Annotated in this window: 55 protein-coding genes, 1 tRNA gene and 1 pseudogene (1 of these 57 running past the window's edge); 21 read left to right on the forward strand and 36 right to left on the reverse strand. The window is 43.5% G+C overall.

Going from position 1 to position 57,671, the window contains the following annotated elements:
• From C6G87_RS04060 to serB, 18 genes and pseudogenes are all read right to left on the reverse strand, one after another.
• The coding region (locus tag C6G87_RS04060) for a CobW family GTP-binding protein (RefSeq protein WP_199767630.1) at positions 1-544 on the reverse strand (544 nt) is incomplete at its 3' end.
• Complete coding sequence (locus C6G87_RS04065; RefSeq protein WP_104752263.1) at positions 537-860, reverse strand: hypothetical protein; 324 nt, start codon at positions 858-860, stop codon at positions 537-539. The genes C6G87_RS04065 and C6G87_RS04060, both read right to left, overlap by 8 nt.
• Positions 860-1,741: a polysaccharide deacetylase family protein gene (locus C6G87_RS04070; RefSeq protein WP_104752264.1), complete on the reverse strand. Its 882-nt coding sequence runs from the start codon at positions 1,739-1,741 to the stop codon at positions 860-862. The genes C6G87_RS04065 and C6G87_RS04070 overlap by 1 nt, the downstream gene beginning before the upstream one ends.
• A 16-nt stretch (positions 1,742-1,757) precedes the next feature.
• Positions 1,758-2,594, reverse strand: a complete 837-nt coding sequence (locus C6G87_RS04075; RefSeq protein WP_104752265.1) for a carbon-nitrogen hydrolase family protein — start codon at positions 2,592-2,594, stop codon at positions 1,758-1,760.
• A 111-nt stretch (positions 2,595-2,705) separates the two neighbouring features.
• Complete coding sequence (locus C6G87_RS04080; protein WP_104752266.1) at positions 2,706-3,449, reverse strand: MIP/aquaporin family protein; 744 nt, start codon at positions 3,447-3,449, stop codon at positions 2,706-2,708.
• A 9-nt stretch (positions 3,450-3,458) separates the two neighbouring features.
• On the reverse strand, positions 3,459-4,946 hold the full coding sequence (glpK, locus tag C6G87_RS04085) for a glycerol kinase GlpK (protein ID WP_104752267.1): 1,488 nt from the start codon (positions 4,944-4,946) through the stop codon (positions 3,459-3,461).
• 10 nt (positions 4,947-4,956) lie between these two features.
• Positions 4,957-6,498, reverse strand: a complete 1,542-nt coding sequence (locus tag C6G87_RS04090) for a glycerol-3-phosphate dehydrogenase/oxidase (protein WP_104752268.1) — start codon at positions 6,496-6,498, stop codon at positions 4,957-4,959.
• 27 nt (positions 6,499-6,525) lie between these two features.
• A complete protein-coding gene (locus tag C6G87_RS04095) occupies positions 6,526-8,751 on the reverse strand; it encodes a hypothetical protein (protein WP_104752269.1) in 2,226 nt (741 codons plus the stop codon).
• Entirely contained in the window at positions 8,751-9,917 is a 1,167-nt protein-coding gene (locus C6G87_RS04100; protein WP_104752270.1) for a tRNA methyltransferase, read from the reverse strand. The genes C6G87_RS04095 and C6G87_RS04100 overlap by 1 nt, the downstream gene beginning before the upstream one ends.
• Positions 9,914-11,107, reverse strand: coding sequence for a tRNA methyltransferase (locus tag C6G87_RS04105; protein ID WP_104752271.1), 1,194 nt, complete (start codon positions 11,105-11,107; stop codon positions 9,914-9,916). The genes C6G87_RS04100 and C6G87_RS04105 overlap by 4 nt, the downstream gene beginning before the upstream one ends.
• Positions 11,108-11,109: 2 nt before the next feature.
• On the reverse strand, positions 11,110-12,336 hold the full coding sequence (locus C6G87_RS08795; RefSeq protein WP_233708998.1) for a hypothetical protein: 1,227 nt from the start codon (positions 12,334-12,336) through the stop codon (positions 11,110-11,112).
• Between the two features lie 140 nt (positions 12,337-12,476).
• Complete coding sequence (locus tag C6G87_RS04115; RefSeq protein ID WP_233708999.1) at positions 12,477-13,385, reverse strand: hypothetical protein; 909 nt, start codon at positions 13,383-13,385, stop codon at positions 12,477-12,479.
• A gap of 8 nt (positions 13,386-13,393) precedes the next feature.
• Positions 13,394-14,362: a hypothetical protein gene (locus C6G87_RS08800; RefSeq protein ID WP_233709000.1), complete on the reverse strand. Its 969-nt coding sequence runs from the start codon at positions 14,360-14,362 to the stop codon at positions 13,394-13,396.
• A gap of 72 nt (positions 14,363-14,434) precedes the next feature.
• Positions 14,435-15,622 (reverse strand): tRNA methyltransferase, encoded by a 1,188-nt coding sequence (locus C6G87_RS08805; RefSeq protein WP_233709001.1) that lies wholly within the window; start codon positions 15,620-15,622, stop codon positions 14,435-14,437.
• A 99-nt stretch (positions 15,623-15,721) separates the two neighbouring features.
• Complete coding sequence (locus C6G87_RS08810) at positions 15,722-16,210, reverse strand: methyl-accepting chemotaxis protein (RefSeq protein ID WP_267892691.1); 489 nt, start codon at positions 16,208-16,210, stop codon at positions 15,722-15,724.
• A 21-nt stretch (positions 16,211-16,231) separates the two neighbouring features.
• A pseudogene (locus tag C6G87_RS08815) lies at positions 16,232-17,041 on the reverse strand (PAS domain-containing protein); the annotation flags it as partial.
• A 256-nt stretch (positions 17,042-17,297) separates the two neighbouring features.
• Positions 17,298-18,938 carry a phosphoethanolamine transferase gene (locus tag C6G87_RS04135; protein ID WP_104752273.1) on the reverse strand — a complete coding sequence of 547 codons (1,641 nt, stop codon included), beginning with the start codon at positions 18,936-18,938 and terminating at the stop codon, positions 17,298-17,300.
• A 131-nt stretch (positions 18,939-19,069) separates the two neighbouring features.
• Positions 19,070-19,690 carry a phosphoserine phosphatase SerB gene (gene serB / locus C6G87_RS04140; protein WP_104752274.1) on the reverse strand — a complete coding sequence of 207 codons (621 nt, stop codon included), beginning with the start codon at positions 19,688-19,690 and terminating at the stop codon, positions 19,070-19,072.
• 48 nt (positions 19,691-19,738) lie between these two features.
• Between serB and C6G87_RS04145 the strand changes: the two genes are divergently transcribed.
• Both C6G87_RS04145 and C6G87_RS04150 read left to right on the forward strand, forming a co-directional pair.
• Positions 19,739-20,197 (forward strand): phosphatidylglycerophosphatase A family protein, encoded by a 459-nt coding sequence (locus tag C6G87_RS04145; protein ID WP_104752275.1) that lies wholly within the window; start codon positions 19,739-19,741, stop codon positions 20,195-20,197.
• A gap of 61 nt (positions 20,198-20,258) precedes the next feature.
• Positions 20,259-21,578: an MATE family efflux transporter gene (locus C6G87_RS04150; protein WP_104752276.1), complete on the forward strand. Its 1,320-nt coding sequence runs from the start codon at positions 20,259-20,261 to the stop codon at positions 21,576-21,578.
• On the opposite strand, the gene gmd is transcribed toward C6G87_RS04150, so the two are convergent.
• Together gmd and C6G87_RS04160 are read right to left on the reverse strand one after the other, a co-directional pair.
• Positions 21,575-22,672: a GDP-mannose 4,6-dehydratase gene (gene gmd / locus C6G87_RS04155; RefSeq protein WP_199767631.1), complete on the reverse strand. Its 1,098-nt coding sequence runs from the start codon at positions 22,670-22,672 to the stop codon at positions 21,575-21,577. The two genes, C6G87_RS04150 and gmd, sit on opposite strands and share 4 nt — an antisense overlap.
• Positions 22,673-22,678: 6 nt before the next feature.
• On the reverse strand, positions 22,679-24,055 hold the full coding sequence (locus C6G87_RS04160) for a sugar phosphate nucleotidyltransferase (protein ID WP_104752278.1): 1,377 nt from the start codon (positions 24,053-24,055) through the stop codon (positions 22,679-22,681).
• A gap of 76 nt (positions 24,056-24,131) precedes the next feature.
• Between C6G87_RS04160 and C6G87_RS04165 the strand changes: the two genes are divergently transcribed.
• Entirely contained in the window at positions 24,132-25,004 is an 873-nt protein-coding gene (locus tag C6G87_RS04165) for a HugZ family heme oxygenase (RefSeq protein ID WP_104752279.1), read from the forward strand.
• 131 nt (positions 25,005-25,135) lie between these two features.
• Positions 25,136-25,591: a ferric iron uptake transcriptional regulator gene (fur, locus tag C6G87_RS04170; protein ID WP_104752280.1), complete on the forward strand. Its 456-nt coding sequence runs from the start codon at positions 25,136-25,138 to the stop codon at positions 25,589-25,591.
• Here fur and pseI read toward each other — a convergent pair.
• Genes pseI through flgH form a run of 5 tightly spaced genes read right to left on the reverse strand, consistent with a single transcriptional unit; the run spans position 25,588 to position 29,460 of the window.
• Positions 25,588-26,595, reverse strand: a complete 1,008-nt coding sequence (gene pseI / locus C6G87_RS04175) for a pseudaminic acid synthase (protein ID WP_104752281.1) — start codon at positions 26,593-26,595, stop codon at positions 25,588-25,590. The genes fur and pseI overlap by 4 nt on opposite strands.
• Before the next feature lie 11 nt (positions 26,596-26,606).
• Positions 26,607-27,188, reverse strand: a complete 582-nt coding sequence (gene pseH, locus C6G87_RS04180; RefSeq protein WP_104752282.1) for a UDP-4-amino-4,6-dideoxy-N-acetyl-beta-L-altrosamine N-acetyltransferase — start codon at positions 27,186-27,188, stop codon at positions 26,607-26,609.
• On the reverse strand, positions 27,185-28,075 hold the full coding sequence (locus C6G87_RS04185) for a hypothetical protein (RefSeq protein WP_104752283.1): 891 nt from the start codon (positions 28,073-28,075) through the stop codon (positions 27,185-27,187). The genes pseH and C6G87_RS04185 overlap by 4 nt, the downstream gene beginning before the upstream one ends.
• Positions 28,056-28,748, reverse strand: coding sequence for a pseudaminic acid cytidylyltransferase (gene pseF, locus C6G87_RS04190; RefSeq protein WP_104752284.1), 693 nt, complete (start codon positions 28,746-28,748; stop codon positions 28,056-28,058). The genes C6G87_RS04185 and pseF overlap by 20 nt, the downstream gene beginning before the upstream one ends.
• 7 nt (positions 28,749-28,755) lie before the next feature.
• Positions 28,756-29,460 carry a flagellar basal body L-ring protein FlgH gene (flgH, locus tag C6G87_RS04195; protein ID WP_104752285.1) on the reverse strand — a complete coding sequence of 235 codons (705 nt, stop codon included), beginning with the start codon at positions 29,458-29,460 and terminating at the stop codon, positions 28,756-28,758.
• Positions 29,461-29,536: 76 nt separating this feature from the next.
• Between flgH and C6G87_RS04200 the strand changes: the two genes are divergently transcribed.
• Positions 29,537-30,235, forward strand: coding sequence for an outer membrane protein (locus C6G87_RS04200; RefSeq protein ID WP_104752286.1), 699 nt, complete (start codon positions 29,537-29,539; stop codon positions 30,233-30,235).
• Here the strand turns inward: C6G87_RS04200 and C6G87_RS04205 are convergent.
• Positions 30,232-30,786 carry a phospholipase D-like domain-containing protein gene (locus C6G87_RS04205; RefSeq protein ID WP_104752287.1) on the reverse strand — a complete coding sequence of 185 codons (555 nt, stop codon included), beginning with the start codon at positions 30,784-30,786 and terminating at the stop codon, positions 30,232-30,234. The genes C6G87_RS04200 and C6G87_RS04205 overlap by 4 nt on opposite strands.
• Positions 30,787-30,883: 97 nt before the next feature.
• On the opposite strand from C6G87_RS04205, the gene C6G87_RS04210 reads away from it, so the two are divergent.
• From C6G87_RS04210 to argS, 4 genes are all read left to right on the forward strand, one after another.
• Complete coding sequence (locus C6G87_RS04210) at positions 30,884-32,791, forward strand: hypothetical protein (protein WP_104752288.1); 1,908 nt, start codon at positions 30,884-30,886, stop codon at positions 32,789-32,791.
• Positions 32,791-33,414 (forward strand): guanylate kinase, encoded by a 624-nt coding sequence (gene gmk / locus C6G87_RS04215; RefSeq protein ID WP_104752289.1) that lies wholly within the window; start codon positions 32,791-32,793, stop codon positions 33,412-33,414. Before C6G87_RS04210 ends, gmk begins: the two co-directional genes overlap by 1 nt.
• 362 nt (positions 33,415-33,776) lie before the next feature.
• Positions 33,777-34,004, forward strand: coding sequence for a twin-arginine translocase TatA/TatE family subunit (locus tag C6G87_RS04225; RefSeq protein WP_104752291.1), 228 nt, complete (start codon positions 33,777-33,779; stop codon positions 34,002-34,004).
• A 3-nt stretch (positions 34,005-34,007) separates the two neighbouring features.
• Positions 34,008-35,609, forward strand: coding sequence for an arginine--tRNA ligase (argS, locus tag C6G87_RS04230; RefSeq protein ID WP_104752292.1), 1,602 nt, complete (start codon positions 34,008-34,010; stop codon positions 35,607-35,609).
• Between the two features lie 114 nt (positions 35,610-35,723).
• On the opposite strand, the gene priA is transcribed toward argS, so the two are convergent.
• Entirely contained in the window at positions 35,724-37,583 is a 1,860-nt protein-coding gene (gene priA / locus C6G87_RS04235; RefSeq protein ID WP_104752293.1) for a replication restart helicase PriA, read from the reverse strand.
• A 112-nt stretch (positions 37,584-37,695) separates the two neighbouring features.
• Here priA and C6G87_RS04240 point away from each other — a divergent pair, with 112 nt between their 5' ends.
• The 3 genes from C6G87_RS04240 to C6G87_RS04250 are packed head-to-tail and all read left to right on the forward strand — an operon-like array spanning position 37,696 to position 39,274.
• A complete protein-coding gene (locus C6G87_RS04240) occupies positions 37,696-38,226 on the forward strand; it encodes a hypothetical protein (protein WP_104752294.1) in 531 nt (176 codons plus the stop codon).
• Between the two features lie 37 nt (positions 38,227-38,263).
• Positions 38,264-38,932: a glycerol-3-phosphate 1-O-acyltransferase PlsY gene (gene plsY / locus C6G87_RS04245; protein WP_104752295.1), complete on the forward strand. Its 669-nt coding sequence runs from the start codon at positions 38,264-38,266 to the stop codon at positions 38,930-38,932.
• 9 nt (positions 38,933-38,941) lie between these two features.
• On the forward strand, positions 38,942-39,274 hold the full coding sequence (locus C6G87_RS04250) for a dihydroneopterin aldolase (RefSeq protein WP_104752296.1): 333 nt from the start codon (positions 38,942-38,944) through the stop codon (positions 39,272-39,274).
• 33 nt (positions 39,275-39,307) lie between these two features.
• Here the strand turns inward: C6G87_RS04250 and ruvC are convergent, their stop codons facing one another.
• A complete protein-coding gene (gene ruvC, locus C6G87_RS04255; RefSeq protein WP_104752297.1) occupies positions 39,308-39,793 on the reverse strand; it encodes a crossover junction endodeoxyribonuclease RuvC in 486 nt (161 codons plus the stop codon).
• Positions 39,793-41,466: a methyl-accepting chemotaxis protein gene (locus C6G87_RS04260; protein WP_104752298.1), complete on the reverse strand. Its 1,674-nt coding sequence runs from the start codon at positions 41,464-41,466 to the stop codon at positions 39,793-39,795. Before C6G87_RS04260 ends, ruvC begins: the two co-directional genes overlap by 1 nt.
• A gap of 68 nt (positions 41,467-41,534) precedes the next feature.
• On the opposite strand from C6G87_RS04260, the gene C6G87_RS04265 reads away from it, so the two are divergent.
• Entirely contained in the window at positions 41,535-41,981 is a 447-nt protein-coding gene (locus C6G87_RS04265; protein ID WP_233709003.1) for a N6-threonylcarbamoyl adenosine t(6)A37 modification in tRNA, read from the forward strand.
• Here the strand turns inward: C6G87_RS04265 and C6G87_RS04270 are convergent.
• Together C6G87_RS04270 and C6G87_RS04275 are read right to left on the reverse strand one after the other, a co-directional pair.
• The gene (locus C6G87_RS04270) at positions 41,978-42,454 is read right to left on the reverse strand and encodes a DUF1104 domain-containing protein (protein ID WP_104752299.1); all 477 of its coding nucleotides are present in this window, start codon (positions 42,452-42,454) and stop codon (positions 41,978-41,980) included. The two genes, C6G87_RS04265 and C6G87_RS04270, sit on opposite strands and share 4 nt — an antisense overlap.
• A gap of 58 nt (positions 42,455-42,512) precedes the next feature.
• Positions 42,513-43,259 (reverse strand): DsbA family protein, encoded by a 747-nt coding sequence (locus C6G87_RS04275; RefSeq protein ID WP_104752300.1) that lies wholly within the window; start codon positions 43,257-43,259, stop codon positions 42,513-42,515.
• A gap of 143 nt (positions 43,260-43,402) precedes the next feature.
• On the opposite strand from C6G87_RS04275, the gene C6G87_RS04280 reads away from it, so the two are divergent.
• From C6G87_RS04280 to murG, 3 genes are all read left to right on the forward strand, one after another.
• Positions 43,403-43,493 (forward strand) — tRNA-Ser (locus tag C6G87_RS04280).
• A 77-nt stretch (positions 43,494-43,570) separates the two neighbouring features.
• A complete protein-coding gene (gene fliW, locus C6G87_RS04285; protein ID WP_104752301.1) occupies positions 43,571-43,981 on the forward strand; it encodes a flagellar assembly protein FliW in 411 nt (136 codons plus the stop codon).
• Positions 43,982-43,983: 2 nt separating this feature from the next.
• Positions 43,984-45,072, forward strand: coding sequence for an undecaprenyldiphospho-muramoylpentapeptide beta-N-acetylglucosaminyltransferase (murG, locus tag C6G87_RS04290; protein WP_104752302.1), 1,089 nt, complete (start codon positions 43,984-43,986; stop codon positions 45,070-45,072).
• A 50-nt stretch (positions 45,073-45,122) separates the two neighbouring features.
• Here the strand turns inward: murG and C6G87_RS04295 are convergent, their stop codons facing one another.
• The 5 genes from C6G87_RS04295 to C6G87_RS04315 all read right to left on the reverse strand — a co-directional run bounded on the left by C6G87_RS04295 (position 45,123) and on the right by C6G87_RS04315 (position 51,144).
• Positions 45,123-45,842 carry a restriction endonuclease subunit S gene (locus C6G87_RS04295; protein WP_104752303.1) on the reverse strand — a complete coding sequence of 240 codons (720 nt, stop codon included), beginning with the start codon at positions 45,840-45,842 and terminating at the stop codon, positions 45,123-45,125.
• A 25-nt stretch (positions 45,843-45,867) separates the two neighbouring features.
• Complete coding sequence (locus C6G87_RS04300; RefSeq protein WP_104752304.1) at positions 45,868-47,298, reverse strand: restriction endonuclease subunit S; 1,431 nt, start codon at positions 47,296-47,298, stop codon at positions 45,868-45,870.
• A gap of 115 nt (positions 47,299-47,413) precedes the next feature.
• Positions 47,414-47,911, reverse strand: a complete 498-nt coding sequence (locus C6G87_RS04305) for a hypothetical protein (RefSeq protein ID WP_104752305.1) — start codon at positions 47,909-47,911, stop codon at positions 47,414-47,416.
• Positions 47,911-48,618 (reverse strand): DUF3800 domain-containing protein, encoded by a 708-nt coding sequence (locus C6G87_RS04310; protein ID WP_104752306.1) that lies wholly within the window; start codon positions 48,616-48,618, stop codon positions 47,911-47,913. Before C6G87_RS04310 ends, C6G87_RS04305 begins: the two co-directional genes overlap by 1 nt.
• Positions 48,619-51,144 (reverse strand): N-6 DNA methylase, encoded by a 2,526-nt coding sequence (locus tag C6G87_RS04315; RefSeq protein WP_158653094.1) that lies wholly within the window; start codon positions 51,142-51,144, stop codon positions 48,619-48,621.
• A 367-nt stretch (positions 51,145-51,511) separates the two neighbouring features.
• On the opposite strand from C6G87_RS04315, the gene C6G87_RS04320 reads away from it, so the two are divergent.
• The 5 genes in view from C6G87_RS04320 to C6G87_RS04340 are tightly spaced (at most 8 nt apart) and all read left to right on the forward strand, a layout consistent with a single transcriptional unit that may run on beyond the window.
• Complete coding sequence (locus C6G87_RS04320; RefSeq protein WP_104752318.1) at positions 51,512-52,219, forward strand: vWA domain-containing protein; 708 nt, start codon at positions 51,512-51,514, stop codon at positions 52,217-52,219.
• On the forward strand, positions 52,209-52,562 hold the full coding sequence (locus C6G87_RS04325; RefSeq protein ID WP_104752308.1) for a hypothetical protein: 354 nt from the start codon (positions 52,209-52,211) through the stop codon (positions 52,560-52,562). The genes C6G87_RS04320 and C6G87_RS04325 overlap by 11 nt, the downstream gene beginning before the upstream one ends.
• Positions 52,559-53,236 (forward strand): PP2C family serine/threonine-protein phosphatase, encoded by a 678-nt coding sequence (locus C6G87_RS04330; RefSeq protein WP_104752309.1) that lies wholly within the window; start codon positions 52,559-52,561, stop codon positions 53,234-53,236. The genes C6G87_RS04325 and C6G87_RS04330 overlap by 4 nt, the downstream gene beginning before the upstream one ends.
• Before the next feature lie 8 nt (positions 53,237-53,244).
• Complete coding sequence (locus tag C6G87_RS04335; RefSeq protein WP_104752310.1) at positions 53,245-54,609, forward strand: protein kinase domain-containing protein; 1,365 nt, start codon at positions 53,245-53,247, stop codon at positions 54,607-54,609.
• Positions 54,603-57,671: the 5' portion of an AAA domain-containing protein gene (locus C6G87_RS04340; protein ID WP_104752311.1), read on the forward strand. It continues 99 nt past the right edge of the window; 3,069 of the gene's 3,168 nt are visible here — the first part of the coding sequence; the start codon lies at positions 54,603-54,605; the stop codon falls past the right edge of the window. Before C6G87_RS04335 ends, C6G87_RS04340 begins: the two co-directional genes overlap by 7 nt.

A 57,671-nucleotide genomic window follows, 5' to 3' on the forward strand; every position in this document is an offset into this window, starting at 1 on the left:
TATAAATAGTGGCGGTGGGGTTGGTACTTGCAACCAGGGCAGCAAGCGGGGCAAAAGAATCTTGCAGGTCTGTTTTGGTGATCACCACCACATTAGAGGCGACAATTTGGTTTTGCGCCTCTATATTTTCTCTAAGGTGCACCAAGCCATGCACCCCATCTAAGCAGCTAATGAGATTGTGGGGGGTGAAATGTTGGCTCAAAAAGACATCGTGCAAGAGACTAAAGAGAATGGGCGCGGGGTTGGCGATCCCGCTTGTTTCAATCAGAACATGATCTAGGCGATCTGCTAAGATCAACTCCTTGAGCGTCTCTATTAAATCTTGGCGCTGCACACAACACGCACACCCCCCCTCTAGCAGGCGCATCTTCTCTGGGACATAGTGCAGATGGGCGAGTGTTTGCGTGTCCAAACCCACCTGCCCGCACTCATTCACCACCACCGCGATCGCGCAATTAGCATGGCATTCTAAAATTTGGGCTAAGAGTGTGGTTTTGCCACTGCCCAAAAAGCCCGTCAAAATGCTTACAGGGATCTTAGCCACGCTTTAAGAAATCTAGCAATTTAGGGTCTAAAATGTCTAGGGGTTTGGGGCTCAAACTTTGGGCTTTGTAGCACAGATCGCCCAAATCCTTAACCAACTCCTTGCGCCCCTTTTGATCCTCTAAGAGAAATTGACTCCCCCACACGCGCAACTGCAAACCATAGAACTTCAAGATTTTATTAGCCGCCTTGAGTTTTTGTATCCTAGCGCGCACGCGCTCCCCCTGCAAAGCCCCCACCACTAAATCCGCCCCCATAGGCGCGCTCACATCGCTCCAATGCAAGGCGGTGTTCAAGTCCGCGCACAGCACACACATTATTTTTTTCTAGGACAACGGCGCATGAAGTCATCGGCGATGGTGTTGAAATTGACCCAATGTACGCCCTTGTGGCGGTTGATGTATTGGATAATGCGCTCGTGCATGCGCAACACTTGGGGGCGACCGCTCACATCCGGGTGGATGGTCATGCAAAAGACCGCATAATCCATTTCGTGATAAACCCAGTCAAATTGTTCTAACCAAAGCTCTTCAATATGGCGGGGGGGGATGAAGCCAAAGCTATTAGGGGCTTTTTTGATAAACATCATGGGGGGTAGATCGTCTAAGTACCAACTCCCCGGGATTTCTACCAAATCGGTTTCTGTGCCTCGTACTAGGGGTTTCATCCAATCTTTTGCCTCTAGGCTGTAGTCAATCTTGGTCCACGAATCGCCCACGCGCACATAGTAGGGTGTGAAATCGCGGTGCATTAAGGAGTGATCGTACTTCACGCCATGCTTTAAGAGCAATTCATTAGTAACGCTAGAAAACTCCCACCATGGTGCCACATAACCGGTAGGGTTCTGCCCGGTTAGATTTTTAATCAGCCCGATGGTTTTGAGCAGTACATCTTCTTCTTGTTTGGGAGTCATCGCAATGGGGTTTTCATGCGAATAGCCATGCAAGCCAATTTCATGCCCGGCTTCTACGATCATCTTCACCTGATCGGGGAAGGTCTCAATGGAGTGCCCGGGGATAAACCAAGTGGCAGGGATATGGTATTTTTTAAAGAGGTTTAACAGCCTAGGGACCCCCACTTCGCCCGCAAAAATCCCCCTTGAAATGTCATCAGGGGAGTCCTCACCCCCATAGCTCCCAATCCAACCCGCCACCGCGTCAATGTCCACTCCATACGCGACGAAAATTTCTTTTGCCATCGATTCTCCTTAATTCTTAAGATACGCGTGTTGTTAAAGACTGCACCAAGTTTAAATCCTGCAAGTAGGGGATTTCTTCTCTCTGCTGGGCGACTAAATCTAAGTCCAATTCAGCGACCAACACTTCATCTAAGCCCCTTGCTTCATGCAAAATACCCCCCATCGGGTTGATAATCTTAGAACGCCCCGCAAATTCTAAATGCGCCTTGCTATAGGGATGCGTCTCGCTCCCTGCGCGATTAGAAGCCAACACAAAGACCCCATTCTCCAATGCTCTAGCGCGACTACCCAAATCCCATGCATAGCCCCGCCTTTGGCTAAAAGCCGCGCTAAAGACAATTACCTCCGCCCCCCCTAGCGCGAGCGCGCGCCCCCCTTCAGGAAAGCCCACTTCATAGCAAATCTGTAAGCCCAGCTTGAAGCTAACTCCCTCTATATGCAAACTAAAGACCGGATAATCCACCCCGCGCTCAAAGCGATCCACTTCATCGCCCCATAAATAGATCTTGCGGTACTTGCCCACCAAGCCCTCTGCGCATAGGATATACGCGCTGTCATACAGATTTGCCCCCTCTTTTTCAATCCCACATCCTATGAGCACCGCGCCACTCTGCTTGGCAAAATTATGCAACGCTTGGAGGCTTTGAGAGGAGAGATCCTCTAGGGAGCTAGCCAGTTCTCTATCGCGTGGGTGCACGCAATAACCGCTATCAAACAATTCGGGAAACACAATGAGTTGCGCCCCTTTTTGGCGCGCCTCTTGGGCTAACCCAAGGGCTCTTTTCAGATTCTCTTCTAGGGCAAACGATGTAGCCTGCATCTGCACCACGCCCGCGACAATTTTTCGTGCCATCTTGACCTCCTTGTGCGCATTTCTAGCATTGTATTCTGTATTGGATAATGAAAATTACATAAAAATAGACACCTCCCCTTATCAAGAAAACGCATAATACAAAGTCTTTGGCTAATTAAAACCCACCCATACACTTAAACCCACTGCTAACGCTCCACCTACTAATGGTGCGATAAAGGGAATCCAGCTATAAGCAAAATCGGGAGATACCTTAAGAGGTAAAAAGGCAAGTACAAGTCTAGGACCCATATCCCTTGCCGGATTGATAGCATAACCGGTTGTAGAGCCTAGAGAAAGTCCAATCGCCCATACCAACAATGCAACCGGCAATGCTCCCAAACTGCCCAAGCCAATCTTAGCGCTAGGGTCTTGAATATGAATGGAGGGATTGCTAAAGTGTAGGATCACAAAAATAAGCACAAATGCACCCATCAACTCGCTGATAAAATTAGAGATAGGGTTTCTAATGGCCGGCTCAGTGCAAAAACATGCCCGCTTGAGCCCTGCGTCTGCAGTAATTTTAAAATGTTCGCAATAGATGGTATAAACTAGCAACGCTCCTAGCATTGCTCCTAAAAATTCGCCTGCTAAGTAGGCAGGAACTGCCTGTAAAGACACTTTGCCTAAGAGCACTAAACTTAGGGTTACAACGGGATTTAAATGCGCCCCGCTATGGGGTCCCGCCACCACCACACCTACAAATACAGCAAATCCCCAAGCTGTAGTGATTACCAGCCACTGTGCTGCCCCACTTCCTCCACATTTAGTGCCTTCCAAGCAACACGCCGCCACCACTCCATTACCTAACATAATCATAAGTCCTGTGCCGAGTAGTTCATAAATAAAAATTTCCATACACTCCCCTTAAGCCAGCCAGTTTTGAGAAGCTAAGATTGCCTTATTCCAAAAATGCAACATTTCTTGCACTTTGCGTTTGTCCAACTTGGGGCTGAAAGTTTTATTAATCTCCCAAAATGATTTAATTGTGTCTAAGTTTGGATAAAAACCCACTGCTAAGCCCGCCAAATATCCCGCTCCCATAGCGGTAGTCTCGATATTCTGCGGACGAATAATATCCGTGTTGCAAATGTCTGCCTGAATCTGCATGAGCAAATCGCTTGCACTCGCCCCCCCATCTACACGCATTTGTGCGCAGGATTGCTGTGCATCTTTTTCCATTTGGCTGATGATATCGCGCACTTGGAAGGCGATACCCTCTAAAATGGCACGGGCGATATGGGCATCTGTGGTAGCGCGACTGATACCAAAAATACTTCCACGCGCATACTGATCCCAGTAAGGTGCGCCTAGTCCTGTAAAAGCAGGCACGATATACACGCCCCCATTATCCTCAACCATCGCGGCTAGGTTATTGATGTCTGCAGCAGTGCGAATCATGCGCGCTCCATCTCTTAGCCACTGAATCGCCGCTCCGCCTACAAACACGCCTCCCTCTAGGGCATAACTCACTTTACCTTCTAATTGCCAAGCAATCGTACTAAGAAGGTTATTTTGGCTAGAGACGATCTTATCCCCAGTGTGCATAAGCAAAAAACAACCCGTCCCATAGGTATTTTTAACCATGCCCGCTTCTGTGCACATCTGCCCAAAAAGCGCGGCTTGCTGATCACCTGCAATCCCGGCAATGGGAATCTCGCACTCCACCCAACGCGTGGCAGTGTGCCCATAGACTTCACTAGAAGATCGCACTTGAGGTAAAATCGCCTTGGGAATATCAAAGAGTGTTAAGAGTTCTTGATCCCACTCTAAGGTGTGGATATTAAAAAGCATGGTACGACTTGCGTTGCTAGGGTCTGTGGCATGCACTTTGCCTTTTGTAAGATTAAAAAGTAACCATGAGTCGATCGTCCCAAAACACAGATCGCCTTGTTGCGCTTTCTGTCTAGCACCCTTGACATGTTCTAAAATCCATGCAATTTTAGTAGCGGAAAAATACGCGTCCACTACCAACCCGGTTTTTTCTTGAATCCATTGTTTTTTAGTTTGTTTGAGGGTTTCACATAGATCGGCAGTGCGGTGATCTTGCCAAACAATCGCGTTATAGATGGGCTCACCCGTGAAACGATCCCATAAAATCGTGGTTTCGCGTTGGTTTGTGATTCCAATAGCCACGATATTTTTAGCATCTAAATTAGCCTTCGCTAAGGCTTCTGTCAAGGTGGCGATTTGTGTTGCCCAAATTTCTTTAGGGCTGTGCTCCACCCAACCGGGTTGGGGGAAAAATTGGGTAAAGGGTTTTTGCGCCATAGAAACCACGCGTCCTTGCGTGTCAAAAATAAGCGTCCTTGATGAGGTTGTACCCTGATCGAGCGCCATGATGAAGCGATTCATCTTTATCTCCTTATTCTAGAATATGTTGCTGTGCAAGGGCTTCAAAGGTAGCGATCTCTGCTTCTTTTTTATCAGTATCCCATCCCCAATACGCTCCGATAAAATCTCCCACGTCACGCGCACACTCCAAACTAGCACGCGCGTCCAAAAAAAGCAAACGGATACGCCTAGAAAGCACATCTTCTAAACTATAAGCCATTTCCTGATCGAGCGCCCAAAGTACTTGAGCATAGGTGTAGGGATAGTTAGGATGTAACTTGGAAGCAAGTTTGGCATCTTTAGCTTCTAGCTCTTGAATCAAGTGCGCATCTGTGCCATAGACTTTTAGGCGTGCTTCTAGAGATTCTTGGGTATAGCCATGCAGTTTAAGCGTACGTGTTTGGCAGGTTGTGGGCTCTAAAAAGCCCTTTTGGATGCACATGTCTAGAGTTTCTTCTGCCATCGCGCGGTAGGTGGTCCATTTGCCCCCGTTAAGATGGACTAATCCACTGGGCGCAATAGTGATTTTATGGCTTCTAGATAGGTTCTTGGTCGCTGTCTGCTTGGAGGTGATCAAGGGTCTAAGCCCAGCAAAAACAGAGAGTATATCTTTTCTCGTAGGCTTAAGAATTAAATATTCTTGCAAGGTGCTTAAGAGAAAATTGATCTCTTCTTGTAAAGGTTTAGGATTATAGGCAATTGTTTGTACAGGTGTGTCTGTTGTACCTACAAGAAGTTTTTCATGCCAAGGGATAGCAAATAAGACACGTCCATCGGAAGTTTTAGGCACCATCAAAGCGTGTTTGCTAGGAAGAAACTTAGGATCGAGCACCAAGTGGATACCCTGACTGGGCGTAATATTATTTTCTGTGGTGCTGGGGTCTAGTTTGTTAATAGTATTAGTAAAAACACCTGTAGCATTGATGATACATTTGGCTTTCAGCTTAAATTGTTGCTGGGTCAGTTGATCCTGGAGCACCACACCACAAACTCGATCATTTTCATGGAGCAATTGGATCACTTCCATATAGTTAAGGAGAAGCGCGCCATGCTCATGTGCGCTGGCGCATAGGGTGATCCCTAACCTAGCATCATCAAATTGACCATCGTAATAACACACGGCATGTTGGCATTTTTCTGCTTGAACACCGGGTAACACACCTTGCGCCCTAAAAAAAATATTCGTGCTGTGCAGTTGTAGCTTGCCTGCCATGAACGCATAAAACTTTAAACCCAAGCCATAAAAAAGCGCACTCCCTAAATGCGCACACGGAATTACAAATCCTTGTGGGGCGCATAAATGGGGTGCATTTTGGATCAGCGCCCCGCGCTCATGCAAGGCTTCATAGACGAGGGCAAAATTGCCCTGTGCAAGGTAACGCACCCCCCCATGCAAAAGCTTGGTCGAACGGCTAGAAGTACCTTGTGTAAAGTCGCGCGCTTCCACAAGCAAGGTTTTATAACCCCTTGTGGTGGCATCTAGTGCTAACCCCAAGCCACTAGCCCCCCCGCCTATGATCAGAACATCAAAGGAGTCTGTTTGAAGTTTTTCGATTTGTATTGCCCGTTGCATCACTATTCCTTACTGATGTCAAGAGTGTTATGTGTGCAGGTTAATCAAATTTAAACGAATGTTTATTGGGGTCTTTTGGTATTTATGTAGTGTGTAATAATTCCTATTTAGTCTCTTTTTTAAATCCTTTTGCAAAACTAGACATAGCGCATTTTTTGAGAAAAGATTTTGCATGCGATTTTGTGGGTCACGATATAGGCAGGGCGTGCTGTCTATATTCACGAGGGCGAGATCGCCTAGCGCAGTTTGTAAAGCATGGGGGCTGTAGGTACGATCTTTAAAGATATTCAAACACGCTTGCTGAAGTTTTTGGCGCAGATACTTAGGCTTGAGGCAGAGTTGGGGATGCTTTTGCAGAGTGAGAATGTCCAACCCTTCAGAGAGAGGGTCATCAAAGGTGTAGTAGTAGCTCTCAAACAAGAGTTCAAAGAGTCGAGTTCCATATTGGGTAAAAAAGGGAGCAAAGGTGCGCATCAAGGCATCCTTATCTAGGATCGGATTGACATCACTATCGCCTAAATGCCATTTCCATATCGCATAAGTCTCTGCATAGTCCCCCTCAATGTATTCGCCCAAGAGGGCGTAAGAGAGTTCTGGATGGACTAATTTATACGCCAGCTCCGCAATTTTGAAATCTTTAAAGAAAGCTTGCACGGGCAACATGGGTTTGGGGCTTTTTTGTTCGTGTTCTAAAAAGTAACAAATCGAATCTGCAAAGCTGGAGGGGTAAAAAGGGTGGGCTTGCAGGGCACTCATATAGGTGTTGAGATTCATGCCCTGCTGGTGCGCGTCAATCAAGGGAGCATAGATGAAATCTAAGACCTTGAGATAATCCTGCACCACCTGCTTAAGAGGGGTGTGTCTTGGATGCTCACCTTCATCATCTAAAAGCGAGCCAAAGAGCAAGGTAAAGAGATGCATGAGTTCAAATTTTTTTAATTCTGCGATAAAGTGCTCTTCTGCCTCGTCTCTAGGTTTTAATCTTTGCAAAAGAGGGATTTGGTTGATAAATCTGTATCCCAGTTTCTCTAAAGTGGGCAGGTCGTCTAGCACAACATCGCTTGTGATGAGATCACGCCCCGGATCACTCGCATTATTACCCTTGTCCATAAGTCTTTTTATTTGCTCGGCAGTTCGAATCAAATGATCAAGAGGGGTAGGCTTGTAGCTGAAAACTAGGTTTAGCCAAATATGTGTGTCAAAATCTTTTTGCAAGCGTTGTTGCAGGGCTTGGCAGAGGGCATTTTTTGAAGAGAATAGCTGGAGTTTGTCTTGCGGGGTTAAATACACACAGGGGTTATCATGCATAGAAAACAAGCGCAAGCGTTTGAGCTGGGTTTTTAAAATCTGGCTATCTTTTGGTAGCGAATTAAGCACAAGAATACATGCTTGTTGGAGTTTGGGGGTTAAATACTTGGGGTGTAGGCAAATGGTGGGGCGATCTTGCAAAAGTTGAGGGGTAATGTCTTGTAAATCCAGATAAGCGTCTATATTAGTGCTCATCTCTAGCGCGCGCGCCAAATGCAGGACTTTGAGAGACTTAAATTCTTCTAATGCCTGCGCACGGGTGCTCACATCAGTGAATATCCGCTGTCTATCCCAGTAACCCAGAGTGATTTCAGACCACACATGATTATAGACAGACACGAGAAAATGATTATAGAGACGATACACCCCCTGCAAATCGCTTAGAAAGGGGGCTAAAATCCCCTCCTTGTTGAAATCCACATAATAGTTTAGGCTACCGCCACCTGCGTAGTTACTCACCTCGCGCTTGATACATCTTCTATCAAAATCATTTTGGCAGCGTTCTAGTTGGTAGGGCATGTCCTCTCCAAAATTTGCAGCAAGACTGTTCAAATACTCCCTAAGGTTTAGCCCCGCTTTGTGGGCGTTAAAAAGTGGGGCGTAGAGTAAATTAAGGTCAGCTAAAAACATTTGTGCGATGGTTTCGCGCTTCTCTTCCATGTGATTTTGGATCAAAACCACCAAATAGAAGGCTTCTAGGGTTTTGAGTGTCTGTAAAAAGCGCGTTTCTTGGGCATTTTTGGGCTTGAAGGCTTGGATCAAAGGCACTTGATCTAGGACTTTTTGGGCTAGATTCATCTCAATATCCCTAGCTTTCAAGGGGTCTTTCTCCTGTGGGTTTTTAATGTATTCTTGGAGGGTTTGGAGGGCTGTAAGCAGGGGGGCAGGTTTTTGGGCATACGCGCACACCATAAACAAACAGATCGCCATAAACAAGCGCGCCATCAAAATTCCTTATTCAAATGTTTTTGTAATGTCAAGCATAGCGCATTTTTAGATTTAAACGCTTGGAGTTTGTCCTTAGGGTCTAGATACACACAGGGGCTATCATCAATGGAGATCAGGCGCACAATGTGTAATTGCTCTTGAATGTCTTTAGCGTTGTAGGTTTGGGCTTGAAAGAGTTGTTGGCAGATTTGCTTAGATTGTGGGCTTAAGTATTTGGGGCTTAAACACATGGTGGGGTTGTCTTTTAGCATGTTTTTTAAAATCTTGGGGTCGTCATTTTGTAAGCTGTCGTAGTAATAAGGGGCGTTGCGATTTAGGGGGAACACCTGCGCTAGATAGAGATCAAAGAGATGTTCGGGGTCTATGCGTTGGGCGTTTTTATCCATGAAGTCCCAAAATGTGCGTCTGTCAGGTATCCGGTTTGCAGATATCCCCCCCTCAAAGATGGTGTTCATAACGAGCGCAACCCAAGAAGGATAGCCTATACGAAAGGCGAAGATGTCCATGGGCATATCCACTTCATGCATATCTTGAATAAGGCGTTTTCTAAAAGGCTTATAGTGGACAATGTTTTTTCTTTGTTCTTCATATAGCCCTTTTTCATGAAAAACAAAGATATTTCTCATACGACGCAGATCAACATTTTTAGAAAAAATGCGATGGAGTTGCTCTAAATAGGCGATCACATCTAGCCCCGCTTTGTGGGCGTTGAAAAGCGGGGCATAGAGCAATGTGTTGATGTGTAAAAATTCGTGGGCAACAAATGTAGCCTTTTCTTCAAGCGACATGTTTATGAGGTCTAGGGCATGGAACATGGCCTTATCTTTAACATGGGCTAAGAATTGCGCTTCTCTTTGGTTTTTGGGCTTAAACTCTTTAAATAAGGGGACTTGCTTAACCACAGCTTTGGCTAGGGGGATGGAGGCATCTGTGTAACCTGCCATAATCTGAGCCAGAGTATAGTCGTAGTTGTCATTTAATGGGACATTTTCGCGCGCATCTTTTATCTTGGTGTAGGATTTTTGCATATAGGCATGGAGTGCCTTAAACGCCTTGAAAAATTGGAATTCTTGGAGCGTGCTTATTGGGATAAAGATAGTTACTACCTTTTCTTTAGCCTGTAGATTTAAGAGTAAGAGAGCTAAGAGAAGTAGGCGGATCATTTAAGCCCCTTTTCTAAGTGTTCTTGCAACGCCACACAGATTGCACTATTAGACTTAAACGCTTGGAGCTTATCATTAGGGTCTAAATACACACAGGGACTCTCATCAATGGAGACAAGGCGCACAAGGTGTAATTGCTCTTGAATGTCTTTAGCGTTGTAGGTTTGGGCTTGAAAGAGTTGTTGGCAGGTTTGCTTAGATTGTGGGCTTAAGTATTTAGGGCTTAGGCACATGGTGGGGTGGGCTTTGAGCGTGTCTTTTAAAATCTTGGGGTTGTCATTTCTTAAGAGATCGTAAAAAGGGGCGTTACGCTCTAGAGGGATCGCCCGTGCTGTGTAGAGATCAGAGAGATGTTCGGGGTCTATGCGCTGGGCGTTTTTATCCATGAAATCCCAAAATATGCGCCTAAATACACATGTGTCAGATACCCGGTCCCAAGCTATCCCCCCCTTAAAGATGGTGTTCAAAACAAGCGCAACCCAATAACTATAGTCTGCATGGTGGGCAAAGATTTGCATGGGGATATGCGCTTCATGCATATCTTGGGCTAAGCGTTTTCTAAAAGGCTTATGGGGGACAATGTTTTTTCTGTCTGCTTCATATATCCTTGCTCGATTAAAATCACGGATATTGTTTATACGGCGCAAATCCGTATTTTTAGAAAAGAGACGATGGAGTTGTTTAAGATAGGCGATCACATCTAGCCCTAGCTTGTGGGCATTGAAAAGCGGGGCATAGAGCCATGCGTTGATATGTAAAAATTCGCGGGCAATAAATGTCTCCTTTTTTTCAAGCAAATCTACTACTATGAGGTCTAGGGCGTTAAACATGGCCATATCCCTCACATGGGCTAAAAAAAGCTCCTCTCTTGTGTTTTTGGACTTAAACTCTTTAAACAAGGGGACTTGCTTAGCCACAGCTTTAGCTAGGGGAATAGAGGCATCGGTGTAATGCCGCATCGCCCAAGTCAAAGCGGGTAGGTATGCTGTATCTGGGTTATTTGGGTTATTGGGGTCGTCTATGTCATCGTCTATCTTGGTGGAGGATTTTTGCATGTAAGTGTGGAGTGCTTTAAACGCCTTGAAAAATTGGAATTCTTGGAGCGTGCTTATTGGGATAAAGATAGTTACTACCTCTTCTTTAGCTTGTAGATTTACGACCAAGAGAGCTAAGAGAAGTAGGCGGATCATGTTTATTCCTTTGTGAAATGTTTTTGTAATGCCAAACAGATCGCATTGTCAGACTTAAAACTTTGGAGCTTGTCCTTAGAATTAAGATACACACAGGGGGCGTTGTCAATGGAGATCAAACGCAGGGAGTTTAGGTATTTTTGTAAGGGTTTGGGGTCATAGCTGTGTTGTTGGAAGATTTGCAAACAAAGTGCTTTAGACTCTTTGTTTAAATACTGGGGTTGCAAACAAATGGTGGGGTTTTGGGTGAGAGTGCGTTGCATCGCTTGGGCAAAAGGGACTTTTGGCTTGAGAATAGAAAATATATATGCATCATCCTCAGCAGGGGTGATACGCAAATGGGTAACACTTTCCCAATACAAACCCATCGCACTTTCAAAGTCATTGTCATTAGCATCACCCCCCAAGAAGGCAAAGGCGCGCGCCTGGCAATAAGCCATCCACACGTTTAAATCTTGGACCTTGACCCCCCCAACAGCACGGATAATCTGGATTGTCAAAAAATCTTTGAAACCATCTTTTTCATTGGCACCAAAAAACCTTACATTTTCAATAAAACCGCTATCCATGAGGTAGTTGTGTGCATCGATGGATGCAAAATCCTCAAAATAGCGGCGCAAAGTCGGAGTCTTAGGACCTTTAACCATGTTTAAATGATCTTTTCGAATGCCCATAATCTCCCAATTAGGGATTAATGCGTCAGACTTGTCATGCAACATCTGTAGATAATCTGTAATGTCCAAACCCTGATGATAGGCTTCAAGTAAGGGGGCGTAGGCCAACTCTATGTCCCTTAAAAATTCTAAAGTGTGTTTTTTAGCGTCAAAGGGCTTAACACGCTTGGGAGACTTCATTTTCTTGCACTTTGAGGTGTGGTTGTTGCAATAAAATTCGGGGGTGGAGTCGCTCAATAAATTAAAAAGGTTGTACATCTCAAGGGCTTTGAGCGCTTGGATCATTTGGGCTTGTTGGGGAGTTCTGGGCTGGAAGACTTGTAAAAACGGGATGTGATCAACAAAGGCTTGCAGGTGCTTGACAAGGGTTGGTGCTTCTTTTTGCATGGCATGGGAAAAGATCATGTCCCAATTTATACGCGTGTAACGCTCTTTAAAATCTTGCTCATAAATTTTAACCACTAATGTGCGGGCTTGTTGCATTTGCTGGACCAAATTAGGGCTTACAGCCCATAGGGGGCTGATGAATAGAAGGATACCTAGTAAGCGAGTCATCAAAATCCTTTATTTAAGCGCTTTTGCAACGCCAAGCATAGCGCATTTTTAGATTTAAAAAGTTGGATTTGTTGGGGTGGGTTATGGTATAAACAAGGGATGTGATCTAGGGTGATCAAGCGTTCTTCTTTGAGCTTTTTTTACATGCGCAAGATTAGGGCTTTGCTAGGGTTTTGGTAACTCTTTAAGCAGAGGTTTAAGAATTGAGAATCCAAGTAAGAGGGATATAAACAGACGTCAGGGGTGCTTTTAATTTGGCTAGGCGCGCTCTTAAGCTGGGCAAGTGTCTCTAGGTAAGCCCCTCCTATTCTGGCTAAATGGATGCTTTGGAAGTAGTGATAATCTAAAAGCTGGTATAAGAGTGGGACTAGCTTGGGGTTGCCTAGTGCTTGGGCAAAATCTACAATAAGTGTTGTAGGGCACTCATTGCCCAAGCCCATCAATCTATTTAAAATCCCATAAGCACTAAGTCCCATGTCTAAATCTCTAAAGAGATGGGCGAGCGCGGGGCTTTTATGGGGGGTGTCATTATCCACACCGACCTCTAGGCTATCTGTGTCTTGCCATATCTCATCCATGCTTAAACAATCTGGGGTTAAACACGCGTGCGTGTTGGTGTAGTGGTGGATAAAACCGATGTATGCAAAGGGGTTAATCCCATGTCTTTGGAGTTGCAAAAGAGGGGCATAGAAAAATGTATTGATTTGTGAAAAGTCTAAAGCAATTTGTTTAGCTGTTTTGCTAAATTGGGGTACTTTTGGATCATCTGGTATGGATTCTTGGATGAGCTCTAAAAGGGTGAGCGCGCTAAATAGGTGCATCGCTTCTAGCATGGCGTGTTCTTTGGGAGTGCTTGCCTTGAATTGTTTTAAAATGGGGATAGCAACACTTTGGGCTAGTTGGAGTATTTGTTGTCTTTGAGGGCTTAGGTTTATCAAAAAGGCGTGCAAAGAGGGAGGGCGCACACGCCCATACAAGGCTTGTATTTCTTGAATAGGATTTGCGAGCAGAGGCAGAAAGAGTAATCCAAGCCAGAGTAAAAAGGGCATAGATTTCCTTAAAATTTCATCTTTTGCAGGGCTTGACAGATCGCGTTGTCAGATTTAAAGATTTGGAACTTGTCCTGCAGATTTAGATACAAACAAGGGGTATTCTCCACGCTTAAAAGGCGTTGGGTTTTCAAGTAGCTTTTTAGATTGTGATAGAGATTGGCTGGAGGCTTTTTAAGCGCATTAAGACAGGTTTGTTGGGACAAAGGGTCTAGGAGCGCGCCTAGAAAGCACACACTAGGTCTTTGCACAATGGCAGATAATTTTAAGGGTTTTTGGGGCGATCTAGGTTGATCCACATCAAAGACCTGATCGATATAAAAGCCCCAATCTTGAATATCGCTCCAAGATCGGGATAACTGGTAAGCTAGGACTTGCTTTAAAGAAGTGTCTAGCTTGGGATCGTGGGGGGCGTATTCTTGCAATCTATGGGGCACACTCCACAACTCTGAGCTGAGTGTGTAAGCCATGATTGTAGATTGGGGCACTTTGATAGTCTGCTTACCTAAGTCCTTGAGTATATTGACTTTAAAGGCAAGCTCCATAACTAAATCATCTTGGGGTTTGGGCTTTTGGAGGGGTAAGTGTTGCCAATCCTCTAAAACATGCACGCCTTGTTCTTGCAACGCCACTAAGGGCTTATAGGTTTCTAGCAGGGACAAAAACAAGGCTAGATTAGCTTGGGGGCTATTGAGGGCTTGGTATTTACCCGCCTTGTTTCTGGCTTTTGGCATAGAACCATGGAGCAACTCTAAAAGCTGGGCTTGACTTAAAATCTTGAGGGTTTTATTAGGTTTCAAAGCCTTTAAAAGGGGCATTTCTTGGACGAAATTTTGGGCTAGCTGGCGGATTTCTTGGGCTTTTTGCTCTAAAGAGCTTTTTAAAGGCTCTTGCTCTAAACCCCGTGATCCGTGCCTAGAGCGCACATCGCTAGAGATGGCGTAACGCTCCAACACCTTAGCTTGTAAAACTTCCATTTGTGAAAGCTATTTGGCAGGCGATGCGTGGATGAAGCCCACAAGCAATAAAGCCGCTAGCTTTAAACGCATTTAAAAAGTCCTTTCTAAATGTTTTTGCAACGCCATACATAACGCGTTACTAGATTTAAACACTCGGAGTTGGTCCTTAGGGTCTAAATACACACAGGGAGTATCATCAATAGAAATCAAACGCACAAGGTGTAATTGTTCTTGAATGTCCTTAGTATTATAAGTTTGGGCTTGAAAGAGTTGTAGGCAGGTTTGCTGTGATTGTGCGCTTAAATATTTGGGGCTTAGGCACATGGTGGGGTGGTCTTTTAGAATGGGGGTGGGGTTGTCTTTTAATTTGTCGTAAAAAAAGGCGTTGTTGTCTAAGGGGAGCGCCCGTGCGGCGTAGAGATCAAAGAGGTATTCGGGGTCTATGCATGCGGTTTTTCTATACCAGAAGTCCCACAATGTCGCTTCTTCGCTTATCCAGTCTGTGGCAATCCCTCCATCACAAATTGTGTTCAAAACGAGCGCAGCCCAATAACCATAGTGTTTACGAAAGATTCTTGTGGGCATATCCGCATTATCCATATCTTCAACTAAGCGTTTTCTAAAAGGCTTATGGGGGAAAATGTTTTTTTCGTCTGCTTCATATGACCTTAATTTATCAAAATCCTCGATATTTCTAAACGTAGTATAATGGTTACTATAATCGCCTTTAGTCAAGAGACGATGGATTTTTTGCAGATAGGCGATCACATCTAGCCCTAGCTTGTGGGCGTTGAAAAGCGGGGCATAAAGCCATGCGGTGGTGTGTAAAAATCTGTGGGTAAGAATTGCAATCTTTTTTGCGCTCGGAGTGTCTTTGACATATGCCGAGCCATCTATGATGTCCAGGGCATGGAGCATTGCCATATCCTTCACATGCTCTAAAAAAAGCTCTTCTCTTTGGTTTTTGGGTTTAAACTCTTTAAACAAGGGGACATGTTGCGCTAGGGCTTTGGCTAGAGGGATGGAGGCATTTGTGTAATTTGCCATGGCTAAAGTCAGATCGGATTTATCAATATAGGAGTCCTTTGTGACATTGAGGCGTTTGTATATCTTGGTGTAGGATTTTTGCATGTAGCCATAGAGCGCCTTGAACGCCTTGAAAAATTCTTGGGTGTTTTTGAAGTCTTGGAGATTGCCTATTGGGATAAAGATAGTTACTACCTCTTCTTTAGCCTGTAGATTTAAGAGTAAGAGGACTAAGAGAAGTATGCGAATCATTTTATTTCTTTTGTTAAGTGGTTTTGCAACGTTACACGGCGCGCATTTTGACACGATCACCCACCCGCTGAAAGCAGGTGGGATTTCTGCTAAGAATGCCTAAACCCCCATTCCATCTGCAACTTTATTGCCGGCTACTCTAATTTCATTCATTAAATCCTTACTTTCACAAGAAAGCGCAACTGTGTGCGTGGATTCTTGAGTTCCTGCCGTGATATTGACAACAACCTGTGAAGTGATTTCCCTAATTGCGCTGATAATGGCAGCAATTTCTGTAACGGATTTGGTGGTGCGCTCGGCCAGTTTTCTGACTTCATCAGCCACCACTGCAAAGCCCCGCCCATGTTCGCCCGCGCGTGCAGCCTCGATCGCTGCATTGAGCGCGAGCAGGTTGGTTTGATCGGCGATGTCTTTAATGGTTTGCGTAATAGAAGAAATCGAGTCGGATTGGGCATTGAGGGTATTAATCTGATCCGCGCTATTTCTGATCGTCGTGGCTACCCCCTGAATGCTTTGCGTGGTTTTTTCGATCATCTCACTCCCCCTATCAGTGAGTTTTTGGTTTTCTTTGATAAGACCCAATGTCATCAGAATCTTTTCTTCTTTAGAGGTAACATCCCAAGCAAATTTAATAAACTTGTAAATGCGTCCATTATCATCAAAGACCGGGTTATAGCTTGCCTCCAAGTAAACTTTATTGTGATTTTTAGCTACTCGCGTGAAAGTCCCACGGGTAAAATGCCCCGCCTTAAGCTGTCTCCAAAATGCTTCATATGTGGCACTTTTCACATATTCAGGCTCGCAAAAGAGGGCATGTTCTTTTCCCTTAATTTCATTCAGACTATAGCCCATTAAATTCAAAAAATTTTCATTGGCAGCAAGAACTCTTCTTTCGGTGTCAAATTCAACGAGAGCCATACTTGCCAATGCAGCATTGTAGATAGATTTAAGATTCTTAAGCTCTAGGATTTCTCCAGTAATGTCATTGGCAAATTTAATCACTTTTTGGACTTTGCCATAGGAATCTAGAATTGGAGTGTAGGTGGCTTCTAAATAGAGAATCTTGCCATCTTTATTGACGCGCTTAAAAGTCCCCCGCTTAAACACGCCTGCGCGTAGATCGCCCCAATGCTCTATGTATTCACTAGATTGTACGAGTTGAGGCGTGCAAAATAAGGAGTGGTGCTTACCTTTGATATCTTCTAGAGTGTAGCCCATCAAATTAAGGAAATTTTCATTGGCATGCAAAATCACACCGTCAGTATCAAACTCGATCATAGCCATGGAGCGATCGATAGCATTATAAAACTGGCCTAGTTCATCGGTTTTAGTGTTTAAGGTAGCTTTTTCTGTATGTGGAGACTCTTTTGATTCTCCGTGCCCGAGGTGAAAAAAGGACATGAAAACCTCCTTAGCCATTAAGATGGAACATGTGCGCACTCTAACAAAATAAAATTAAAAAATTTTAATAAGAACACTATGTTTCTAGAGTGTTACAGATAGTTATACAGATAAGAATCAGAAGCATAAATCTCACCTACTAAAAACGGGTAGATTTGCAGGGCTATCAATCCATAACAGTCGTGTTGGGCGTATAGCTTGCTGTGCCACCCACCATTGACGGGGTCGTGTTGCATGCGCTTTTAGAAATCTCTCTTTTGTGTAGACTGATTGCTCAGCGCCCACATATTTTACGCACACGCCCACGATCAAATTTCGCACTCAATAAATCCTTACTTTCTAAATTATCCTTTGTGTGAATCCCCACTAAGGGTAAGAGAGTGTGGATAAGATCATCGCTCATAAAGGGTTTATGCACAGCTTGGGCGAGTTGTTTGAGCTTTTCAGGATGTTTTTGTTTGAAGAGATCGCTAACATAGATCACAAAGGGAATCTCTACTCCAAAGGCAGAGCATTTATGCCCATAAGTGGACGCACTCTCAAAAATATCTTGTGCATGATCGGAGAGGTAGATAATGATGGTATCTTTATCTTTAAAAAGTTTAAAAATCTCGCTCAAAATATGATCGGTGTAATACAGAGAATTGACATAATCTGCCACAATCTGCTTGTCTTTCTCATCTTGGACATGCAAACCTTGATAGGGGATGTCTGCAGGGGTGAACTTGGCAAAGGTTTTAGGGAAGCGTTCTGCATAGAGCACATGGCTACCGATGAGATGGAAGAGAATAAAATTTTTACTGGCAAGCTTTGTTGCAACTTTGGCGTGGAAAGTGTCTAGCAAATTAATATCATAGCTATGTCCCATGGAGACATCGGCATAGTTGTGGTGGTCGAAACGGCGGGCAATGAGCGTATAGGCATTACTGATAGGGGAGGCTTCTTGATTATCTAACCAAAAAGTCTTATAACCCGCTATTTTAAAAATATCGCCCAAATTCCTTTGTGTGTACCACGCACTCATGCGATTTTCTACATCGCTATAATTCAAAAGGGTTTGAAATACAGAAAGTGTATAGGCAAAGGCAGAGATCACATTATCAAAGACAAATAAATTTTGCGATCTCTCTCTCTCTACTAAGCTACTTAAAAAGGGCGTATTAGGTACAGGGTAACCATAGACTCCCATAAAGTTCTTAGAGGCGCTTTCGCCCACAATTAGTACCACATTGGGTACGCTATCAGCCTCCACATGCGCATAGTCTTTAGGGTAAGGTCGTTTGAAGCTTTGATAGATTAGCTTAGCGTGGGCGTGATCTTGAAAGCTTGCATAAATAGCGCGCATTTCTTTAAGAATAGGAGTGATGCGTGTAGCAATCACGAGATTAACGATATATCCACCCCTGCCTTGCTGTAAATTCCAACCTGTTCTTATAGAATGCAGTATCACACCACTGAGGAGTAGGGCAAAAACACCGCCTACTACTTTTGGACTCAACTTTACCTGTAAATGTAGGCGGCATAAAAACGCACAAAAAACAATGTAAGTCAAAATGAGTCCGCTATGTGGGAGTGCCATACCCACAAAAAACTCATAGCACTCTCTAGGACTTGCGGCCAAGATCGTATCTATCAATGCTTGATTAAAACTCATGCTAAAATAATGGGAGGTAAAAAAATCTAAGAATGCCAATACCAAACTTAAAATTAACATGGCGTTCTTAAGAGCTTTAGCCAATTTTGAGCGTCCAATAAGAGTAATCAGACAATAATATGTGTAAAAAAATATAAGACCATAAAAAGCAACTTTAAGCACATGGCGGTATAAAACTCCCCCCATGTGCACATCAATAGAGAAAAAACTCGCCAACACGGGGGCCAGCCACATCAAAAGAAAGCGGTTATCTAAAAACATGCGAGTCCATCTTAGTAGGTAGAAATGACGGGTATTTTAGCATATTTAGACAGAAGCTTAGAAGCCAAGCTGTCTAAAGCCTGTATATGGAGCAGTGAAAGGAAGTCAAAATTTCTTGGCAAGGTGAGCTGTTAAGATTTAACATACTCTAAAATTTCCCTCAGGTCCAACGATTGAGCGACAATACTGGCTTTCTGCCTGACAATCTCTTTAGCATTAAAAGCAATACTCACATCCGCTAAGCCGAACATGCACACATCATTAGCCCCGTCGCCCACGACAATTGTATGACGGACACCTAAAAGTTGTTGTAGGCTACTTAAAAGCTCAAATTTAGAATCCCCACGCATCATAGGACCGCTCACGCGCCCCTCCAACACCCCCTCGCGTGTGTGTAATGTGTTGCTAAAATCTGCATCCAATCCCAACTTATCTTTAAAAAATGCGGTTGCCAATTTAAACCCCCCGCTAAAGCATACCACCTTATAGCCACGCCTTTGCAAGCCCTGCACCACCTCCTGCGCTCCCTTGTGTAGGGGTAAGTCCTCGCAGACAGCCTTAGCCACTCCAAAATCCATGCCCTTGAGCAAAGCCACACGACTTATTAAACTCTCATAAAAATCAGACTTACCCTCCATGGCTTGCATAGTAGAAGACTTTGCCTCTTCCCCCACGCCATAAACCTCACCTAAGATCTCTAAAGTCTCGGCATCGACAAGAGTTGAATCAAAATCAAACACTGCTAACTTCATGCGACTCCTTAAAATCCCTATTCTAGCCAATTTTGTTATAATGCACGCATGGATGTACGAGAATGTTTTTTAACCTTATTTTATGCAGGTAGATTTCCCAAGGGACCGGGCACGGCTGGAAGCGTGGTCGCTTTAGTGTTGGGCTTACCTATTTTATACCTTTCAGTCAACACTTTGTTTTTAAGCGCGCTGTTAGTTGGTGTGATCGCCATCAAACAGATCGACTTGTATGAGCAAGAAACCAATACTCATGATGCCAAACACATCGTGATTGACGAATTAGTGGGCATGTGGATTGCGATGGCAATAGCGGGTTGGAGCGTGGTGGGCATTGTCGCGAGTTTTGTTTTTTTCAGACTTTTTGACATTTATAAACCCTCACTTATTGGCAAGATTGACGCGCAAGTCAAGGGTGGTCTAGGGGTGGTAGGCGATGACGCGCTGGCAGGGCTATGCGGAGGATTGTGTGCATTACTGCTTGTTCACTTTGTGGGTGCGTGGTATTAACACATTAACCAAAACACTCGAAGAGTCTTATTGTTAGGCATGCGTGTGTTAGCATGTGGATATGGAAAAACTTAAAAGAATTTTGATGTTAGCTCTGCCTTCGGCGAGCAATAATTTTTTAGAAATCTTTGTTTTGGCTATTTCTATCGTGTTTATGGGCAAGCTCTCCGACACCCACATTGTTGCGATGGGGATTGGCTTGCAATACTTACTTTTGTTTTATTCTATAAACGCGATTTTCTTCATCGGTACAAATGCGACGCTCAGCCGTCTTGTGGGGGCGCAAGACACGCAGAATCTCTCCATAGGCTACTCTAGTATTTTGATGGGAGCTAGTGCGTTTTGTGCACTGGCATGCGTGCTAGGCTTAGGAGGAATTAAGTTTTTTATTGCATGGATGGGCGTGAGCGAAAAGGCGAGTGTGTTAGCACAGGAGTATCTGCAAGTTTTTATTTTTGCCATGCCAGCTATGTTTGTAAAAAATGTCATGGTCGCAGCGTTAGCAAGCCTCTCAGATACACTCACTCCTTTACTGATCAAAACCCTCATGAGTCTTCTATGTTTGTTTCTCAATAAGGCGCTTATTTTTGGCGATTACGGCTTTATGCGCTTGGATATTGCAGGGGCAGCGTGGGCAAATGTGATCGTAGCGTTTTTGGAGATGGGGGTTCTATTCGTCGTGATTGCATGCAAAAACACCCCTCTAAAATTTCGCTGGACATTTGATTGGAAATTTTTTAAGCGCACATGGCATGTGGGTTGGCCCTCTGGGTTTGAAAGGCTTTTAAGTCTTTTCTCTACCATTCTTGTTTCTAAATTCGTTGCTACCTATGGCGATGCAATTTTGGCGGGCATGCAAGTAGGCTTACGGGTAGAAACTTTTAGTTTCATGCCCGGATTGGGTTTTACTATTGCTTGTATGGTACTTGTGGGGCAGAATTTAGGGGCTAACCAAGTCCAAGTAGCCCAAGATTATATCCACACCACTTTAAAAGTAGCGGGATCTTTGTTAGGCGTGTTGGGTGTATTGATGCTCATCTTTGCTGAACCCTTTGCGCTAATTTTTTCCCAAAACCTCATCGTAGTTAAGGTGGCTTCGTGGTACTTGATGGCAGTAGGGGTTTCGCAAGTGCCCTTGATCTTTCTTTTTGTGCTCGATGGGGCATTTAGGGGGGCAGGCATGGCAAAAGTTTCGCTTTATATTAACACCTTTGGGCTGTGGTGTTTGCGCATCATCCCTATGTATATTTTGCTTCAATGCGCTGCAGACATTAAATGGATCTTTGTGGTCATCTGCCTAGAGACCTATGTGCGGGCGGGGATTTTCTACTGGGCATACCGGCAAGGGTGGTGGAAAAAACCCGGGCGCTTTGTGCCCTAGCGTAATAAAGCTTGTTTTTTAGCTAGAGTAAGATCGCTAGACAACATGTCGGTAATCAAATCGTCTACGCTATATTGGCGTTTCCATCCCAATTCACGCTCAATCTTAGAAGGGTCGCCTAGCAATAAGTCCACCTCTGTAGGTCTGAAGTAACGCGGATCCACTTTTACAACCACTTGGTTTTTGCGTAAGGGTATTTTTTCTTGATGCAGAGCACTGGGTATAAAATCCACCACGACCGCTTCCTCTTCTAAGCCCTGCTTATTAAATTCCACTATGACCCCCGCCTGTGCAAAACAACGCGTGGTAAAATCTCTAATGCTCATAGTCTGTCCACTAGCTACGACATAATCCACAGGTTTATCATGTTGTAAGATCAAGTGCATGGCTTTGACATAATCGCGCGCATGTCCATAATCGCGCTTGGCATCTAAATTTCCTAGATACAGGCATTCTTGTAAACCATAGAGCATGCGCGCAATCGCCATGGTGATCTTGCGCGTTACAAAGGTCTCACCCCTCACAGGACTTTCATGGTTAAATAGAATCCCATTAACTGCGAACATATTATAAGCCTCGCGGTAGTTTTTGGTGATGTAGTAGCCATAGAGTTTAGCCACAGCATAGGGGCTTCTAGGGTTAAAGGGAGTTTGTTCGTTCTGGGGAGTCTGCAACACCTCCCCATAAAGTTCGGAAGTGCTGGCTTGATAAAAACGCGTCTCTTGCAACCTTAAGAAGCGCATCGCTTCCAAAATGCGCAAAGTTCCCAAAGCATCTACATTGGCAGTATATTCAGGCATTTCAAAAGACACTTGAACATGACTCTGAGCGGCAAGATTATAAATTTCTGTCGGGTGAATTTTAGCAATCAGGCTGGTCATGTTGCTTGAATCTGTCAAGTCGCCATAGTGCAAGAAAAAATGCGCATGGCTGCTATGAATATCTTGATAGATTGCGTCGATGCGCGCCGTGTTAAAAGATGAGCTACGGCGCTTAATCCCGTGCACTTCATAGCCTAAATCCAGCAAATAGCGCGCCAAATAACTCCCATCTTGTCCTGTAATTCCTGTGATCAAAGCAATTTTTTTCATTATCTTCCTTTAGGGACGTTTGTAATCATCTTCTAAGCGTTCGATGTCATCTTCATCGCACACTCCACATTGCACTTCCAAAATCTTTAGGGGTGCATCTGTGGCATTACCTAAGCGGTGTAACTGCCCCTGTTTGATAAAGACACTCTCATTAGCATGCACTTGCAATGTCTGATCTTCTAAAACCACGCTAGCAATCCCCTCCACCACAACCCAATGTTCGCTACGCTGTTGATGGCGTTGTAAACTGAGGCGTTTATGGGGCGCAATGTTTAAAAGCTTCACCTTAAAACTTGTATGCTCTAAGAGCACCTCAAAACTTCCCCATGGGCGGTATTCTATGGGACAGGTTTGTAAAAACGCAGGGTGGCTGTGTTGCACCTGTTCTAAAAAACTTTTGAGCATGTCTAAGTGGCTATGGGGCGCAATCAAAAGCGCGTCTTTAGTGTCTACCACAACGCACTCTTGCAACCCTAGCAAGCAAACCAATTTATCAGGTGCGCTATAAACATAATTGTTCGTGGCTTGCTGTGTTTCTAGCATACCTTGATGGCAAACATTGCCATTAGTGTCGGCATGCAAACTTTCTTTAAGGCTCAGAAAATGCCCCACATCGCGCCACTCTCCCTTGAAGGGCACAAGGGCAAGGTGGGCGCAGCGTTGCCACAAACACACATCAACGCTTCCTTCTACAAGGGTTTCCATGCCTTCACATTTAAGAATGTTGGTAAGTCGTTTAGCATGTTTGTAGACCTCTTGGCAGGCTTTGAGCATTTCGGGCGTATGTGTGGCACACTCTTGTAAAAATGCTTGGGCTTGGAAAACAAACATGCCACTATTAATAAAAAATTTTCGGTCTTTTTGCGTGTTAAGCTGGGCAATCTGCTCTAGACTGGGTTTTTCTATAAACCCCATAATTTGTCCTGAGGGCGTACATGCGATCAGCCCGTATTCACTGCTGGGGGGGTGAGCAACCCCAAAAAGCACCATTTTACCTTGCTGGGCTAAAGGCAGGGCTTGTTTGAGTGCGTTTTGGAGTGCGCATGTATCCATTAGATGATCTGTAGGGCTAATCAGCAATACCTCGTCGGGCGCGCATGCTAGAGCAGCCAGAATCAACGCATTCATGGTATTTTTGGGTGCGGTTTCTAGTAAAAACTGGGTACGCGCTTCTAATTTTGCGTGTGCGATTTCTTCTAGGGCGTGGAAATAATGATCTTGATTGCACACCACCAAAAAACGTGCTTGCCCGTCATCTAAACGCTCTAAAGCCAGTTGAAATAAACTTCGATGATGATAAAGTTTTAGAAATTGTTTGGGAAATTTACTACGGCTCAGAGGCCATAGTCTTTTACCACTCCCTCCACTCAAGACAACATGCACCATCGCTATCCTTTAAAGTAAACGCGTATTAAAATTACTATGCTACAATGCACCGCCTTAAATTTAACAAGGAGTTTTTATGGACATTCAGTTTATTGTGGATCACATGAACAAAAACCATGTGAAAGATATGGAAGGGTTGCTTGCCAAATTTGGGCAAATTAGAGATGCAGTGGATGTGTGTTTGAAAAACGCCACCACCGAATGCATTGAGATTGCTTACAAGCTTAAAGGCAAAGCTCAAGAGGAGGTACTCAAGATCGACTACCCTGCCAAGGTGGCTAAGGTAGAAGAAATCAAAAACGCTATCATCGAGCTTTGTACTTCTATCACCAAGACAACAGACATGGAAGATGTGCGCGCTGATCTCGAAAAATTCAGAGAGGGTTTCAGCAGTGTTTGTGTGGCAAGTTTGAATCCACATAATGAAGTGGTGTGTTCTTATAGCGCGCTCCTGTCTTACCAAGAGGGACACCACACCCAGTACTATATTTATGTGAGCGAAGTTGCCGAACATTTCAGCAGTATCAAAGCTCATCCTGACAATCTTGAAGTGATGTTCTTAGAAGATGAGGCAGTAGCAAAATCACCCATCTTGCGCAAACGCCTACGCTATAAAGCCCGTGCACACTTTGTAGAAAGAGGTGCAGAGTTTGATAAGGTCTACGATCAGTTTTTGAGTCGCCATGGTAAGGGTAGGGGGCTAGAAACTATCAGGAACATGCAAGATTTCCATCTAATCCGCCTAGAATTTGTACATGGGCGTTTTGTGAAGGGCTTTGGACAGGCTTATGACATTGATGCGCATGGAAACATCTCTTATGTGGGAGCTAAGGGTAACCCTCACACTAGAGAAAAATCACCCCATGCTGACGCACACCCTCATGGACACCCTCATGGACACCCTCATGGACATGCGCACCCCCACGCAGGCAATCATCCCCACGCCTAGCGAATGTTTTGCCCCTCTGAGGAGGGGGATTCTCGCACTTTGACTTGGATATTGAGAAGTATTAAGAAAATAATGTTATCTTGGGGGCTTCACATGCGCTGTATGTGGATGCGCGAGCAAAAGGAGTTATCATGCGTCGGCTAGAAACCTTAGAGTCCATCTTGGAGCGTTTGAGGGTCTCTATTAGAAAAAATGGGCTAAAGAATTCTAAGCAACGGGAAGAGGTGGTGAGCGTTTTATATAAAAGTGGTACGCACATGAGTCCAGAAGAGATCACCCAAAGTATCCGCTTGCGTGATAAAAATACAAGTATCTCTTCGGTGTATCGGATTTTGAATTTTTTAGAGAAAGAGCATTTTATCTACACTTTGGAAACCAACAAAAATGGTAGGCGCTATGAAATCGCTGCCAAAGAGCATCACGATCACATTATTTGCTTGCAATGTGGGGATATTGTTGAATTTGTAGATCCTGAGATTGAAGAGCGCCAAATTCAAGTAGCGCGACAATTCCAAGCCAAATTAGTCAGCCATGACATGAAATTGTTCGTCGTATGCGTCAAATGTCTAGCGCGAGAGCAGAGTTAACCCTCTAAGTCATTTAAAGTGAGTGGGTGAGCGTATTCTAGGTCTTTAGTTGCTTTCTTGCCTAAGATTTGAGGAAGCAACTTGGGGGCAAGACCTGCATTAGGGCGCAGGGCTTTCACATGTTCTCTGGTGATTGTTGTCCCCTTTTTAAGGGTTTTGGTGATAAACAGACTCCTAGCGAATTGTCTCCCTTCTTGTGGAATCTCTTCAAGGGGGTTATCAAATCCCAACGCTAAGTGGGTGTTATGTATATCAGACACCATTTGTGTAAACTCTTGAGCATTCATACTAAAAGATCGATCCACGCTTTCAAGACTTTTATCTAAAATGAAATGTTTTTCGATCATGCTAGCTTTAAGGGCGGTGGCAATGATAGCACTCAAGCTTCCTAAAGTATGGTCGCTCAAACCATAGGAGGTTTGGTAGCGTTCTTGCAATAATGGCATGCGCCCTAAATTAGCGGCTTGTAAGGGCGTGGGATAGGCACTGGTGCAATGTAAGAGTGTAATTTGAGAATTGCCCACTTTGTGGCAGGCTTGCAAGGCATCCAAAATCTCGGTATGCGTGGCAATGCCGGTGGAGATGATAAGGGGTTTGTGCGTACTGGCTACTTGAGCGATGAGTTCTAAATCAGTGATCTCGAAACTGGCGATTTTGTACATTGGGCAATTAAGTTTTTCTAAGAGCTCCAAACCCTTTATACTAAAAACTGAACTAAAAAGTTCTAGTTCCAAATCTTTAGCACGCTCAAAAAGGACATTATGCCATTCTAAGGGCATGGCAGCGCGCTGGTAGAGCTGGTATAAAGTCTCTTGATCCCAGAGCGTGCCCTGAATAACAAAAGGAGGTTTCTTAGAGTTGAGAGTTAAACAATCTGGAGTATAGGTTTGGAGCTTAGCCGCATTTGCACCCGTAGCCTTGATAGTTTCTAAGGATTGTAGGGCAATGGAGAGCGATTGGGCATGGTTAGCGCTGAGTTCAGCAACGATATAGGGGGCGGGCATGGACACTCTTTTTAAGCATTATAGCTAAAGGGAGAGAGTTTGACAAATAGCCATACATCGTGATAGTGTCCATCACGGTAAATAAAATCGCGTAAAAAGCCTTCCTTGCGGTAGGCGTGGCGTTGGTAGAAATGTAAAGCTCTTTGATTGTTAGACAACACTTCTAGATGCAAGGCATGGAGGCGCATTTTATAGAATGCGATAAATTCCAAAGCGTCTAAAATTTGCGCACCCACGCGTTGCAGGTTAGGGTTTTTATAAATCCCCAAAAAGGCATGGCGGTGGATGGCATGGACACGGGTTAGCGACCCTACACCCAAGAGGGTATTTTCTTGTTTGAAGAGATAGTAAGCACTGCTCGTATTGGTCTTAAGCTGTTCGATAAATTGGAGGTGTGCTTCTAAACTAATATGCTGGTTGACCATCCATGCGCTGGTTTCTGGATGATTGCGAAAAGCGAGGATTTCTAAGCGTTCTTTGGGTGTGGTGTCGACAAAATGGCAGGCATATAGGGGGCGGCTTTGTTCCTGTTGAAAAGTGGTGGGAGGAATATCAAAACTTTTAGAAAGCCATGATAGATCGGTGTTGCTCATATTAAGATCGCTTCTAAGGTAGGTTCAAGTTTAGCACCAATAGCTAGAGCTTGCTGGACGGTTTGCATACGCATGCGCACCTGTAAGTCCAAGACGGATAGATCGCTAAGCAAGCTTTCCAAACCGGTAGACTTGCAAGCTTGAATTTGGCTTAGAGCGTGGAGCTGGGGAATTTGGTTTGGAGCAATGGGCAGGGCTAGAATGGGCGTCAAACTTAACATGGCTTCATAAAGCATCCCTCCTGCACCCAGTAATGCGATATCGCTTTGGTGCAATAGGTCAGCAATGGCGGGTAAATCCAAATTAACATGATAGGAGGCATAGGTTTTGTGAGGTAATGCCCGCACAATTTCCAAAGGGGCACATATATGGACAAAAAGATGGGTTCTTCCTAAAAGCTCTAAGGCTTGCTGATAATAGGGGAGACTTTGCCTGCTCCCACCAAAGGACATAAAAAGAGTGCTAGGAGCGGCTTGTAAAGGTTTTTGAGGGGCTATAAACGCGCGCTCAAAAGGCATGAAAGTACAGCCTAAGAAATGGTGTTTCGAGGGCATGTAAAGAGTCTCTGCACGGTAAGCAGGATTAAGAATTGAAATATCCGTTGGAAGATTGGCACGCGGAGAGTCTTCTATCACGATCAGATGATGCGCCCGTGCACGCACATGGTAGTAGAAATCTAGGGGAGCTAGGTAACTATCCACGATCAGATCGGCATGGTAATTTAGGGTATCGTCTTTGAGCCAATCTATGGATATATCAGCTAATTCGTGGGGTGCGATCACACATGCGTTTAAACCGATATGTTTAAGGTGTTGTTTGAGTTTTTGGGCGCGTCTAAGATGCCCTAAACCACTTGTAGGGGTTGCATCAGCAAGGATTTTGAGCATGGGTACGCAAGAGTTGGTATTTAAGTTTGGCAAGCTCTAGGTCTTCTAAAGTATCGATGTCTTGAGCGTGAAGATGGGGCACAATGATGGGGAAGGAATGGGGAGCTAAAAGGGGCTCGAGCTGACTGAAGTGCTTTGCCTGCCCCATATAAAAAAGTCCCGTATCATGGTAGAGAGGGGGGAGATCTTGAGAGCGTGCGTTCAAGTGTTGGGCAAAAAGGGGGCTAATCTCAGGAGTGAGAGCGAAGGAGCGATAGGGCGATGAGGCGTAGGGAGTGAGTGCTAGGGCGTATTTGTAGATAGGGTTATTATGAAGAGCTTTGATCGCCTCCTGAATGTGGCACACTTGTAAAAGTACACTCGTGCCATAGAGCACACAGACCATTCTGGTAGGCGGAAGTTGTAGGGTTGTAATGGCATGGGCAACCACATCTAGAGTGGGGGTAAAGTCATCCGCTAAATTGGCAGGGCGTAAAAAGGGGGTTGTTGCGCCGGAAGCTCTAGCAATTTGAGCAATTTCTTGGCTGTCGGTGGAAACAACGACCTGTGTGAAAAGTCGAGAGTTAATGGCAGTTTCTATAACATGGGTAATAAGGGGTTTGCCTAGAAAGGGGTAGATATTCTTTTGGGGAATCCGCTTACTTTGTGCGCGCGCCAAAATAAGAGCAAGCATTCATCTCCTAATAGGGGAATTGGGATTCTAAAACATCATTGGCGAGCTTTTTCTTGTTGCTCGCACTTAAAGAACCAAGATTGGTGTAAGAAATCTTGGCATCGGCGATGTATTTTGACTGCACTACATTATCTCTATTGATATCAAAGGGGCGCACCACCCCGCTAAGCTTGATAACCTGTTTTTCTCCATCAACTAAAATCTCTTTGCTACCATAGATGAAGTAATTACCATTTTCCAAGACTTTGACAATCCTAGCCGTAAGAGTGAATTTGAGATCTTCGCTCTTTTTTTGCGCCCCTCCACCCTTAAAATTATTGTTAGTGGTGGATTGGGTCAGACTATAATTATTCTTGTCATCTAAAAACTGAGCTTGACTTTTTTTATTGAGGTCCCTACCATTGTAGGTTAATCTAGGTGCGCTGGAAGTTCCATTAGATGCGCTCTTGTAATCTTTAGAAGTGCTGTAGTTAGCGCTCGCGCTTTCAGAAATCTCTACGGTAACCAGATCGTTAGGCTTCATGGCGCGCCTATCTGCAAACAAGGGGCGTTCACCCTGTCCGAAAAGACTCCCGGGCTTAGAAATTTCAGGAATGAACTCTTTTGAAGGCATCTCTTCTACATAATCTGGTGGATCGAATTTAATCCCGGGTTCTACAGCATTGATCACACTCATACATACCACTAATCCGATCAGTTTAACTCTGAGCATGCCCTTCCTTAGCCCCTTTTTTAGCCCTAATTATACTATAATAGGGGTTTCAGAGTCATTAGTTTTAGGAAAGAAGATGCAAAAAAGACGCGGGCTAAAGTGGGTTTTAGGGGCTGTTTTGGGCATGGGGGGCTTGCAAGCAACAGAAACTCCTGAATGGATGAAGGGGCTCATCGTAGGAGCAAGTTATCAGACTGGCGCTATCAATATTCTGACAAAGAGTAATGGTGTGCCTCATAATATGAATGTAAGCGGCAATGGATTGGGTTTGCTAATAGGTTACACTGGTTATTTTAGAGATGATCAAATGCTCGGGGCGCGCTATTATGCTTTTTTTGACTGGCAAGCTTTTGGTGCACAATACCCAAAAAGTCCTTACGGAGGCGGAGGATATTATGGGGGTAGTAATTTACTCGTCTATGGCGCTGCTGCAGATTTTTTTTATAACTTTTTTCAAGGGTCTTTCTATCGAGACGACATTTCGCTAGACTTGGGTGCGTATGTGGGTGTAGGCATTGCAGGTAATTCGTGGCTTTTAGGTAGTGGAGGGCAAGACAAAATGGGGATTCCCCCTTGGGGGCTGTCTAATGTGAGCGTAAGCGCGTTCCAATTTCTTTTTAATGTGGGAATCAGGGCGTTAATAGTGGGTGAACATGGCATTGATCTAGGCTTTAAAATCCCCAGTATCAACAACCGCTATTACATTGGCGATAATTTCAGTGTGCGCTTACGCAGAAGCTTTGCTTTTTACATTGGTTACAACTACCACTTCTAGTGATAGGGGATGCACGCTTTGAGCATCCTCTTATAGTAGCTTTGTGCTTTTTGAATGAGACTAGAATCATTATCCTTGAGCAATAATTCGTAACTATTTTCAAAGGCGTTTTTGCTCCAGTTAGCCGAACCTAGAAAAATCCATTGGTCGTCAATAAGGGCAAGTTTTTGGTGCATAATGCCGTGATAGGCATTTTGGAAGTGTTTGGATACTTTGGCTTCTATACCTTGTAATAAGCAAGTTTTAATCCCGTCATATTTAGATAAATAAGCGATCGTGGAATGTTTCCCATGAACATTGCTACCATAGTCGTAGATAATATTGATCTTGACTCCACGACTTGCAGCATCTTTCAAGGCTTTGGCAATCTTTTGGTGTGTAAAACTATAGATAGCGATATTAATATGATTTTTAGCCATGTTGATTCCTGAAATCAGACTATTAAGCGCTTCCTTTTGCTCGTAAGGGAGCATATAAAGTGTGGGGGTAGCGTGCAAAATACCCATTAATGCACAAGGTAAGAATAATGATTTTAAAGACCAACGCGCCATTGAGAATCTCCTTAGATTTTTAATTTCTCGTTAAAGCAAAATAGGCAAATTTTGTATTATAATGTGGAATTTAGGTAGTTTCGCTTAAGGAGTGGCGTTGAAAATCTTGTTGGTCAATCAAAATAAAATGGTCGAAAAGTTGTTTGAGAACATCGCCAGAAAGCTCGCTTTAGAGTTGATAGTGCAAGAGCATGTTGATGAAGCACTTCCCAAACTTCAAGAGGGTGGGGATTACTTTTTCTTTGCAGATGACACTGTAGTAGATGAGATAGAATATAGCAAGATTGAAGCGCACTTAGAATCATGTAAGCTGAGTGCTTTCATACATAGAAAGACAATTATTCCCTTTGGGTCTTTCACACACTATATTCAAAAGCCTTTTTTGCCCACTGATGTATTGCATATCTTAGAGAGGACCATAGAGGCGTTGCATTTGCATGCGGAGGAGGCAGAACAATCTCAAGAGACTCCTGCAATAGCTGATGATGACATGGTTTTTGGTTCAGATTCCAATTTAAGTCAGTTGGAAGAACTAGAAAATTTATTTAATGCTGAAGCGGCGGCACCAACCCCAAAACCTTCTGTGCAAACTCCTGAAGAGCACACAGAGGGAGAGTTAAAAAAAACTCAGGAACCCCAAGAAGTTATAATGCCTGATGTGCCTGAACAGGCCCAGACCCCTCCCCCTTCTAACATAGAATCCTCAGACGCAACAGAAACACAGATCACCCAAAAAACTATGGATTTTTCTTTGGAAGATCTGCTACCTGTAGACAATAGCGGCAATATAGAAGAGGATGCCCATGAGGAATTGCCTCACACGCAGGAACAACCAGTCGCATCGGTTGAAGAGTCTGTCGCCCCAGAATCGGCAGCGCCTTTGGCGCAAGAATCACTAGAAGAGATTCCCGCAGAACTAGAACATACAGAACTAGAACATACAGAACTAGAACATACAGAACTAGAACATACAGAACTAGAACATACAGAACCAAAGGTAGAAGTGCCTGTTGCAGAAGAGGCGCAGGTGGCGAGTTCTCTAGATCAAGCCACTCAGGAAACACCTATGGAATCAACTCAGGAATCATCCTCTCTCCAAACAGGTTCAGAGGCGCTTGCACAACCAGAAGCGCACGTTTTGGAAGAGGCAACCCAAGGTATGGAAGATACCCCAAACACTCCTACCCCAGACGCTTCACTAGAATCTGTACAGAGTTCTGGCGGTGCAACATCGGATACAGAGTTAAGCTCAGTAGAGGAAGCAGAGTTATCTCAGTCGGAAGATGAAAGCACGCTAAAATCTCAAGAGGACATGGAACTCAGTCAAGAGTTAGAGCCGGAGTCCGTTGAGGATTCTACGCAGCACGAGGAGTTGCCTCCTCAAGAAGAAGCACACACAGAAGAAATAGCCACCACAGAAGAATCTCATGTTGAAGCATCTCAAGCACCATCTCACACGCAACTAGAGGAGGTGGATTCTACAGAAATGCTAGATTCTGAACCTGATATACAAGAACTTGAACCTCAAGACATCGCGCATATTGAAGATATTCCCGGATCTATTATGGCAAGCGTGATGGACGAACCCTATGAAGATTTAAAGAGTAAAGATACTGACACACAGGGAGCTGTGGGGGCAGAAACAGAACAGCCAATGCCTCTAGAAGAATCCGTTGTAGCACAGGAAGTTACTACAGAACCTGCGACGGCCCTAGATTCAGAAAATGCGCAAGCTAACTCTGCAGAAAAAGTAGTTGCACTAGAAAGCTCTAGCTTAGAGGCTGATCCAGTGCCTGCATTTGCGGAAAATCTCGACGCTACATCTGAAATAAAGGCGATGGATTCTACCGAGCAAGAGGACGAAGTTACACAGAACACATCTGATCAAAGCCATGCACCTGCTACCCTAACCCTTGATCTTCAAAGCTTGCTCAAAGATTTACCCATCGATCCTAAGATTTTAGAGAATAAGGTTTTAAGTATTCAAATCACAGACAAAGTCTAATGTATACAGATTCCTATAGAATGCTAATTTTAGCTGGCCCTAGTGGCGCTGGCAAGAGCACCTTGATTAAGTATTTGCTAGCCAATTGCAAGGATGTTTATTTTTCTATTTCTACCACCACCCGTCCTAAGCGTACAGGAGAGATTCAGGGGCAACATTACTATTTTGTGTGTGAAGAAGAATTTGTAGAGGGGATTGCTAAAAACCAGTTTTTAGAGTGGGCACGTGTACATGGCTATTATTATGGCACTTCTCTAATACCCATTCAGCAGGCCTTACAAGCCAATCGGCTTGTGCTATTTGATATTGATGTGCAGGGACATGCAAACTTGAAAAAGATTTACCCGAAAGCCACTTCCATTTTTATCACCACTAGGAATGCCCAAGTTCTAAAAGAACGCCTAGAACAACGCCAAACCGATCCACAAGAGGTGATTGCGCAGAGACTCACCAATGCCTTTGGTGAATTGCAAGAAGTGGATAAATTTGATTATGTGGTGATCAATGACAATTTAGAGCAGGCGCAAGAGAAAGTTTTATGTGTTGCCAAGACTTTGAGCTATAAGCAACAAATGTTTCCCAAAGACGCGTTATGTGCAGCGTGGAAAGGAGAGATACTTTAGTGCTTTCAAAACTCTTTGGCAGAAATCCCACTTAAGCAAACGCGATGCGTTTGTTTTGGCGAGTGGGATGAATGCCACTAATTCGTGGTATAATACCCGCATACGTTCGTATCTAGCGCAGGGAGTGCGCAAAGTTACGCCTTTGGAGATACGATGTGTGAGACCTGTAGGGAATGCGTTGGAGCTCAAACTCTGTAAAATCCCTACTATAGGGACACAGAGTGAGAACCAGCAAATGCGATGCGTTTGTTCCCTACGGGCAACATCGGCCAAGGAAGCCCAAAGTCTTAACACATTTGGGCGCTTCACAAGCCAGGTATAGTAGAATGCGCCCAACAACCCAATAAACAAAAGGATAAAAAATGGGTGGTTTCACGAGTGTTTGGCATTGGCTGATCGTGTTGTTTGTGATCATCTTGTTATTCGGTGCGAAGAAGATTCCTGAACTTGCTAAGGGACTTGGAAGCGGAATCAAGAATTTCAAAAAAGCCGTCAGAGAGGATGAGGAAGAGGCGAAGGCACAAGATCCTCAAGTTTTGCAAACAAAAACGACAACGCAGCCCTCACAACAACAAGAACACAAGGCTTAGGGCATGCATCGTCGCGTTAAGGGGGTGCTTGAGCACCTGTTGGAAGTACCGATCGTTTTAGAGCACCCTAAAGATAAGAGTTTGGGGCATTATGCAAGTGTGGTGGCGTTTTCTTTAGCAAAGACGCGCAGAAAAGCTCCCAAGGTAATTGCTTTAGATTTAGTAGAATTTTTGAGGCAACAGCCAGAATGCATTGAGCTTTTTTCTGAAATCAATGCGCTGAATGGCTACATTAATTTCACACTCAAAGATATGTTTTTAGATCGTTTGTGCAACGAAGCTTTGGCACTGGGGCGCGATTTTGCTAAAGGGACTTCAAATCAGACTCTATATGTTGAATTTGTAAGCGCTAATCCCACCGGACCCTTGCATATTGGGCATGCTAGGGGCGCGATTTTTGGAGATAGCCTATGCCGTTTAGGGCGTTTCTTGGGGCTAAAAACTCATGCGGAATACTATGTCAATGATATGGGTGCACAGATTAGAATGCTTGGTTTGTCTGTATATTTAACCCTTCAAAAAATGCAGGGTGTAGCAGTGCATTATCCCGAGAATGCCTACAAAGGTACTTACATCGTGGAATTAGCCCAGCGTGCCCTAGAGCATTTTGGTATGTTAGAAGGGGAAGAAGACACGCTTGTAACGCAACTGGGCAATTTTGCCAAAGATTTAATGTTGCGCGAAATCCAAGAGAGTCTAGTGGATTTAGGCGTACATATGGATGCATATGTGAGTGAAAAAGCGATGTTTGAAGCTCAAGAAGTGGTTTTTGATCGGTTACAAAAGGCAGGTGGAGTTTATGAAAATGAAGGGAAGATGTGGCTAGCATCCAGCCGTTACGGCGACGAAAAAGATCGCGTGCTTAAAAAAAGCGACTCTAGTTTTACCTATATTGCGGGCGATATTACCTACCATGATTATAAATTCCAACAAAATTATGACCATTATATTAATATCTTTGGAGCAGATCACCATGGTTATGTGGCGCGCGTTAGGGCGGCTCTGGAGTTTTTGGGGTATGAATCCAAACGCCTAGAGGTGCTCTTAGCGCAGATGGTCGCGCTTTTACAGCATGGCAAACCTTATAAAATGAGCAAGCGTGCGGGCAATTTTGTGCTACTAAGAGATGTTTTGCAAGACATTGGCAGAGATGCCTTACGCTTTGTCTTTCTCTCTAAAAAACTTGATACACATCTAGAATTTGATGTGGCGAGCTTACAGAATCAAGACAGCACAAACCCTATTTTCTACATCCATTACGCGAACGCACGAATCCACACTTTGCTTGGAAAATTTTTACAAAAAGGGGATGTACAGGCTATCTTGACAAGCACCCTAGAAAATCTACCTTCTCAAGCGACACATCTATTATTCAGCGCCCTTAACCTGCCCAAGGTGCTTTCTAGCGCTTTTGCCGATCGAGAGTTGCAAAAAATTTGCGAGTATCTCAAGAATTTAGCGGGAGATTTTCATAGTTTCTATAATGCTCACAGGATTTTGGACACCCCTGAGGAACTTAGATATCTTAAACTCTGTCAAATGGTGAGTTTGAGCTTAACAATTGGATTAGACATTCTAGGGATCGAAGCCAAGAAGAAAATGTAGAAAACGCAGGATGGGGAAGGAGGGGGAGGTTACCCCACCCTGCGCTAACTATTATAGCATATAATTTCGTGTTTTTATCTTAAGTATTGCTTAAACTACTATTAAAAGCGTTCCTCATACATCAGCAGGATCGACGATAATCTTAAAAGTATTGGAGTTACTTTCCTGAAGGCGGTGCAAAATGCTTAGAAGGTTAGTGGTGGATGTCGCACTGAGCAAGATTTCATAGCGGTATTGGTTGGCAATTTTAGAAACACGCGCACTAGTTGCGCCCAAAATATCCACCCCGTTTATTTGATCCAAGAGAATCTTTAGAAGGTCTAAACCAGTCTGCATCATTTCCTTAGCCTTTTGTTCCTTAGAGTGGGCAAATACCAAAAGAGCTAAGCGCATAAACGGGGGGAAAATTTGCATGCGTGTCTGCAGTTCGTCCTTAAGAAAATCTTCATAATCGTCAAGATAGCGTGCCAAAAATGCGCGATTTAAAGTCTGAATTAACACTTTACCATCACTCTTACGCGCACTGCGTCCAGCAATCTGATACATCAAGCTTACTCCATGTTCAAAGCTGCTGTAGCTTCCATTGTGTAAAATCTCATCAATACCCAATACCACCGCTAAATGTACGCGATGGTAGTCATGCCCCTTAGCAATCATCTGTGTACCAATCAAAATATCTATATCGTGGGCATTAAAAGTATCTAAAATGTGTTGTATTTGCCCATTAGTGTGGGTGTGATCCTTATCCAAAATTCCGATGCGCGCTTGAGGCAGTAGCGTTTCTAGGTCTTTTTTGCACTGCTGTGTACCCATGCGCCTACCTCGCAACGAGTCGTGATGACAAGTGGGACAAACTTTAGGAATATCCTCTTGGTGTTGACAATAATGGCAACGCATACACTTATTCTTAAGATGTAAGCTCATATTTACACTGCAAAATGGACAACGCACACCCTGTCCGCAAGCTTGGCACAGGAGTTTTTTAAAGTGAGCACGCGTGGGCATAAAAATCACGCTCTGTTGCTTTTGTATTAAAGTGTTTTCTAAAGCGCTTAAAATTGCTGAACTTAGTATAGTGGGACTTTCATCAAAAATAATTTCTTGGGTAGAGTCATAGAAACGCCCCTTTAGACGCACAAGAGTTTGGCTTTTTTGCGCCACATAATAGCTCCGCACGCTGGGCGTTGCAGAACCTAATACAACCTGAATGGGCATGTGTTGTGCTAAATACAGACTTACATCACGGGCATTATAAAAAGGAGCCTGGTTGGCTTTGTAGGCATGGTCGTGCTCTTCATCGATAATTATCAAGCCCAAATGTGCTATAGGTAAAAATAACGCACTTCTAGTACCCACTACCACGCGCACTTCTTGTGTATAGAGCTTTTCTAAAAGGGTGTTTCTTTGGGTGATATTGAGCTTGCTATGCCATATTCCTACACATGATCCAAAGTTATTTAGGAGGACTCGGTAAATTTGAGGAGCTAGGGCAATTTCGGGCACGAGTACAAGCACGCTTAAAGATTTTTGGAGTTTTTGAGCAATTAAATGGGCATAGATGTGTGTCTTACCACTACCTGTATCTCCAAATAGTAAAGCAGTTTGGAGGGGTGCAATCTGATCGCAAGCAGTTTGTTGTAAATGGCTCAAGGGGTTAAGTCTAGGTATCACTTCGATTGGAGTAGACACATATCCGGTTTTAAAGGGATAGAACATGGGTGCAACAACTCCTATTTGTGTGCAATAGTAATGAGCAATGAAACGTAATAAAACCATTTGATGCGCATTGAAATACGCCCCTGTTGACCTTGCCTCTTTGCATACAAAGTTAGGTTGTGCACACAGCCCCAACACCACACCTTGAAGATGACGGCGTTGCAAGGGAATTTTAACCAAAGTCCCTATTTCAAAGTTTTCTTGACTTTCATAGGTTAAGGGTTTAGTTTTAGCAAAAGGCGCGATAATGTAAAACAGGACAAACCTTGTATATTTTGACTATTATAACTAAACTACAAGATTTAACCATGCTTGTTATCCATGCTCACCCTATTGAGTATTCTAACGCGCTTTATGTTATAGTGCACACATGAGAATGCTCAGTTTGGCGTTGGTTTTATGGCTTTGTGCGTGTGTGCCCAAACCTTCCAGTTTGGCAAGTCCGGTAACTTTTGACATTGCTTATCAAGGCAGTGCAGTCAAGACTTATTGGCGTAAATTAGGAGACAAGAACTCTAAAATGCTAGTATTGGGGAGTAATAATTGGTTTTTTTCACTTTGGCGGGACACTTTCAAAAAAGCTAAACTAGATACACGCATGCTTGAGCCGGGGATTTATTATTTAAGTTCTTTTGAAGTGCAGGTGGGCGATCGCTTGCTTAAAAGTCAAACCACTTTACCTAGATGGCGTGGGGGTTGGGATAGCGTGCATAACCGCCCGTTATTTTTAGCATTTCAGGTTAAGCCCCATACTCCTTTAAAATTGCCTCCCATTGAGTTGGCGATTCAACACACTTTACGCAATAAAAAGCAAGGGGTACAAGAAAGCTATAAGGTCAATTTTCTCTTTTATGATAAACAGGGCGTGTTGCTCAAAGGACACCTTAGTAAGACATTTTGATTTTTAGCTATAATTTAGTTTTGATAAAGGGTTTGCAATGGAAGGTCTCTTAGTTTTTTTGACCAATATTAATGTGATTTTTTATCTCATTGGGTATTTCGTGGGGGGGATTCCCTTCGGATATTGGATTGTCAAGGTATGCTATAAAGTAGATGTTACCACACAAGGGAGTGGAGGGATTGGAGCTACTAATGTTGTGCGGGTAATGAACACGATCGATCCCTCTAAGGCAAAAAAGCTCGGCATGAGTGTGTTGGTATTAGATCTGCTTAAAGGGGTATTTTGTGTTCTAGCTGCTAAACTCGCAGGCTTGAGCTATGAAGCGCAATGGATGGTTGCCATTACGACCATCTTGGGACACTGCTATTCACCCTTTCTAGGCTTTAAAGGAGGCAAAGGTGTGAGCACGACTATGGGCGCGGTACTTTTACTCATTCCCGTAGAAAGTCTGATTGGACTCGTTTTGTGGGCTTTCGTAGGTAAAAAGCTCAAAATTTCCTCCCTAGCTTCTATTGCAGGTGTGGGCTTTGCGACACTATCTATATTCTTAATTCCAGCTTTACAGCTCCATCTTCCCGCGCCCATTGATATAGATGCACAGATTGGCACGCGTAGTCCTATGGTGCTTGTTTTTCTTTTTACGCTTTATAAGCATTGGTCAAATCTGATTAGACTCTTCACTGGGCAGGAAAAGAGGATTTCGTAGAGATTGCATATGACTTTGCTTGTAGAAAATTACCGCTTGGATGCGGTTATTGGTATCCGTCAAGATGAACAAAGCCGCCCTCAACCTCTAATCATTGATCTAGAAATTGACTACCACTACAGCCATGCAAGCCAGTATTTAGATTACATGGAGATTTTAAAAGTGGTGCACGATAAATTTTCCGCTAAGTCTTACACTCTTCTAGAAGAGGCATTGGAAGAAATAAGCTTGTGGCTTAAGCAGTGTTTCCCTAGCATTACAAGTATGACTATGGGGATCAAGAAGCCTCAAGCCTGTCAGTATGCCCTTGTAGGAGCACGCCTATACAAAACCTTCGAATAACATAGTCTTCTATCATCAAGTATTAAAGAAGTTTTAGCCAAGGCTTGGCATGGCATGTGCTAATGCGCGGCGTTGCTGGGCATGCGTGAGCGCGACAGCGAGCGCATCTGTAATATCTAAGGGTTTAATCGCACTCTTGAGACCTAGAATCTTTTTAACCATAAATGCGACCTGCTCCTTGTTTGCTTTACCATGCCCACTGATAGCGCGTTTAATTTGTAGAGGCGTGTATTCACTGAAGTGTCCTACGCTCTGCAAAATCTTTAAGCTCAATGCTCCTCTAAATTGTGCAAGTTTGAGTACACTTTTAGGGTTATAAGCGTAAAAAATATCTTCCATCGCTACCTCCACGATGGAGTAGGTTTTTAAAACTTGATTCAAGCCCTCTATCATCTCCAAAATTTGGATTTGCAGAGGCGCGTTTTGGATATGGATAAACCCCGCTCCCACTAACTTACTTTGCATGTCTATGATCCCATACCCACACTTACGACTCCCGGGATCAATACCTAGAATCATTAAGATTGGAATTGGTTAATATTGCTATCTAAAGCAACTGTAGCTTCGCGTAAGCTTTCAGCAGCTTGGATAATTTTCGTAGCTTCTATAGCATTATTCGCGTTGATTGCCTCAATCCCTTCAAAATAAGGTGTCATGGCATCGATATCTTGTTTAGTCCCTACAAAACTTCCAATGGAGGTATTCACCCTCTGTACTACAAACTCCAAGTTTGCATTCATGTTTTTAAACTTGTCTTGCATCTCTAGCCCTACATTATTGAGTTCTTCAATCTTTTTGGAGTTCAAATTCATTTGGCTGGAAACATCGTTAATCTCTTGTACGATCACCCCAATAGTCGAATTAATTTCTGCCAAACTTTTTTGTGTGCGTGCAGCTAAGTTACGCACTTCGTCCGCCACCACTGCAAAGCCACGCCCATGCTCGCCTGCCCGTGCAGCCTCTATAGCAGCATTAAGCGCAAGCAAATTAGTTTGATCGGCAATATCGTCGATGATATGCAAAATTCCCTTGACGCTATCGGCGTTCTTGCTGAGTTGTTCAACTTTGTTGGCGAGCTCTTCTTCTGTTTTAGAAGCCTCTGTAATTTGTCCAAATAGATTGGAAATTGCGCTGTTGGAAGTTTGAATAGAACCTTGCACTTCCATCAAACTTTGCTGACTTTCTTGGGCTTGATCTAGGGATTTGCCCAAAATTTGATTAATCTCAGTGGTTCTATTTTTGATTTGGTTGATCATTTCCGTGCGTTTGCTCATCTCATTTAACACGGCTAAAATAGTTGTTTTAAGTGTATTGGCAATCTCTCTATTGCTTTTGCTTGTTGCCTTCATGTAGTTGAAAAAACTTTGAATATGTTCTACAAAATGGTTGATTCCCTGTCCCACTCTACCAATTTCGTCATACCCCTTAATGCGGATACGCTGGGTAAGATTTCTTTCTCCTTGATTAAATTCGTGCATCATGTGTACCAACACATTCAAGCGTTTAATGATAGTAAAGTAGACAAGCAAGGAGCTCAAAACAATAAAGAAACCTATAATACCCGCAATGTAATAAATTAGCGCATGAAGGTTTTTAGAAACTTGCCGTCTGATCTCTTTACGTGTTTGCTCGCTAGCACTCAAGATATCGCTAACATAAGAGGTTGAGACAATAACCATGCCACTTATAGGCTCGTAGTGGCTATAAGCTACTTTAGGCTCTGGATTACCTCCTGCAAATTTTGGCATTTCATAGCGCGTGAAACCTCCCCCTTTTTTTGCTTGCTCAACATAACCTCGTACATAATGAACACCATCAACGCTAGTTAGATTCATGCCATTTTTGCCCACTGTGTTTGGGTTCACCGGATCGAAGATCACCTTGCCCTGCATATCCACCACGACCATGTAGATCATGCCTTTATCGTTATTAATCTTCCCGAAATATTCTAGGGCAAGCTTTGTAGCCTGTTCCTTAGGGAAGAGCTTATAATAACCTGACACTACCTGCTCGATTAGGTGAGTGTCATACTTGAGTGTATCTCCTCGATGCTTCATGTCTCCATTTGTTTCGCTGGTAATTACGGAGGATACAAGGTGGTATTGTTTGTGATCAGCGATAATAATGATCACAATCCCTACAATGGAGAGAGATAAAAGAATCGCCCCTATAATTTTAGCCCCAAGATTCATTTGCACTCCTAGTGCTGGTCAGGTTTAGTGAAGCGCCCATTCTAACATAGATGTGTTAAAATATGGATATGCGAGATTTGATTACCTCAGCTCTGTTTTTGGCTCAGAGCGATACCACTGCCGGGTTTTTTGGCACCGATTCTAACGCACTAAACCGCACCAAGAACAGCCCTCCTCATAAACCCTTACTGCAAGTTGTAGCGAGTTTGCGTGCCCTTCCTGTGCGCGTGCCACAAATTCATCGTCATTTTGTGCGACACAAGCGGGGCAGCTTTATTTACCCTACCATGCCTCCTAGAGGCTACCGCGTAATTAGAGATCCAAGAGTCTTAGGATTTGTGATTTTTTTTGATGTGCTTTACAGCACTTCGGCTAACCCGAGCGGGGCAAACTTCAATCTAGAATGGGCGCGTGAAAACGCCTCCATTACTCTTGAGGATAGACACGGACTCTACCAAGCCCCCCCCTCTGCTATTTTTAAGCTTTCGCGCACACGTAAAAAGCGCCTGCGCTAATGTGTGGACTTTTTGGATGCTTGGGTAGCACCACTAGGCGTAAAACCATTTTGTTGTAAGTCTTCATAAAAAGTTTTAGACTGCAAGGTAGCTTTCCAGTGGTTCAGATAGTCATACTCTGCATCCACTTCTTTTTTGAGATTGTCGACATTCTGTACCCTAAGTGCAAGTGCTTTCTTGATGGCATCTAGGCGCTTCTGTCTTTGTGCAGGGCTGAGCTTAGCAATATTCTTTGCCAAAACCTCTTGAAAATGCTTTTGAAAATCCGCCTGATGTTGGGGAGTCATTTTGTTGTAGCGGTTTTTCATTTCGCTCAAGTAATTGATCACCTTACTTGCCTCCACCTTACCGGCCATATCTAACATTTCCTGATCCGGCTTAGCATGGTATTCTGGAAACACATTCAGCCCTAAATCCTGAGCTCCCAGCGCGCTGAGCAAGCCCGAAGCCACAACCGCGTATACAAATTTCATTGCCTATCCTTTATAGATTTTGCCCTGCATTATAGCTTTTTTTTCTAAACCACAACGATCACTGCTGCCGCTCATAGATGAAAGGCACGCTTTCAATCCCCGTTGCTAAAACTTGCTTAGTAACTTCTTCTACTTGCTTAATCTTGTCATCGGGCACTTCTGCTGGTTCGTAAGCGGTTGCATAAACTTTATTGAGTAGGGCGATTTTGCTCTCTGTATTGTGCGCCTGTTTTGCCTGCATCATAATATCTGCTGCCTTTAGGATAGATTTTCTACCCAAAAGACCCACAACGACCATGTGAACATTAGCATCCTTAAGGTGATCTTGGATTTTGCGCAACTCGTTTTGACAATGTGGACACATCGGATCGGATACGATATAGAGCTCTTTGGCATTTTTGTTTTTTGACGCGAGTGTGATTATGTAATCTTTGGGCAATGCGTCAAACATGGCATTAATTTTTGCCCCATTAGCCTGCTTGAAATTATAACTTTGGGTTTGGTTGTAAATGCTATTGATCAACTTAATATCTTGCTCGTTATTGCTAAAAAAAAGATTGCTCAGCCCTACAACCAAAGTTCCATTTTTGTTGGCAAGCAGAGGAACATGGTACTTAGTTTCAGATTCTTCTACAACCACAATTTGAAAATCCTTGTTAGATTTCAAGGATTGTGACCGGAGAACCTTAACATGTTTTTTAGTTTGCTTGTGAATGAGTTGCACGATGTTCTCATTAAGCACACTGCTATCTTTGGCTTCTATCATGCCTACACACAGCACCAACGCACACAGAATTTTACGCATCAAAACCCTTAAATAAAATTTAGACTCTTAATTCTAACACTAAAAGACTAATACTATGCTTTCCATACGAACAATGGAATCATTTTGATTAAGATTTTTGTTAACTTTAGAACACTATAATGGCGTCTTTGTTCTAAAAGAAAGGACAGGTGGGTGAGTTGGCTGAAACCACATCCCTGCTAAGGATGCGTAGCTGCAAGGTTACCGAGGGTTCGAATCCCTCCCTGTCCGCCACCCCTATAAATCCTTTTATTTAGTTTTTTGGAACAGCTTTTGCTGAAGACTTGGTATATTTTGCTAAAGGAACAAGCATGCATTACCAACTTAAGTCTCCCATTCTTGGTTTTGAGAATATCATGGAAGTTGAACTTACCAAAATAGATGATCTCTTCAGCAAGGTTAGTAGTTTAGATGGCAGTATCAGCCTCGTTTTGGCAAACCCCTATAAACTCAGAGAATACAGCTTTAGTATTCCTAAATATATCGAATTGCTTCTCGAGCTCGATGCTAGCTCTGAAGTGGAGGTTTATTGCGTGGTGGTGGTGCAGAAGAATTTAGAAGATTCAATGGTCAATTTTCTAGCCCCCCTTATTTTTAACCCCAGTAATGGTTATGCTGCCCAAATCCCCCTATCCATCATGGATTACCCCGATTTTGGGTTTAGAGAAACCATTAAATCTTTTGTGCCACCCGTGCAGGCAAGTATGCACGCCAGTTATTAGCCGTGTTTGCCATCAGCGGCGGGGGAACGGGAGGGCATTTGTGCATCGCCAAAGCCCTAGCTCAAGAGTTAGTTAATCGGGGCGAGTCCTTAATCTACCTAGGTAGCACGGCTGGGCAGGATCGTGCGTGGTTTGAGACGAGTCCTTTATTTGTGGAACGCTACTTTTTAGAGACTAGCGGGGTGGTCAACAAGAATTTTATTCAGAAAATCCCCGCGCTTTGGGCACAACTTAAAGGGGCTAAAAAAGCGTTAGGCTTGCTTAAAGCACATCATGTGCGTGCGCTTATTAGTGTGGGAGGCTTTAGCGCAGGACCGGGCACTCTAGCTAGTATTTTTTCTAATATTCCCCTATACATACACGAACAAAATGCCATTGAGGGCGTGCTCAACAAGTACACAACTCCTTACGCTAAGCGCATTTTTGGGAGTTTTGTACCTGAAAAACCTCACTCTAAATTTAGCCAAACTCCCTACCCCGTGCAAGAAGTTTTCTTTGAAAAGGCACGCATTCGTAACAAAATTGAAACTATTTTATTCTTAGGAGGATCGCAAGGGGCGAGTGCGCTTAATGAATTTGCCCTTTTATGTGCGAGAGAATTACTCCAAAGAGGCATGAAAATCATTCATCAGTGTGGTGCGCTCAATTTTGAGCGTATCGCTACGCTCTATAAAGGTTTGGGGATTTTAGATAGTGTCGATCTTTTCGCCTTTGAGCCTTGTTTGGCAAAAAAAATGCAACAGGCAGATATTTGCGTGAGTCGGGCAGGCGCTAGCAGCGTGTGGGAACTTTGCGCCAACAATTTGCCAACTATGTTCGTGCCCTATCCGCATGCCACTGATAACCACCAATATTTCAATGCGCTAGAATTTGAGCAAGAAGGTTTAGCTAGAATCGTCTTCCAGCATGCTCTGCACCCTGATAAGCTTTTTAATTTCATAGAGTGGTTGCAAACCCCCAAAGCGGAGGGTCTTTATATTTCTCAAGTAAGCTCAGGGCTTAGGACTAAAATTTCTAATGATGGGGCGCGTGTGATTATAGATCAAATCTTAGCCGATTTGCCACCCATGCCATCAGATTCTCCAGCTTAACATTTAATGTAATAGCGAAAGCTAGGGGGCTTCACAACGCGAGCGGTAAGTTAGGTATGTTTTTTTATCAAGGCGTGTTCCACCTCTAATTTAGCCAGTTCTAACTGGTTGTGGGCTTGGGCGCGCCGATCAAAGCTTATTTTTAGCTTTTGGGCGATGTTTTCTTGCACGCTTAAGGGCAGAAGGGGGATGATCGCATCGCCAATTTTTTGAGTGCTCCAATGGGCGATGATGGAGCCTATGCTATTTCTCTGGGCTTGTAGCCGTGTGGTTTGGTGATTGAGGCATAGGGCTAAATACTGCGGGTTTATTTTGGTTTTGTCCTTGATGGCAAGGCGTAAGACGCCTCGGCTTAAGACCACTTCTAGGTTATGGGGCACACAATAAGCAATCCCCACACTCCCATCCTTGCTCAACAACACTTCCCCCTCTTTAGGGTAAAGGGGTTCTAACTCTGCACTAGGGCTTAGAAAGACTTCGCTAGGGCTGATTCCAAAGGGGCTAAGATTGCTCACCCGCATAAAGGGCACTCCTATATCTTTGTAAGCCCCACTTCCCGGCTCAATGGACTTTTTGATCTGCGCCAACTCTTTGAGCCGTGCATGGGGGCGGGCTTTAAGAAATGCTTCATTGTGTTCATATTTTTCTTGGTAAAACTCCGCGTCCAAACGCCCGCTACTGCCTAGACTTTGCTTTAAGGTCTTGATACTGTGGTTTCTTTGGTTTAAAAGCAAAGTTTCTAGCAAGAGCCACTGGGCTAAACGCGCCAAATGGCGGGCACGCTTTAAGTGATATTTAAGTTTTTGCGATCTCTCTCTCTCTGCTTAAAGCCCCTTCTACCTCTGCTCTTGCTTGGACTAACAAGCTTTTAGCCTCTTGGCGGTGCTTTAAGCTTTCTTGTAAAAGCGTGGCGATTTGCTCTTGGACATTTAGGGGGATTTTGGGAACAAAAATATTTTGCATATCTGCATAGGATAAATTAGTTTGCACGCCTCCTGTACCTATGCGTTCAAATTGCAATCTCCCCATCACAGAATTGAGGTAAAGGGCTAAAACTTCAGGGATAAAATTTTTAACTCTAATTTTTAAAATCCTTTGGTTAAGCATGGCTTCGATTTCTGTATGCACCACACAAGCCAAGCCGATACTGCCTGACATCGATATGAGTAAGTCCCCTTTTTGTAATTTATCTTTTGGGCTTAATTCTTTAGCTTGAGCGGGTAAGTAAATCACATTTTGAGTATCTAGGGTATTTCTTTTGATATTGTTGATTCGAATCAGCATCAGGGCGTTAGATTGCTGTTGGTCTAAATAATCCACACTTTTAAAGGCAAAACCACTAGAATACTCATGCACTAAATCCTTAAGGGGGACAACACCATTTACATACTCTCTTAAGCAAGTTTCTAGGTGTTCATATTTGCTTTGGTAAAACTCCGCATCGAGCCGCCCCGTGCTTAAAAAGCTTTCTTTCAAGCTCTTGATTTGGTGTTCTTTGGGTGGGGCTTTGGGCAGTGTGCCTAATTCTTGCTCTAATAGCCCTTGTGCCTCTTTATAAAGGGCTTTGCTCTGTTCTAAGCAGGCGTGGGCGTTTTTAACGAGCTGGGCGATGTGTTCTTGAAAGTCTAGAGGGAGAAGGGGGATTTTGAGTCGCCTTACTTCCTCTAAATTGAGATTATACTGCCCGGTTGGTCTAGCTATCCTGCCAATTTGTGATAGCGCATTATCAGTTTGCAACACAACAAAAAGATAGGCTGGCAAAATTTCTTTGTGTGTAACCCGACAAAATGCCATTGCTTGCGTTATATTTGACTTACGAAAGCCAATGGGGACATAAGCCACTCTACCTATAACATCTATTGTTGCTCCAACAATGTTAATTAACACGTCTTCATCGCAAATTTGAGTACGCCCCATTTGCCTGTTTGTGTTTTCATCAATAAAAAAATAGTCGTCTGTGTTGGATAAAATGGAGTTTCTTATGTTCGTTGTTTTTAGTAAAACAACCCCTGTTTTTAGGTCATTGTCCCTATCCTTTGGCGTGATTCCGCTTCTAATTATGCAAAGACTACCCAAAGTAACAAAATCATAATGTTTCTCCTCATTCTCCACCCACTCCCCCTTAAAATACTCCGCGTCCATGCGCTTGGTGGGGTTGTCTCGCCACACTTCGCTTAACTTTAAAACGCTGATCTCTAAATGGGGGTAGTTTTGGGCTAGGGGCATGGATTTCCTTAATTCTAGTTTTTTAACGCAAGTTTCATCAATTTTAATATAAAATAGGCGCGCTCAACTACCGGTGGTAGAAAGAGATGGTCTGCAGTGCCTTAATCTGCACCCATTAAAACCACGCGCAATTTTTAAGTTTCGGGTCGTCGTTATAGGCTTTATAGCGGTCTTCATAAGTCTTTTTGTTGTCGTTTTTATCAATGTAAAAGCCAGTAACAAGAAAGATTGCCTCCCCTTTGTGTGCCTTTTGCAAAATCACCACAAAATCAAAATCATAGAGCCATAGGTACAGCCTTATTTTCTTGTCTAAGTAGTAAAACAATTTGACATGGGGTTTTGCGTAATCTAAGATAATTTGCTTAATCCACCCGATTCTGCGAGCCCTTTCTAGGTCAAATACCCTTTTATTCTCTTTGTTTCGCCTTGTGATTAAATGCCAAAAGACTTGTTCTTTTTGGTTGGGGCAGCCTGAGGGTTGCAAGGGGTCAGTATAAAAGCGATTAGCAAGATAAAGGGGCGTGTTTATAAAATCTTGCTTAAATTGTTGGTAGGCAAGCTCTACCATCTCCTCCTCACAAGCACATGCGCTAAAATCTAAGAGCGGGTACATTAGGCGTTTTCTTTGAGCGCAATTTTAAATACATTGAATTTCCTCTCCCAAGGGGGTGTCCCCTCTTCAAGCTTAAAGCCCGCCCACTCCTCGATTTTTTGGACGACATGGTTTTTGATGGGGCTTTGGTGGGGGATGTCATCGCGGGCTTTGTAGGCGATCGCCCCTATGAGCATGTCGGTAAGCTGGATAATTTGGGATTGATGAGACCTAACGGTAAAGCATTGGGCTTGGATGGTGCCTTTGTATTGATTGTGTAGCACTCTCTCTAATTCGTGCATCCGCACCGCACATTTTGAGTCTTTGTAGTCTAGGTAAATTTTGATGGCGGTTTGGGGTTCTATGAGATTTCTCAACACATAATAAAACATCTTGTAATAGAAAATGTCTGGGTTGCTTTGATTGTAGCGGTCGTGCTCTAGCGCTCTTTTATCAGGAACTAAAATAGCTTGAAAGTGCAGATGGACGCTAGAAAAGAAAAACTCTAACAAAGTGTCATAAAATTCCATTTGGAGGTGGATTAACTTTGTCCATTTAAGTTCTTTTTGGTGGTTGAACTGGCGTTTTAGATCCTTGATTGCTTGGTTGATGGGGGCTAATTCGCTTGCAGGTAGGCTGATTGCTCCTAGCACCATCACCTTAGAGCCTAAAGAAGGGTTATAGTCTAAGTGATTACTCTCATCACAAAAAATTTTATACTCTTGCATTCACTCTCTCCAAAAACTCAAACCCTCGCTCTTAGCAAACTCAATAAATGCTTCAGCGATGCCATCTTGGGTTAAGCCCTCATGGTTAAACAAATCGTGTTGGACAATCAAATGCCCATGTTTGTCTAAAAGGGGGCGGGTTTTTTGGGTGGCGGTTTGGATCGTGGCTTGTTTTTGTTGTGTGGGGTTAAGTTTTTTATATTCTTGCGCGCTGATTTTGCGCCCTTCAAATTCTATAAAGTTAGCCGCCTCTAGGTTGGGGTAGGTGGTGTAAAAGTCCTTTAGGTTTAATTCTTCTATGCTGGGTTGCCCTGCTGTGGTGCGCTCTAATTTGACAATCTCTTGTTTGACATAGATTTTATCCCCGGAGTTGTCCTTGCTGGATTCTTGCATGGTGGCAAAGAAGATATTGTAATCCTCTTGGTAGGGGCATAAGAGCTCATCCCATTTTTGCACGAATAACACGCTGGTTTTTGTGCCCGTGTGGGGCTTAAAGACATTGGGATGTAAGCCCACCACCGCCAAAATGCGGGCGTGCTCAGCAATGAAGGTGCGGATATTTTGATCGCTGGTGTTGTTGAAGCGCCCTTGGGGCAATACAATTGCCATGCGCCCCCCGGGTTTGAGCAGGTTTAAAGTCCTTTCAATGAAGAGAATGTCGCGAGTGATTTGCTTACACTCATTGACAACAATTTGTTGATACCCACTGGGGGTTTTGATGAGATAGCCCGGATGGTTTAGCATTTCTAGGTATGTGGGGGGTTTTTCAAAGATATGCCCTTGAGCGATGGCTTCCTCAACGATCTTTTCTTGTTTTGTCTGTTTGGTGGTGGGAGACACCTTTTGATTCACTCTGCGTTTTTTATACCCTGCCTCAGTTTCCACAAGGTCTTCTCGCCTTTCTCGATCCTCGTGCGTTGCCGTGATGTCCCTGAGGGTGATTGTCTGTCTTAGGGTGTAGTGTTTTAAAATCTCATTTTCTTTGATATTACCCGCAAAGGGAGGGTTAGCCATCACAAGGTCAAATTCAAAACATTTATAACTGCGCTTGCGATCGTCTTTTTCTCGTTCTTCTTCGGGGAGCTTTTTCTCTAGGTCCTCAAAGTTCTTATTAAAGGCTTTGGTGGCTTTGTCAATGTCCTTTTGGGCGTGCCATTTGGTAAAATCTAGGGAGTTGAGTTTAAAGACATTGCTGTGTCCATCCCCGGCAATGAGATTGAGCATTTTAGAAATTCTCGTGGTGCGGGGGTCGAAATCAATGGCAAAAATATGGTTCTCGACATATTCTGTCGCTTTCAGGGGCTTCTTATCCGCTGTGAACATTTCACTTTCGGGTAAGTTGAGTGCTTGGTAAATTTGCCGCCACACATAAAAACAAGTGTGGATGGGAAAGCCACAACTCCCACTAGCTGGATCGATCATGCTTTCCCCTTCCTTAGGGTTTAGCATTCTCACGCACATATCGATCACATAACGGGGGGTGAAAAACTGCCCCTTTTCGCCCTTAGAGTCCTTGTTGGCAAGGTATTCAAAGGCATCGTCAATCACTTCTAAATTGGAGTTAAAAAACTTGCATTTTTGCAAGCTCCCCACACAGATTTCTAGGTGATCGGGGGTTAGGGCGATCTTGCTCTCTTTGGCAAAAATCCCTTGCCATTTTTCTTTAGCTTTTGTGAAAAGATCTTGTATGCGTTGGTTTAAACTCTCGTTATCCTCATTTCTTAGAGCAAACTCTAGGGGGCGCATGCTCTGATATAGCTTTAAAAGTTGTCCTTGATCTACCCCCTGTTTTTCTAGTTTATGGTATTCTTTGATTTTTTCTTCGTCGTAGCGGTAGGCTTGCAATTCATCATAAAGTTTGGCAAAAATGAGTTTGAAGACTTCCTCAAAGGCATTTTCTCCGCTATTGGCAAGGACATCATCTTCAATCAATAGAATCTTGTCTTTCAAGCTCACCCGGTTGTTCTGCAAAATGTCTTGTTTTTGCAAATCTATATAGGTGAAACGCTCATTAAAAATATCTTTAATATCCTGATCGACACTAGGCAAATACAACATTTCTGTAAAGGTGTTGGGCTCTTTGCGTTGCCAAACCATTAAATCGTTGCCATTGCACCACACACACAAAGGTGCGCCTGTGCCGTTGGCATAGCTTTGGGCTTGGGCGAATCCATCTTTGTGTTGTGGTGCTTTGAGCTCTATCACAATGTATTCCCGTGTTTTAGATTCATTGAGTACTGCAATATCGATGCGTTTGCTGGAATCAGACCCTAAATTCACTTTACGCTCTACATCGATACGATCTAAAGGATAACCGTATTCTGTGGTGAGCTTATCGATAAAGAGTTGGCGGATCACTTCTTCTGGTTTGAGCAACACTTTTGTATAGCGTACTAAACAGGACACTTGATAGGCGATATTGCCTTTTTTGTCTGTTGTGGCAACGAGGCGGTTTTCAAGAGCTTGGATCGCTTGACTAGAAAAAAACTTCAAATTTGAGGTATCAAGGATTTGCTCTAAGCGCATGGGATGCCTAACTGGGAGATGTGGGCTAAGGGGGTGATTGATGGGGTAAACTGAGTATGCATTGGGTAACTCCATATCCTTGATTTGACAACACCAAAGGTAGAACCGCTGTGTTTACATTTTTTTGCGGCATCGTCGGCGCTAAAAAAGTGCAATTGTAACATGTTTTGTGTGTCTCTATTTTGCCCGTTCGCAGAGCAAGATTCTCAAGATTCTTAAAGATATGCTCGTTCCCACAAGCGGTGCAGTTTAAGATAATTTTTATATAAAAACTGCCAGAATTTCGGATATGTTGTGCCTAGATAGGGCTCAAGGCGATGCGCATCAAGAATTGAAAGTGGCGATTGATTTTTGTAAAGGGGGTCTTTTGGCAATCGACATTTCTAACTACACAATCGAAGAACGTTTTATCCCTATTTTTTTGCTTTTAGATACCAGTGCCTCTATGAACACTCTCATGCCGGGGGGTCAAACGCGTCTTGAATGCTTAGATGTGTGCGTGCGACTTATGATCGATTTACTCAAAGAACAAGCTAGACTGGAAAATTTTTCCAAGTTGGCAATCATCACCTTTGGGCTTAATGGCGTGGCGTTGTATACATCCTTAAGCAAGATAGAAACTATTCACTTCAAGCCTTTATCTGCGGGGGGGGGTAACACTCCCTTAGGTGGCGCTTTAAGATTAGCAAGAGATCTAATTCACGACAAAACGACTTTTCTAGAGAAGTTCTACACCCCCTACACGATCTTAGTGTCTGATGGAGAACCCAATGACGCGTGGGAAGAACCTTTGCATGATTTTATCCACAATAAAGAGAATAGAAGCTCTAAGAGTGTCCGCTATAGTGTTTTTATCGGGGAAAGGGGCAAAGAACCCCAGGCGATTAAAGATTTTAGCGGTGAAAATATTTTTTACGCTGATAATGTAGATTCTCTCATCCAATGCTTTAAAGCCATTACCACAGCTGTAACTCAAAAAGTTTCTCCAACTTTTGCCAAAAATCCCCCTCTTCAAAATACAAATGCGCATAACGATATTTTAGACGATCTAGATAGACAGATTGATGAACTTTAAAAACCCCAGTATTTATCTAATCCTAGATGATTCGGGTTCTATGCAAGAGTGGGGAAAGATGCAAGCAAGTCTCTATCTAGCGCGCACTCTCAAGCAATCCTGTGATCTCTTAGGCTGTACTTGTGAAATTCTCAGACTTAAGGATGCTTCTAGCTTAACTCCTAGTATTCTCATTAGCGATGGATTATTTGAAAAACCTAATTTTAAGGTGTGTGCTTGTCTTGCTGTGGGCGTAGATGCAAACAAAGAACATTTAGTCCAAATAAGTCGGGCATGTTATGAGCCAGAACATGCCTTAAATGCGCTGCATCATGTCTTATTGGAAGCTGGTTTGTTGGCATGAGGGCACGGGGGTTTAGAGCTTGGGTAGCCACACAAAAGGGTTTGCACAAAGATCAAAATCAAGATGCCTATAAAATCGCGCGCTATAAAGGGCAACTGATTGCAGTGGTGTGCGATGGGTTAGGGAGTAGAAAACATTCTGCAGAGGGGAGTAGAAAGCTTTGCTTGTCTGTTTGTGAAACCTTAAAAGTATTTGATTTTAAGCACCATGATCTGCATTTTTTTGCACCTATTTTAGCCTCTATTTGGGAATGCCAAATTTTTCCTAAGCTACCAGAAGAGTGTTTGAGCACTTTGCAAATGGCTATTATCACAGACTCTAAAATCTATGTGGGCAAAGTGGGTGATGGGATGTTGGCAATTTTGGGGAAACAGGAGGAGATTTTAGAAGAGAATAAAGAAGGTACGCTTGCAAACCACACCACGCCTTTTACAAGGGATGTTACTATCTATTGGCGTGTTTTAGAAACTAGAGATGTGTGCGGACTTTTGCTATGCACCGATGGAATTAGCGAGGATTTGCAACCTGCAAGGCGTTTAGATTTTGTCAAAGACTTTTTAAAAGAGTGTAGGCGGAGCAAAGACCCTTATAAAGAGGCGCAAATTTGGCTTCAAAAATGGCCTTCTTTAGGCTATAGCGATGATAAAACCTTGATAGCTATTTTGAAAGAGTAAGGGGTTATATGCGCGTATTGGATACGTTGAGGAATCAACATGTATTGGACAAAGTGTTGAGTGAGGGAGGGCAGGGAAAAGTCTATCAAACCCTAGATAAAGATGTCTTGGTTAAAGTCGCAGGCAAAAATGGTCAAGAACTCACGCAAGAAGAAGATATAAAAGCTTTTTGCCAAATTGTGCAAAATTTAATACGAATGCCCATTCCTAGAGATATTCCTGTGGTGCTCCCTCTAGCCTTGCTCCAAGATAGAGCGGGCTATGTGATGCCATCTTTAACTTCTTTAAAGTCTTTAGGCGCGATCTTAAAAGAGGGGAGCGCGATTATCGGCACTAAGTTAAAAAATATCCATCCCTTTTGGGCTAAATTTTTTCAAGAGAGAATGGATTTACAAACTCTTTTCACTTACTACATCCAAACCGGGGGCGCGCGCTTGAGGCTAAAACTCTTAGCAAGATTGGCAGCCGTTTTATTTAGATTGCATGCTCACGGATTAATTTATGGCGATCTTTCAAAAGGCAATGTGTTATTTGAGGATCAAAATAAAGAACATCCTAGCGTGTATCTCATTGATGCGGATAATATATCTTATGTGCAAAAAGAAGCTATGGGCACCTATCCCTACCAACCTCCAGAGTTTTTTAGAGGGCAGACCAATAGCATGGAGAGTGATATTTACACCTTTGGCATCGTGGCTTATTGGTTACTGACAACTAACCATCCCTTCTTAGATGGGGTGCAAGCTACTGAGAGCGATTGGCAACAATGCGCTTGGGTAGAAGATCGCACAGATACTAGTAATATTAAAACGCCTCTTTTGAAGTTAAGCTATATATTGTCCCAAGAGAGGGAAGAGCTTTTTCATCTCTTGTTTGAAAAGGGTAAAGACAATCCTAAAAGCCGTCCAAGTTTGGCACTTTTTGCGCAAGCTTTGGAATTGAGCGCGCTCTCTTGCTTAGAGTGTGCGCGCTGTGGTATGCACTACAAAGAGGAGCTAGAAATCTGCCCTTACTGCGATGCGCCCAAACCCAAAAGACTATGCGCGACCAGCTATTTTTTTCATCAAGAACAACATGGACGTGTTTATGCCAAGTTTACGCTGTGTCTCACAGAAGAGTGCTTTAGTGTTCATTTACCCACTTGCTTATTTAAAGGTGTGAATGTCTTAGACATGCAGGCAGATTTTTTAGAAGTCAGACCCGATCTCTTAATCTTCAAAGAAAAGGAAGGGGTTTTTGTCAACCAAAGAAAATTGAGCGCAAACAAGAAACGCCTAAATGATGCAGACTTGCAAAGGGGCGTAGAAATTCTATGCCAACAAAGGCATTGGGGTTTTTGCGTCCATGTGCAACTTAAGGAGCAAACATGCTAGACCTCATGCGTGTAAGAACAGACACTCTTTTAGAAAATGTGAGGGCGAGGAATACAAGCCAACAGCTTTTACAAGCTGGTAAAGATAATTTAGGATTTTTGGAGTTTAAAGGACAACGCATATCCCTTTTTGCGCAGGGCAAGGTGATTAGCTTAGAATTGATCCAGGAGAGTCAGGCTAGGGAGATCAATAGTCTATGTGTGCGCCGTCCTTTAGCCCTTGTAAGGATTGTCCACATTCATGGCAACCAGCCACAAACTCTGATCTTAGAGATCATTTTCTTTAACAATCCTCTAAAACGACATCCTGAAACCACTGCCATTAATTTTAATGAGGAAAAAGTCTTAAATGAGCTCAATAGGCATTACAAAAGCACAAATGATGATCAATGTCTTCAAAAATTCCACGAGGAGTGCCATTTTTCTATCAATGGCGAGCCCTACTTTTTGATCCACACCAGAGGGGTAATGACAAACACAGAAGAGATAGAGACTTTTAGCTTGCACTCCAATGTTTTTACTTTGGGTGTTAAAACCTCTTCTAAGAGAGATCAGAAGTTTTTAGAGGCATATAGATTGCAAACTCGAGGGAATTTTTCTAGCAATGGATTTATTCTAGTGCAGGGCGCGCTTAAATTTACGCTACAGAGCACCAACCCCATCAGCAAAGAGCTAGTAAAGACTTATCAAAACAATGCCCATAGCTATTTGAATATCTATAAAACTCACCTTTATTTGGAATACAAAAGAATGCTCACAAGAGCGCAACGCTTTGGGGCGCGCCAAGTTAAAAAGATAGAGCACACACCAGCGGGTTATAAATTTTACTTTTCCATCCCTAAAGAGACCTTGACAGAAGACGACAGCTTGTGTCTGTATATACAAAAAGAGGAAGAGGAGCCGGATATTGAGTCTTTGAAAAGATTAAACCTAGAGGATCGCGATGCGGTTTTGGACTTTGTAAAGCGCAAACCTAAAGAAAAAGAAATCATTTTAGAAATCATAAAAGTAGAGGACGAATGGGTGGAAGTAGAGACCCAAAGAGACCTTGAAAACAAAGAACTATGGGTGTGGCTGAATTACTATGGTGAGAAGACCCATCTTGATCGTAAGCAAAGAGCCTTAGAAATGGCTTTGAATGGTAGCAGTGCAAACCCTAATCTCTTTTTGATTTTAGATATTAAAGATGAAAATGAAGAAGATGAGGATAGAGAAAAACTTTTAGGAGTTTTGCAAAGTGTCGGCTCTCATAAAATGCGTGCGCTCACCCCTAAAACAACACACAAGGTTTTTAAAAGTAAGCCTCCCACGCCCAACCAAGAGGAGGCGATAGGGATCGCGCTCAACACGCCAGACATTGCCATTATACAAGGTCCCCCGGGCACGGGCAAGACCACCTTAATCAACGCCATTTGTGAACGCCTATATGAAGAATACGATCCTGAGTACATGAAGAGTGTTTTGGTTTGTGCGCATGGGCATGATGCGACCACCAATGTGTGCAATCGTTTAGAGATAGGGGGGCTACCCACGCCCAAATTTGGCAATAAAAAGGGCGAGGATAGCGCTCCTATTGAAAAAGAGTTTTTGGAATGGAGTCAAACACTTGCCAAAGAAGCCAAAAAGGAGATTTTAGACTTTAGTCAAAAAGAGAAAATCTTAGAGATAGAAAACGCTTTAGAAAGCTATAGAAGATCTCCCATCGACCCCCTATCTCTGCTAGATTTCATTGAGGGGCGCATTTGGCATTTGGATAAGTCCTTGCGCTCACAATTAGAAATTCTAAAAGAAAAACTCACCCCCAAACCCGCAGTTTTAGATCAACGCTCTAGCATTTACGCTTTGCGCACAACACCCAAGAGTTTTGAAGATGACGGCATGGCGCGTAATCAAGATTTGCTTTATAGTGCCTACAAAGACGCGTTAAGTGAGAGTCAAAAAGAGTTGTTGCAAGAGAGAGAACCCAATCTCCAAGAGATCAAAGCCCTTCAAGAACACTTATTGGCATGTTTCACCCCCGCCCCCCACTTTTCTAAAGCAAAGCGCAATCAAGATTTAGAGGATTTTGTAGAACAAGTCTTAGACTCTCTGAAAAGTCGTACAACTCTGGATCGCACCAGTCGAATTTTGATCGAATATATCCAACGCCTAGAAAACAATCCGGATATGGATTTTTTCAAGGATTATAGCTTTGTGAGCGCGAGCACCACAGGGCAATCTGATCAGGTGATCAAGTATAAGAAAGCCTCCTGTTTTGACACGGTGATCATTGATGAGGCGGCTAAAATATCCCCTTTAGACCTCTTGATCGTGATGGTTTTAGCCAAAAAGCGCATTATCTTAGTGGGCGATCACCGCCAATTACCCCATGAAAAAGATGAGGAGATCACCCAAGAGATTCTTAGAAATGAAGATGTCTCTGTGAGGGGACGCATTGAAGAGATGATCTCAGAGAGCATGTTTAGTCTGCTTAAAAAGAGAGCTATCTTTCTTGAAAAGATTGATGGAAAAAAGCGTCAAATCACTTTGAGCAACCAATATAGAACCCATCCTATTTTGGGAAAATTTGTCAGCGATACCTTTTATGAGCAACATGGAGAGGGTTTTCAATCCCCCTTAGACGCTACGCACTTTGCACACCATTTAGGTTTTTTGGAAAACAAGCCCTGCGTGTGGATGGACATCAAAATTACAGAAGGTATCGAAAAAAGGAGCAAGACCTCCCTTTACAGAGAGGCAGAAGTGGATTGTATTATGAAACTTTTAATCCAATGCAAAGAGGAGAATCCAAATTTGAGTTTTGGGGTTATCACATTCTATAGAGCCCAAAAAGATAGGCTTGAGGAGAGGCTAAAAACTTTGTTGCCCCAAGAACAAATGCCTAGAATTGGCACGGTGGATTCCTTTCAGGGTATGGAATTTGACATTGTGTTTTTATCTGCCGTGCGCACTTCAGCGGGGCGTTCTTTTGGATTTTTAAAATGTGTGAATCGCCTTTGTGTGAGCATGAGCAGGCAGAAAAAAGCCCTCATTGTAGTGGGCGAATTAGACTTTTATAAAAGC

The sequence above is a fragment of the Helicobacter baculiformis genome (assembly GCF_900197685.1).
Classification (GTDB): Bacteria; Campylobacterota; Campylobacteria; order Campylobacterales; family Helicobacteraceae; genus Helicobacter; species Helicobacter baculiformis.

Coding starts and splice junctions, on each gene's coding strand:
- C6G87_RS04065 (WP_104752263.1), bottom strand. CDS start 860: ATGTGTGTGCTGTGCGCGGACTTGAACACCGCCTTGCATTGGAGCGAT.
- C6G87_RS04070 (WP_104752264.1), bottom strand. CDS start 1,741: ATGGCAAAAGAAATTTTCGTCGCGTATGGAGTGGACATTGACGCGGTG.
- C6G87_RS04075 (WP_104752265.1), bottom strand. CDS start 2,594: ATGGCACGAAAAATTGTCGCGGGCGTGGTGCAGATGCAGGCTACATCG.
- C6G87_RS04080 (WP_104752266.1), bottom strand. CDS start 3,449: ATGGAAATTTTTATTTATGAACTACTCGGCACAGGACTTATGATTATG.
- glpK (WP_104752267.1), bottom strand. CDS start 4,946: ATGAATCGCTTCATCATGGCGCTCGATCAGGGTACAACCTCATCAAGG.
- C6G87_RS04090 (WP_104752268.1), bottom strand. CDS start 6,498: ATGCAACGGGCAATACAAATCGAAAAACTTCAAACAGACTCCTTTGAT.
- C6G87_RS04095 (WP_104752269.1), bottom strand. CDS start 8,751: ATGGCGCGCTTGTTTATGGCGATCTGTTTGTTTATGGTGTGCGCGTAT.
- C6G87_RS04100 (WP_104752270.1), bottom strand. CDS start 9,917: ATGATCCGCCTACTTCTCTTAGCTCTCTTACTCTTAAATCTACAGGCT.
- C6G87_RS04105 (WP_104752271.1), bottom strand. CDS start 11,107: ATGATCCGCCTACTTCTCTTAGCTCTCTTGGTCGTAAATCTACAAGCT.
- C6G87_RS08795 (WP_233708998.1), bottom strand. CDS start 12,336: ATGACTCGCTTACTAGGTATCCTTCTATTCATCAGCCCCCTATGGGCT.
- C6G87_RS04115 (WP_233708999.1), bottom strand. CDS start 13,385: ATGCCCTTTTTACTCTGGCTTGGATTACTCTTTCTGCCTCTGCTCGCA.
- C6G87_RS08800 (WP_233709000.1), bottom strand. CDS start 14,362: ATGGAAGTTTTACAAGCTAAGGTGTTGGAGCGTTACGCCATCTCTAGC.
- C6G87_RS08805 (WP_233709001.1), bottom strand. CDS start 15,622: ATGATTCGCATACTTCTCTTAGTCCTCTTACTCTTAAATCTACAGGCT.
- C6G87_RS08810 (WP_267892691.1), bottom strand. CDS start 16,210: ATGACATTGGGTCTTATCAAAGAAAACCAAAAACTCACTGATAGGGGG.
- C6G87_RS04135 (WP_104752273.1), bottom strand. CDS start 18,938: ATGTTTTTAGATAACCGCTTTCTTTTGATGTGGCTGGCCCCCGTGTTG.
- serB (WP_104752274.1), bottom strand. CDS start 19,690: ATGAAGTTAGCAGTGTTTGATTTTGATTCAACTCTTGTCGATGCCGAG.
- C6G87_RS04145 (WP_104752275.1), top strand. CDS start 19,739: ATGGATGTACGAGAATGTTTTTTAACCTTATTTTATGCAGGTAGATTT.
- C6G87_RS04150 (WP_104752276.1), top strand. CDS start 20,259: ATGGAAAAACTTAAAAGAATTTTGATGTTAGCTCTGCCTTCGGCGAGC.
- C6G87_RS04160 (WP_104752278.1), bottom strand. CDS start 24,055: ATGGTGCATGTTGTCTTGAGTGGAGGGAGTGGTAAAAGACTATGGCCT.
- C6G87_RS04165 (WP_104752279.1), top strand. CDS start 24,132: ATGGACATTCAGTTTATTGTGGATCACATGAACAAAAACCATGTGAAA.
- fur (WP_104752280.1), top strand. CDS start 25,136: ATGCGTCGGCTAGAAACCTTAGAGTCCATCTTGGAGCGTTTGAGGGTC.
- pseI (WP_104752281.1), bottom strand. CDS start 26,595: ATGCCCGCCCCCTATATCGTTGCTGAACTCAGCGCTAACCATGCCCAA.
- pseH (WP_104752282.1), bottom strand. CDS start 27,188: ATGAGCAACACCGATCTATCATGGCTTTCTAAAAGTTTTGATATTCCT.
- C6G87_RS04185 (WP_104752283.1), bottom strand. CDS start 28,075: ATGCTCAAAATCCTTGCTGATGCAACCCCTACAAGTGGTTTAGGGCAT.
- pseF (WP_104752284.1), bottom strand. CDS start 28,748: ATGCTTGCTCTTATTTTGGCGCGCGCACAAAGTAAGCGGATTCCCCAA.
- flgH (WP_104752285.1), bottom strand. CDS start 29,460: ATGCTCAGAGTTAAACTGATCGGATTAGTGGTATGTATGAGTGTGATC.
- C6G87_RS04200 (WP_104752286.1), top strand. CDS start 29,537: ATGCAAAAAAGACGCGGGCTAAAGTGGGTTTTAGGGGCTGTTTTGGGC.
- C6G87_RS04205 (WP_104752287.1), bottom strand. CDS start 30,786: ATGGCGCGTTGGTCTTTAAAATCATTATTCTTACCTTGTGCATTAATG.
- gmk (WP_104752289.1), top strand. CDS start 32,791: ATGTATACAGATTCCTATAGAATGCTAATTTTAGCTGGCCCTAGTGGC.
- C6G87_RS04225 (WP_104752291.1), top strand. CDS start 33,777: ATGGGTGGTTTCACGAGTGTTTGGCATTGGCTGATCGTGTTGTTTGTG.
- argS (WP_104752292.1), top strand. CDS start 34,008: ATGCATCGTCGCGTTAAGGGGGTGCTTGAGCACCTGTTGGAAGTACCG.
- C6G87_RS04240 (WP_104752294.1), top strand. CDS start 37,696: ATGAGAATGCTCAGTTTGGCGTTGGTTTTATGGCTTTGTGCGTGTGTG.
- plsY (WP_104752295.1), top strand. CDS start 38,264: ATGGAAGGTCTCTTAGTTTTTTTGACCAATATTAATGTGATTTTTTAT.
- C6G87_RS04250 (WP_104752296.1), top strand. CDS start 38,942: ATGACTTTGCTTGTAGAAAATTACCGCTTGGATGCGGTTATTGGTATC.
- ruvC (WP_104752297.1), bottom strand. CDS start 39,793: ATGATTCTAGGTATTGATCCCGGGAGTCGTAAGTGTGGGTATGGGATC.
- C6G87_RS04260 (WP_104752298.1), bottom strand. CDS start 41,466: ATGAATCTTGGGGCTAAAATTATAGGGGCGATTCTTTTATCTCTCTCC.
- C6G87_RS04265 (WP_233709003.1), top strand. CDS start 41,535: ATGCGAGATTTGATTACCTCAGCTCTGTTTTTGGCTCAGAGCGATACC.
- C6G87_RS04270 (WP_104752299.1), bottom strand. CDS start 42,454: ATGAAATTTGTATACGCGGTTGTGGCTTCGGGCTTGCTCAGCGCGCTG.
- C6G87_RS04275 (WP_104752300.1), bottom strand. CDS start 43,259: ATGCGTAAAATTCTGTGTGCGTTGGTGCTGTGTGTAGGCATGATAGAA.
- fliW (WP_104752301.1), top strand. CDS start 43,571: ATGCATTACCAACTTAAGTCTCCCATTCTTGGTTTTGAGAATATCATG.
- C6G87_RS04300 (WP_104752304.1), bottom strand. CDS start 47,298: ATGCCCCTAGCCCAAAACTACCCCCATTTAGAGATCAGCGTTTTAAAG.
- C6G87_RS04305 (WP_104752305.1), bottom strand. CDS start 47,911: ATGTACCCGCTCTTAGATTTTAGCGCATGTGCTTGTGAGGAGGAGATG.
- C6G87_RS04310 (WP_104752306.1), bottom strand. CDS start 48,618: ATGCAAGAGTATAAAATTTTTTGTGATGAGAGTAATCACTTAGACTAT.
- C6G87_RS04315 (WP_158653094.1), bottom strand. CDS start 51,144: ATGCGCTTAGAGCAAATCCTTGATACCTCAAATTTGAAGTTTTTTTCT.
- C6G87_RS04325 (WP_104752308.1), top strand. CDS start 52,209: ATGAACTTTAAAAACCCCAGTATTTATCTAATCCTAGATGATTCGGGT.
- C6G87_RS04330 (WP_104752309.1), top strand. CDS start 52,559: ATGAGGGCACGGGGGTTTAGAGCTTGGGTAGCCACACAAAAGGGTTTG.
- C6G87_RS04335 (WP_104752310.1), top strand. CDS start 53,245: ATGCGCGTATTGGATACGTTGAGGAATCAACATGTATTGGACAAAGTG.